The organism is Chromobacterium sp. LK1 (assembly GCF_001043555.1).
Taxonomy (GTDB): domain Bacteria; phylum Pseudomonadota; class Gammaproteobacteria; order Burkholderiales; family Chromobacteriaceae; genus Chromobacterium; species Chromobacterium aquaticum.
Window position 1 is genome coordinate 56159 of record NZ_LDUI01000005.1, and the last position, 56351, is coordinate 112509.

The 56351-nt window shown below is 63.8% G+C and carries 55 protein-coding genes (2 of these 55 running past the window's edge); 26 read left to right on the top strand and 29 right to left on the bottom strand.

Translation table 11 applies throughout. The annotated features are described in order from the left end of the window. From VI26_RS03225 to VI26_RS03235, 3 genes are all read left to right on the top strand, one after another. A protein-coding gene (locus VI26_RS03225; RefSeq protein ID WP_048408312.1) for an AAA-associated domain-containing protein crosses the window boundary here: on the top strand, window positions 1-556 show its final stretch. Its footprint begins 758 nt before the window's first position; the window shows 556 of its 1314 coding nt (coding positions 759-1314); its start codon lies beyond the left edge, outside the window; its stop codon occupies window positions 554-556. A gap of 111 nt (window positions 557-667) precedes the next feature. Continuing rightward, window positions 668-1093 (top strand): DUF721 domain-containing protein, encoded by a 426-nt coding sequence (locus VI26_RS03230; protein WP_048408313.1) that lies wholly within the window; start codon window positions 668-670, stop codon window positions 1091-1093. Window positions 1094-1150: 57 nt separating this feature from the next. After that, entirely contained in the window at window positions 1151-1555 is a 405-nt protein-coding gene (locus VI26_RS03235; protein ID WP_048408314.1) for a hypothetical protein, read from the top strand. Window positions 1556-1557: 2 nt separating this feature from the next. Here VI26_RS03235 and VI26_RS03240 read toward each other — a convergent pair whose 3' ends face one another. Beyond that, window positions 1558-3168, bottom strand: coding sequence for an FMN-binding glutamate synthase family protein (locus tag VI26_RS03240; RefSeq protein WP_048408315.1), 1611 nt, complete (start codon window positions 3166-3168; stop codon window positions 1558-1560). Between the two features lie 236 nt (window positions 3169-3404). Between VI26_RS03240 and VI26_RS03245 the strand changes: the two genes are divergently transcribed. From VI26_RS03245 to VI26_RS03300, 11 genes are all read left to right on the top strand, one after another. Then, a complete protein-coding gene (locus VI26_RS03245; protein ID WP_053074201.1) occupies window positions 3405-4292 on the top strand; it encodes a phytanoyl-CoA dioxygenase family protein in 888 nt (295 codons plus the stop codon). A gap of 72 nt (window positions 4293-4364) precedes the next feature. Further along, a complete protein-coding gene (locus tag VI26_RS03250) occupies window positions 4365-6032 on the top strand; it encodes an acid phosphatase (RefSeq protein WP_048408316.1) in 1668 nt (555 codons plus the stop codon). 339 nt (window positions 6033-6371) lie between these two features. Further along, entirely contained in the window at window positions 6372-6638 is a 267-nt protein-coding gene (locus VI26_RS03255; RefSeq protein ID WP_048408317.1) for a phage tail assembly protein, read from the top strand. A gap of 544 nt (window positions 6639-7182) precedes the next feature. After that, on the top strand, window positions 7183-9405 hold the full coding sequence (locus tag VI26_RS03260; protein WP_197081365.1) for a phage tail tape measure protein: 2223 nt from the start codon (window positions 7183-7185) through the stop codon (window positions 9403-9405). 585 nt (window positions 9406-9990) lie between these two features. Beyond that, window positions 9991-10242, top strand: coding sequence for a hypothetical protein (locus tag VI26_RS03265; protein ID WP_048408318.1), 252 nt, complete (start codon window positions 9991-9993; stop codon window positions 10240-10242). Window positions 10243-11099: 857 nt separating this feature from the next. Beyond that, window positions 11100-11942: a DUF3102 domain-containing protein gene (locus VI26_RS23075; protein ID WP_053074203.1), complete on the top strand. Its 843-nt coding sequence runs from the start codon at window positions 11100-11102 to the stop codon at window positions 11940-11942. Beyond that, entirely contained in the window at window positions 11939-12535 is a 597-nt protein-coding gene (locus VI26_RS03275; RefSeq protein WP_156183727.1) for a hypothetical protein, read from the top strand. The genes VI26_RS23075 and VI26_RS03275 overlap by 4 nt, the downstream gene beginning before the upstream one ends. Before the next feature lie 579 nt (window positions 12536-13114). Then, window positions 13115-13531 (top strand): Mor transcription activator family protein, encoded by a 417-nt coding sequence (locus VI26_RS03285; protein WP_197081366.1) that lies wholly within the window; start codon window positions 13115-13117, stop codon window positions 13529-13531. Between the two features lie 78 nt (window positions 13532-13609). Further along, complete coding sequence (locus VI26_RS03290; RefSeq protein WP_156183728.1) at window positions 13610-14155, top strand: hypothetical protein; 546 nt, start codon at window positions 13610-13612, stop codon at window positions 14153-14155. 24 nt (window positions 14156-14179) lie between these two features. Then, entirely contained in the window at window positions 14180-14746 is a 567-nt protein-coding gene (locus VI26_RS03295) for a hypothetical protein (protein ID WP_048408323.1), read from the top strand. 1103 nt (window positions 14747-15849) lie between these two features. After that, a complete protein-coding gene (locus VI26_RS03300; RefSeq protein WP_048408324.1) occupies window positions 15850-16287 on the top strand; it encodes a hypothetical protein in 438 nt (145 codons plus the stop codon). A gap of 74 nt (window positions 16288-16361) precedes the next feature. Here VI26_RS03300 and VI26_RS03305 read toward each other — a convergent pair whose 3' ends face one another. From VI26_RS03305 to VI26_RS03320, 4 genes are read right to left on the bottom strand one after another with little or no spacing between them, the layout of a single operon-like run. After that, window positions 16362-17438, bottom strand: a complete 1077-nt coding sequence (locus tag VI26_RS03305; protein ID WP_048408325.1) for a sulfate/molybdate ABC transporter ATP-binding protein — start codon at window positions 17436-17438, stop codon at window positions 16362-16364. Beyond that, complete coding sequence (gene cysW / locus VI26_RS03310) at window positions 17435-18331, bottom strand: sulfate ABC transporter permease subunit CysW (protein WP_048408326.1); 897 nt, start codon at window positions 18329-18331, stop codon at window positions 17435-17437. Before cysW ends, VI26_RS03305 begins: the two co-directional genes overlap by 4 nt. Window position 18332: 1 nt before the next feature. Further along, complete coding sequence (cysT, locus tag VI26_RS03315; RefSeq protein WP_048408327.1) at window positions 18333-19187, bottom strand: sulfate ABC transporter permease subunit CysT; 855 nt, start codon at window positions 19185-19187, stop codon at window positions 18333-18335. A 7-nt stretch (window positions 19188-19194) separates the two neighbouring features. Continuing rightward, on the bottom strand, window positions 19195-20187 hold the full coding sequence (locus VI26_RS03320; protein WP_048408328.1) for a sulfate ABC transporter substrate-binding protein: 993 nt from the start codon (window positions 20185-20187) through the stop codon (window positions 19195-19197). Window positions 20188-20420: 233 nt separating this feature from the next. Between VI26_RS03320 and VI26_RS03325 the strand changes: the two genes are divergently transcribed. The 7 genes from VI26_RS03325 to VI26_RS03355 all read left to right on the top strand — a co-directional run bounded on the left by VI26_RS03325 (window position 20421) and on the right by VI26_RS03355 (window position 28706). Beyond that, window positions 20421-21680: a glutamate-5-semialdehyde dehydrogenase gene (locus VI26_RS03325; RefSeq protein ID WP_048408329.1), complete on the top strand. Its 1260-nt coding sequence runs from the start codon at window positions 20421-20423 to the stop codon at window positions 21678-21680. Window positions 21681-21795: 115 nt separating this feature from the next. Continuing rightward, window positions 21796-22272 carry a WbuC family cupin fold metalloprotein gene (locus tag VI26_RS03330; RefSeq protein ID WP_048408428.1) on the top strand — a complete coding sequence of 159 codons (477 nt, stop codon included), beginning with the start codon at window positions 21796-21798 and terminating at the stop codon, window positions 22270-22272. Between the two features lie 95 nt (window positions 22273-22367). Beyond that, a complete protein-coding gene (locus VI26_RS03335) occupies window positions 22368-22790 on the top strand; it encodes a DUF2214 family protein (RefSeq protein ID WP_048408330.1) in 423 nt (140 codons plus the stop codon). Window positions 22791-22894: 104 nt separating this feature from the next. Then, a complete protein-coding gene (locus tag VI26_RS03340) occupies window positions 22895-23278 on the top strand; it encodes a hypothetical protein (RefSeq protein WP_048408331.1) in 384 nt (127 codons plus the stop codon). Between the two features lie 423 nt (window positions 23279-23701). Beyond that, a complete protein-coding gene (locus VI26_RS03345; protein WP_048408332.1) occupies window positions 23702-25093 on the top strand; it encodes a DUF2252 domain-containing protein in 1392 nt (463 codons plus the stop codon). Between the two features lie 373 nt (window positions 25094-25466). Beyond that, window positions 25467-27074, top strand: a complete 1608-nt coding sequence (locus VI26_RS03350; protein WP_048408333.1) for a methyl-accepting chemotaxis protein — start codon at window positions 25467-25469, stop codon at window positions 27072-27074. A 282-nt stretch (window positions 27075-27356) separates the two neighbouring features. Further along, window positions 27357-28706 carry a glutamine synthetase family protein gene (locus VI26_RS03355; protein ID WP_048408334.1) on the top strand — a complete coding sequence of 450 codons (1350 nt, stop codon included), beginning with the start codon at window positions 27357-27359 and terminating at the stop codon, window positions 28704-28706. A gap of 67 nt (window positions 28707-28773) precedes the next feature. Here VI26_RS03355 and VI26_RS03360 read toward each other — a convergent pair whose 3' ends face one another. Next, window positions 28774-29094 carry a hypothetical protein gene (locus VI26_RS03360; RefSeq protein ID WP_048408429.1) on the bottom strand — a complete coding sequence of 107 codons (321 nt, stop codon included), beginning with the start codon at window positions 29092-29094 and terminating at the stop codon, window positions 28774-28776. A 306-nt stretch (window positions 29095-29400) separates the two neighbouring features. Between VI26_RS03360 and VI26_RS03365 the strand changes: the two genes are divergently transcribed. Further along, window positions 29401-29877, top strand: coding sequence for a universal stress protein (locus tag VI26_RS03365; protein ID WP_048408335.1), 477 nt, complete (start codon window positions 29401-29403; stop codon window positions 29875-29877). A 63-nt stretch (window positions 29878-29940) separates the two neighbouring features. Here VI26_RS03365 and VI26_RS03370 read toward each other — a convergent pair whose 3' ends face one another. Then, window positions 29941-30687, bottom strand: a complete 747-nt coding sequence (locus VI26_RS03370) for a TlyA family RNA methyltransferase (RefSeq protein WP_048408336.1) — start codon at window positions 30685-30687, stop codon at window positions 29941-29943. Between the two features lie 172 nt (window positions 30688-30859). Between VI26_RS03370 and VI26_RS03375 the strand changes: the two genes are divergently transcribed. Together VI26_RS03375 and VI26_RS03380 are read left to right on the top strand one after the other, a co-directional pair. Then, complete coding sequence (locus tag VI26_RS03375; RefSeq protein ID WP_048408337.1) at window positions 30860-31501, top strand: YceH family protein; 642 nt, start codon at window positions 30860-30862, stop codon at window positions 31499-31501. A 92-nt stretch (window positions 31502-31593) separates the two neighbouring features. Further along, window positions 31594-32127 carry a YfaZ family outer membrane protein gene (locus VI26_RS03380; protein ID WP_048408338.1) on the top strand — a complete coding sequence of 178 codons (534 nt, stop codon included), beginning with the start codon at window positions 31594-31596 and terminating at the stop codon, window positions 32125-32127. A 57-nt stretch (window positions 32128-32184) separates the two neighbouring features. Here VI26_RS03380 and VI26_RS03385 read toward each other — a convergent pair whose 3' ends face one another. Both VI26_RS03385 and VI26_RS03390 read right to left on the bottom strand, forming a co-directional pair. After that, entirely contained in the window at window positions 32185-32556 is a 372-nt protein-coding gene (locus tag VI26_RS03385; RefSeq protein WP_048408339.1) for a cupin domain-containing protein, read from the bottom strand. A gap of 69 nt (window positions 32557-32625) precedes the next feature. Then, a complete protein-coding gene (locus VI26_RS03390) occupies window positions 32626-33798 on the bottom strand; it encodes an MFS transporter (RefSeq protein ID WP_048408340.1) in 1173 nt (390 codons plus the stop codon). Between the two features lie 94 nt (window positions 33799-33892). Here VI26_RS03390 and VI26_RS03395 point away from each other — a divergent pair, with 94 nt between their 5' ends. Continuing rightward, entirely contained in the window at window positions 33893-34669 is a 777-nt protein-coding gene (locus VI26_RS03395) for a helix-turn-helix domain-containing protein (RefSeq protein ID WP_048408341.1), read from the top strand. 26 nt (window positions 34670-34695) lie between these two features. Here the strand turns inward: VI26_RS03395 and VI26_RS03400 are convergent, their stop codons facing one another. The 4 genes from VI26_RS03400 to dsdA all read right to left on the bottom strand — a co-directional run bounded on the left by VI26_RS03400 (window position 34696) and on the right by dsdA (window position 39874). Beyond that, window positions 34696-36720, bottom strand: coding sequence for a M13 family metallopeptidase (locus VI26_RS03400; protein WP_053074205.1), 2025 nt, complete (start codon window positions 36718-36720; stop codon window positions 34696-34698). A 50-nt stretch (window positions 36721-36770) separates the two neighbouring features. After that, on the bottom strand, window positions 36771-37472 hold the full coding sequence (locus VI26_RS03405) for a glutathione S-transferase family protein (RefSeq protein ID WP_048408342.1): 702 nt from the start codon (window positions 37470-37472) through the stop codon (window positions 36771-36773). Between the two features lie 102 nt (window positions 37473-37574). After that, entirely contained in the window at window positions 37575-38501 is a 927-nt protein-coding gene (gene dsdC / locus VI26_RS03410; protein WP_048408343.1) for a DNA-binding transcriptional regulator DsdC, read from the bottom strand. 14 nt (window positions 38502-38515) lie between these two features. Then, window positions 38516-39874 (bottom strand): D-serine ammonia-lyase, encoded by a 1359-nt coding sequence (gene dsdA / locus VI26_RS03415; protein WP_048408431.1) that lies wholly within the window; start codon window positions 39872-39874, stop codon window positions 38516-38518. Between the two features lie 169 nt (window positions 39875-40043). On the opposite strand from dsdA, the gene VI26_RS03420 reads away from it, so the two are divergent. Beyond that, window positions 40044-40997: a bile acid:sodium symporter family protein gene (locus tag VI26_RS03420; RefSeq protein ID WP_048408344.1), complete on the top strand. Its 954-nt coding sequence runs from the start codon at window positions 40044-40046 to the stop codon at window positions 40995-40997. A gap of 21 nt (window positions 40998-41018) precedes the next feature. Here the strand turns inward: VI26_RS03420 and VI26_RS03425 are convergent, their stop codons facing one another. From VI26_RS03425 to VI26_RS03500, 16 genes are all read right to left on the bottom strand, one after another. Next, the gene (locus VI26_RS03425) at window positions 41019-41303 is read right to left on the bottom strand and encodes a type II toxin-antitoxin system RelE/ParE family toxin (RefSeq protein ID WP_048408345.1); all 285 of its coding nucleotides are present in this window, start codon (window positions 41301-41303) and stop codon (window positions 41019-41021) included. Further along, on the bottom strand, window positions 41304-41534 hold the full coding sequence (locus VI26_RS03430; RefSeq protein ID WP_048408346.1) for a CopG family ribbon-helix-helix protein: 231 nt from the start codon (window positions 41532-41534) through the stop codon (window positions 41304-41306). A gap of 75 nt (window positions 41535-41609) precedes the next feature. Continuing rightward, on the bottom strand, window positions 41610-42089 hold the full coding sequence (gene moaC, locus VI26_RS03435; protein ID WP_048408347.1) for a cyclic pyranopterin monophosphate synthase MoaC: 480 nt from the start codon (window positions 42087-42089) through the stop codon (window positions 41610-41612). A gap of 23 nt (window positions 42090-42112) precedes the next feature. After that, window positions 42113-42295: a hypothetical protein gene (locus VI26_RS03440; RefSeq protein WP_048408348.1), complete on the bottom strand. Its 183-nt coding sequence runs from the start codon at window positions 42293-42295 to the stop codon at window positions 42113-42115. Between the two features lie 2 nt (window positions 42296-42297). Beyond that, a complete protein-coding gene (gene lpxC / locus VI26_RS03445) occupies window positions 42298-43209 on the bottom strand; it encodes a UDP-3-O-acyl-N-acetylglucosamine deacetylase (RefSeq protein ID WP_048408432.1) in 912 nt (303 codons plus the stop codon). 111 nt (window positions 43210-43320) lie between these two features. Further along, window positions 43321-44511: a cell division protein FtsZ gene (ftsZ, locus tag VI26_RS03450; RefSeq protein ID WP_048408349.1), complete on the bottom strand. Its 1191-nt coding sequence runs from the start codon at window positions 44509-44511 to the stop codon at window positions 43321-43323. Window positions 44512-44641: 130 nt separating this feature from the next. Continuing rightward, the gene (gene ftsA, locus VI26_RS03455) at window positions 44642-45853 is read right to left on the bottom strand and encodes a cell division protein FtsA (RefSeq protein ID WP_197081372.1); all 1212 of its coding nucleotides are present in this window, start codon (window positions 45851-45853) and stop codon (window positions 44642-44644) included. A gap of 46 nt (window positions 45854-45899) precedes the next feature. Beyond that, window positions 45900-46625, bottom strand: a complete 726-nt coding sequence (locus VI26_RS03460) for a cell division protein FtsQ/DivIB (RefSeq protein ID WP_048408351.1) — start codon at window positions 46623-46625, stop codon at window positions 45900-45902. Continuing rightward, window positions 46615-47526, bottom strand: coding sequence for a D-alanine--D-alanine ligase (locus tag VI26_RS03465; protein WP_048408433.1), 912 nt, complete (start codon window positions 47524-47526; stop codon window positions 46615-46617). The genes VI26_RS03460 and VI26_RS03465 overlap by 11 nt, the downstream gene beginning before the upstream one ends. 23 nt (window positions 47527-47549) lie before the next feature. After that, window positions 47550-48941 carry a UDP-N-acetylmuramate--L-alanine ligase gene (gene murC / locus VI26_RS03470; RefSeq protein WP_048408352.1) on the bottom strand — a complete coding sequence of 464 codons (1392 nt, stop codon included), beginning with the start codon at window positions 48939-48941 and terminating at the stop codon, window positions 47550-47552. Window positions 48942-48978: 37 nt separating this feature from the next. Next, window positions 48979-50061 carry an undecaprenyldiphospho-muramoylpentapeptide beta-N-acetylglucosaminyltransferase gene (gene murG / locus VI26_RS03475; RefSeq protein WP_048408434.1) on the bottom strand — a complete coding sequence of 361 codons (1083 nt, stop codon included), beginning with the start codon at window positions 50059-50061 and terminating at the stop codon, window positions 48979-48981. A gap of 5 nt (window positions 50062-50066) precedes the next feature. Then, the gene (gene ftsW / locus VI26_RS03480) at window positions 50067-51224 is read right to left on the bottom strand and encodes a putative lipid II flippase FtsW (protein ID WP_048408353.1); all 1158 of its coding nucleotides are present in this window, start codon (window positions 51222-51224) and stop codon (window positions 50067-50069) included. Continuing rightward, entirely contained in the window at window positions 51221-52600 is a 1380-nt protein-coding gene (murD, locus tag VI26_RS03485; RefSeq protein WP_048408354.1) for a UDP-N-acetylmuramoyl-L-alanine--D-glutamate ligase, read from the bottom strand. Before murD ends, ftsW begins: the two co-directional genes overlap by 4 nt. Window positions 52601-52608: 8 nt before the next feature. Next, complete coding sequence (gene mraY / locus VI26_RS03490) at window positions 52609-53694, bottom strand: phospho-N-acetylmuramoyl-pentapeptide-transferase (protein ID WP_048408355.1); 1086 nt, start codon at window positions 53692-53694, stop codon at window positions 52609-52611. 1 nt (window position 53695) lies between these two features. Next, window positions 53696-55057, bottom strand: coding sequence for a UDP-N-acetylmuramoyl-tripeptide--D-alanyl-D-alanine ligase (murF, locus tag VI26_RS03495; RefSeq protein ID WP_048408356.1), 1362 nt, complete (start codon window positions 55055-55057; stop codon window positions 53696-53698). Next, window positions 55054-56351: the 3' portion of a UDP-N-acetylmuramoyl-L-alanyl-D-glutamate--2,6-diaminopimelate ligase gene (locus VI26_RS03500; protein WP_048408357.1), read on the bottom strand. Its footprint extends 181 nt past the window's final position; only the last 1298 of its 1479 coding nucleotides appear in the window; the start codon falls outside the window, past its right edge — the gene reads right to left on this strand; its stop codon occupies window positions 55054-55056. The genes murF and VI26_RS03500 overlap by 4 nt, the downstream gene beginning before the upstream one ends.

A 56351-nucleotide genomic window follows, 5' to 3' on the forward strand; every position in this document is an offset into this window, starting at 1 on the left:
CTACGCGCTGATGACCGCGCGCCGCAGCGCCCACACCCTGCACAAGCTGCCGCTGGAAATCGGCAGTCAGTTGAGCGAGGTCTCCACCAACCTGATGGCCGGCCTGATCGAGGAAGTGGCGCAAGCGCCCTACCACGGCAAGGCCGACATGCCGGAAATCGCGGAAAAACTGCGGTTGGAAGTGGATGAATTATTCCCGGTGGCGGAAATTCTCGAGCATCTGGGCTTCGCCGAACTCAAGGACGGCGACATCCTGCTCACCGCCGCAGGCAAGCTGTTCGCCGACTACGGCACCCAGGAACGCAAGGTGCAGTTCGCCGAGCACTTGCAGCGCCATGTGCCCATGGCCGCCCACATCCGCAAAGTACTGCAGGAACGCCCCGGCCAGCGCGCGCCGCGGCTGCGCTTCGCCCAGGAACTGGAAGACTCATTGTCCGACGAGGCCGCCGAGGAAACGCTGGACACCGTGATCAGTTGGGGACGCTACGCGGAAATCTTCTCCTACAACGACCATACCGAAACCTTCAGTCTGGAAGACGTGGAAGGCGGCCAATAAGGCCTCCGGCCGGGCCCGCGCCCGGCCGGCCCTCCGAAACACACTGGCCTCAGCCTCCCCAAGCGCCCCCGTCAGCGGCTACAATGAACTGTTTTCACTAGACAGCCCGCCATGTCCGGACGCCAATTCAACGACATCGCCAGCAAAGACAGCACCCTGACCCGGCTCACCGCCGAGGCCAAAGAGCTGATGAAGCTGGACCGCGCCTTCCAGAAGCTGCTGCCGCCGCTGCTGGCCGGCACTTGCCGCGCCGTGCGCATCCGCGACGACGAACTGGTGATCTACACCGACACCGGCATCATCGCCGCCCGCCTGCGCATGCTCGCGCCCGGCCTATTGCCGCAGTTGGCCAAGCAAGGCTTCATCGCCGGCAAGACCCGGGTCAAGGTGGACGTGCGCCTGGCGCGCAAGCCACGCGAGAAGAAACTGAAAATCAGCCAAAACGCGCTGGACGGCATGGAAGAAGCCGCCTCCAGCGTCAGCAACCCGCTGGTCAGCGCCGCGCTGGCCAAGCTGATCGCCCACCACCGCGAATAAAAACCGCCTGTGCCAGCCGTCTTGCCGGCCCCGGTCAAACCGGCTTAAAGTCGCGGCATGAAACAAAACATCATCATATTGCTCGCCGGTCTGGCCGCCGGCTTCGCCCAAGCCGCCCCGGCCGAACAACCGACGCCGGCCGAGGCGGAAGCCGCCTTCAAGGCCCAGACGCTCGCCGATCTCGACGCCAAGCCGGAATCCACCCACACCCTGCTGATGCGCTCCATGGTGGAATCCATGCTCAAGGACCTGCGCGTCACCGCGGTGGACGACTGCCAGGCCGACGAAGAAAACGCGACCCTGGACTGCGAAGTCCGCTATCAAGGCCGCAAACTCACCGGCAAGCCGGTGGAGCGCGAGCAACGGATGCGCTTCAGCCGCCAAGACGGTCAATGGCGCATCCTGCCGCCGCCCAAGGACGCGGACGACGAAGAAAGCGGCACCGCGCCCTCCCCGCAATAGGCTCAGACCAGCTGGGCCTCGAAGCTGTCCGCCCGCGCCATCTGCCACATGCGGCCATAAAACGCCGCCTTGATCTCAGGCTCCAGCAACTCGCCCGGCTTGAGGAAAACGTGCAGCTGTGAAAACAGGCGGATCTCGGTATCGCTGACGCGGCGCACCAAGTGGTGCGGCCGCAGCTGAGACGGATGCTCCAGCCCGGCCGAGGCCAGCATCTCCGCCAGCGCCTTCATGGTGTTGCGATGGAAATGGAACACCCGGTCCGCCTTGTCCGGCACCACCAGCGCGCGCTGGCGCAGCTTGTCCTGCGTCGCCACCCCGGTGGGGCAGCGGTTGGTATGGCAGCTCTGGCTCTGGATGCAGCCGATGGCGAACATGAAACCGCGCGCGGAATTGGCCCAGTCCGCGCCTATCGCCAACACGCTGGCGATATCGAAAGCGCTGACCAGCTTGCCGCTGGCGCCGATCTTGATCTTGTCGCGCAGATTCAGGCCCACCAGCACATTGTGGACAAACAGCAAGCCCTCGCGCAGCGGCACGCCGATGTGGTCGGTGAATTCCAGCGGCGCCGCGCCGGTGCCGCCCTCCTTGCCGTCCACCACGATGAAATCCGGCAGAATCCCCGTTTCCAGCATCGCCTTGGCGATGCTCATGAACTCCCACGGATGGCCCAGGCAAAACTTGAAGCCCACCGGCTTGCCGCCGGACAGCTCGCGCAGCCGCGCGATGAAGGCCATCATCTCCAGCGGCGTGGAAAACGCGCTGTGGCGCGACGGCGACACGCAATCCTGCCCCAGCGGCACACCGCGGGTGGCGGCGATTTCCGGCGTCACCTTGTGCTTGGGCAGAATGCCGCCATGGCCAGGCTTGGCGCCCTGGCTCAGCTTAATCTCGATCATTTTCACCTGCGGATTACGCGCCTGCTCGGCGAAGCGCTCCGCGTCGAAACCGCCGGCCGCGTCGCGGCAGCCGAAATAACCGCTGCCCAGCTCCCACACCAGCGCGCCGCCATGCTCCAAGTGGTAAGGACTGATGCTGCCCTCGCCGGTGTCGTGATAGAAATCGCCGCGCTGCGCGCCCTGGTTCAAGGCGCGGATGGCATTGGCGCTGAGCGCGCCGAAACTCATTGCCGACACATTGAACAGGGACGCCGAATACGGCTGCGCGCATTGCGGGCCGCCGATCTCCACGCGGAAACCGGCCGGATCGCTCAGCGGCGCCGGCCGCATCGAATGGCTGATGAACTCGAAACCCGGCTGGTACACATCGATCAAGGTGCCGAACGGCTTGTCCGCGCCCTCGTTCTTGGCCCGCGCATACACCAGCGAACGCTGCGCGCGCGAAAACGGCAACTGCTCACGGTCGGACTCCAGCAGATATTGGCGGATTTCCGGACGGATGCTTTCCACCAGGTAACGGATATTGCCCAGGATCGGGTAGTTGCGCCGCACCGCGTGACGGGTTTGCAGCAGATCGAACACCCCCAGCAGCGTCAGCGCGGCGGCAGCCAGCGTGAACGGCCACAGCCACTCGTAATGAACGAAGGGCAGGCTGAACAGGGTAAACAACAGACAACAGGAGAAAAAAGCGTAACGGCTCAACAGGGACACACTCATGCGGACTCCTCAGCGGCGAATGGCGGCAAGGGCTCAGGGTAAGGTCGAAAACCCGCCGCGCACAAGCCGCGGCGAACGCCATTCACATTAATAAATACATTCACTATATAGATAGTCAATGACCTAACCTAAAGGCCGGCTCCGCAGACATGGCGAATGTCCGGAATATAACATCCCACCACAGCACAGCGCCGCGCACCGCGTCGGCGACTCGACAATGCGATGGAACCCAACACATGCCCAGCCTGCAACACTTCCGACCGGACACCGCGCCGGCAACCCTGATCGCCGCGCTAGAACAAGACGGCGGCATCGTGATCGAGCACTTGTTGACCCCGGAAGGCCTGGCCCAGTTCCGAGCCCAGCTGCACCCCCTGCTGGACCGCACCGCCCCCTGTCAGGGTGATTTCTACGGCCATGTCACCCGCCGGCTCAGCGGCCTGATCGAACGCGTGCCCGCCACCCGCGAGCTCGCCATTCATCCCTTGATCCTGCAAGTGATGGACGCCTTCCTGCTGCGCGGCTGCCGCGAATACCAGCTCAACCTGACCCAGGCCATCAGCATCGGACCCGGCGAGCCGCGCCAATTCCTGCACAGCGATGATCTGATGTTCCCCGGCACCGCGCCTGGATCGGAAAAAATGATCAACTGCATGTACGCGCTGGACGACTTCACCGAACAGAACGGCGCCACCTGCGTCGTGCCCGGCAGCCACCGCTGGCCGGAGCCGCGAGACCCCAGGCCGGAAGAAGTCATTAGCGCCGCCATGCCCGCCGGCTCGGTGCTGATCTATCTGGGTTCGCTGGTCCACGGCGGCGGCGCCAACCACAGCGCCCAAGCGCGTACCGGCGTGGTCATCAGCTACAACCTGGGCTGGCTGCGCCAGGCGGAAAACCAATACCTCGCCGTTTCCCGCGAACTGGCCCGCACGCTGCCGCCGCGGTTGCAACGGCTGCTGGGCTACTTCGTCCACGCGCCCAACCTTGGCAGCCTGGACGGCCGCGACCCGATAGAACTGCTGCGCGAGGCGCCGCCGGCGGACACCCTGTTCCGCGAATTCCTTCCGGAAGAAGTGCTGCAGCCGCTGGCGGAAGCCCGCGCCGCCGCGCTGCGCGCCAACTAAACACCGACATCCCGCCGCAACACGGCGGCGGGATGATGAACCACACCGCACGCCCCCAGACAAGGACGCATCATGACCGCCGCCGATGAACAGGACAGCTCGTTGCCAGCCGAAACGGACGCCCCGCAAGACCCCTCCCGCCGCCGCCTGTTCGAAGGCCTGGCCGCCATCGGCGCCAGTTGCGCCTTGCCCGCCGCCGCCGCGCCAACAGCCAGCAAGCACCCGCGCCACGGCCAGCTGGACGCGCTGCTCAAGGCCAATATCAAGAACGTGGTGGTGATCTACCTGGAAAACCGCAGCTTCAACAACCTCTACGGCAACTTTCCCGGCGTGGCCCAGCCGCTGAGCGCGGTCAAGCCGGAACAGGCGCTGCAACGCGACCGCGACGGTCAGCCGCTGTCCGGCCTGCCCAAGATCTGGGGCGGCCTGGTGCCCACCGGCCAGACCGTGGCCGGCAAGCGCTACTTCATCGAAGAAAAAGACATCCACGGCCTGCCCAACGCGCCCTTCCCGCTGAAGGACGCCGAAGGCCAGCCGCTGCCGGAAGCGGTGATCACCCGTGATCTCTGCCATCTGTTCTATCACAACCAGATGCAGATCAACGATGGCCGCAACGACCAGTTCGTCGCCTGGGCCGATTCCGGCGCGCTGGTGATGGGCCACTACCCGGACACCGCGCGCACACTCAACCAATGGCAGATCGCCCGCCGTTTCACCCTGTGCGACAACTTTTTCATGGCGGCCTTCGGCGGCTCCTATCTCAACCACCAGTTCCTGATCTCCGCGCGCACTCCGGAATACTTCAACGCCGCCCAGACCCCGGCCAAGAAGAAAATCGCCGTGCTGGCCGACGGACCCACCGGCCACCAATTGGCGCTGGCCCCCCAATCCCCGGCCTCGGCGCTGGACGGCCCGCCCAAATTCGTCAACAGCGGCGCCATCACCCCGGACGGCTACGCGGTCAACACCATGGCCCCGCCCTACCAGCCCAGCTTTGTACGGCCGGCGGAAGGCGGCGACAAGCGCTACGCCGACCCGCAAGACCCCAGCACCCTGCCGCCGCAAAACTACCGCACCATAGGCGACCTCCTGTCCGAGAAGCACATAGACTGGGCCTGGTACGGCGGCAGCTGGCAGGCGGCGCTGGACGGCAAGGGCGGCGGCGACGCGCCCAACTTCCAATATCATCACCAGCCCTTCAACTACTTCCGCCAGTTCGCGCCCGGCAGCGCCGCCCGCGAGCGCCATCTGCTGGACGGCGGCCTGGGCGACAGCCCGATCTCCAACCGCTTCATCGCCGACGCCGTGGCCGGCAAGCTGCCCGCAGTGGCCTTCTACAAGCCGCAGGGCAATCTGAACATGCACGCCGGTTATTCCGACGTGGAATCCGGCGATCGTCATGTGGCCAATGTGTTGCAGCATTTGATGAGCGGCCCGCAGTGGAAGCATATGCTGGTGGTGATCACTCACGATGAGAACGGCGGCTGGTGGGACCATGTGGCGCCGCCGCCGGGGGACCGCTGGGGGCCGGGTTCGCGGATTCCGGCCATCATCGCCTCGCCGTTCGCCAAGCGCGGACATGTGGATCACACCTTTTACGACACCACGTCCATCATCCGCTTCATCAGCCGGCTGCATGATTTGCCGGAGCTGGAGGGGGTGAGCGCGCGCAATGCGGCCTTCCGCGCGCGCGGCGCGCAGCCGCCGGGGGATTTGACCGGGGCTTTGGCATTTGCGTGAGGGGGGTCGTTGCATCCGCTTTGCGGATGATAATTTGGGTGCCGCTTTCCGCGCTGACCGAGCGAGGCAAGTGCAGCGTCGCGAGGGCTGAGGGGAAGTGAGATAAATACAGGGGCGTGTGCGTGATAAATGCGGGATGAAGCGGGAAGGACGTGGATCGCGCGGGATGGCTCCTGCAAATGTGTTGCAGCATTTGGAATTGTGGCCGCGACGCGCCGGCCTCCGCCCGTTGGTCCCATTTTCGGCGACGAATGCCCCGTCACTTTTAGTAATGCTCTTTCACAGTAGCCGGCCCCTATGCGCCAGATACTGGCTCCGTCATCAACCAAGGAGCCAATCATGTCCAAGTATACCCTCAAGTACCCGTTCACCAGCGCCACCGGGCTGCGCGTCGAATCCATCGAGATGCGCCGCCTCCTGCGCAAAGACCTCAAGGCCGCCTACCAATTCAGCAAGAACGACGTGGAGCAGGAAGACTTCCTGCTGGCCCAGTTGTCCGGCCTGACCGTGGAAGACATCGACCAACTCGATATCGCCGACTCGAAGGCGCTGACCGACTTTTTTCGTCGCATGGCTGAAGGAAGCCCCGAACCTGCGGAAGGTTGACGAGGCCCTGCTGTACTGGCTCCGGATGCAGCCGTCCGAAATCGACGCGCTGGAGATGGAAGAGTACATGCAATGGGCCGATATGGCGGTTCAGATTTGGCGAGCGCGCACCTCCGAGCACACCTAAGTCTACCCCGACCACACTTCCACCCATGCCGCCACCGGACTCCGCTGGCGGCATTTTTCGTTACAGGTGATCACCATGGATAAAAACCTCGCCGTTTCCGTCACCATTGGCGCGCGGGCCGGGACCGCACTGGCGGCCTTTGGCAACATCAAGCAAAGCTTGGCCGGCTTGGGCCAGGCCACCAGTCTGCTCAAGAACAAGCAAACCGAGTTGGGCAACGCCATTCAGCGCCACATGGGCACACTGGCCCCCAAGACCTTGGCCACGATGAACCGTGAGTATGTGAGGCTGGGCCAAACCATTGACCAATTGCAGAGCAAGCAAGCGCGGCTGAACCGGCTGCAAGCCCAGGGCGAGACACTGCGCAACACGCGTGCCGATCTGCGCAGTCAGGCCATGGAAACCATTGGCACATCGGTGGCGCTGGCGGTGCCGGTGGTGCAATCGGTCCGGCTGGCTGCCGGCTACCAGGACGCGATTAAAGACGTGGCCATTACCGGCGACATGACGCCCAAGGAGGAGGCCAAGCTTGGCCAGACCGTGCGCGATGCGGCGATGCGCTTCAATCAAATGCAATCTGAAGTCGCCAAAGGCGTCGGCATTTTGATTGCGGAAGGCATGAGTCCGGATAAAGCGAAAGACCAGGTGGGCTTGCTGGCCAAATTCACCACGGCCACCCGCGCCTCCATGGAAGACGCCGCCAGGATGAATGTGGCGTTCGACCAATTGGGCGTCAAAGACAAAGAGTTGGCATTCAATCAAGCCACCAAAGGAGGGAAACAAGGCTCGTTCGAAGTCAAAGACATGGCGCGCTGGTTTCCGGAACTGGGCGGCCAATTAAAATCCCTGGGCGTGGTGGGCAATGAAGCCGTGGTCAATATGGCCAGCCGCTTACAGATTGCGCGGCGAACCGCCGGCAGTAATGACGAGGCCGCGAATAACTTTAAAAACTTTCTCGCCAAATTGACCTCGCCCGATACACAGCAGGATTTCGCAAAGATTGGCGTCAACCTTCAAGGCAGCTTAATCAACATTGCTAAACAAGGGTTCGACCCGGTGGAAGGCGCGGTCGGCATTATCATGGAAAAAATGCGCACCGCCTCGCCGCAAGCGGCGGCGGAGTTGGAAAAACTATCGGCTGAACTGTCCTCTATAAAAGACCCAGCGGAGCGCGCCGCAGAAATGGAACGGCGACGCACCATGATTGAGGCGCTGGGCAATCGGGCCGGGCTTAGCAGCATGTTCCAGGACATGCAGGCTATGAGCTATTTGCTGGCGGAGGTACAGAACCGGGGCGACCTCAAAAAAATCCGCGAGGAAGTCCAAACCGGCAAAGGCAAAAGCGGTAAATCGCAGATTGACGAAGATTTTGAAAAGCGCATGACCGGAGCCACCGAGCAATTCAAAAAATTCAAGATCGGCATGGTGGATATTGGCATTACCTTGGGGGACGCATTGCTGCCCTCAATCAACGCGCTGACCCAGGAAATGATACCCGTGGTGAAATCCTTTGGTGACTGGGTCAAAGCTAATCCAGATTTGGTCAAGGGCGCAATTGGCCTGGCGGGCGGTTTGCTGGCCAGCAAGTTGGGCTTCATCGGCCTGAAATATGCGCTCAACCTGGCGCTGACGCCGTTCCATGCCGTGGCCACCGCCTGCACCGTGCTAAGCAGCCGCTTTACCATCGTTCGCGCCTTGCTGGCCGGCGGCGTGCCACGCTTGCCGCTGCTGCTGCAATTCTTTGGCATGAGCGCACAACGGGCGGGCCAACTGGCTTCCATGCTGGGCAAGCTGGGCAGCGGCATGGGCTGGTTGAGCGCCAAGGCCATGGCATTGGGGCGAGCGCTGGGCAGCGGTTTGATGCGTGGCGGGCTGATGGTGGGCCGTACCTTGCTATGGCTGGGCCGCGCCTTGCTGATGAATCCGATCGGCCTGCTGATTACCGGCATCGCCATCGGCGCCTACCTGATCTACCGCCATTGGGACAAGATCAAGCCGTGGTTTCAAGGGCTGTGGGCCGGCGTCAAAGCCGCCTTCGCTGGCGGTATCGGCGGCGTGGCCAAGCTAATCCTGAACTGGTCGCCGCTGGGGCTGTTTTACAAGGCGTTTGCCGGGGTAATGAAGTGGTTCGGCGTCAGCCTGCCCAAGAACTTCACCGACTTTGGCGGCATGTTGATCGGCGGCCTGGTCAACGGCATCAAGGCCAAGATCGGAGCGGCCAAGGAGGCCATCGTCGGCTTTGGCCAGGGTGTGAAGGGCTGGTTCGCCAATACCTTGGGCATCAAGTCGCCGTCGCGCGTGTTCATGGGCTTTGGCGACAACATCGCCCAGGGTGCGGCGCTGGGCATCAGCCGCAGCACGGCCCAGGCCAGCAAGGCGGCTGGTCACATGGCGCAAGCCACCTTGAAGGCGGCCAGCCAAGCCAGCGCACCGGCCAGTATGGTCAACCGCGCCCAGTCCGGAGCCGGCCCCATGAGCGGTGGCGGCGTGGTGGTACATCTGACCCAGACCTTCAACCTGGAGGGCGGCGGCAAGGAACTCAAAAGCCAGATTCAACAGGCCACACAACTCACCGTCCATGAGTTGGAAAAGCTGATGGAACGGGTTGTAGCAAACCAAAGGCGACGCGGCTACGCTTGACCTGTCTAGCCAGAAAGGAACGGCCGCCATTGGGCGGCCTTTTTGTTTTGGCGTGTGGTGTAAAGAGGCTGGATAAACGTGCGAACAGTTCGCGGTTTTAGAACCTGCCAAAACTGGTAACGGTTACCAGTTTAACTGCAAGAAAAGTGCTGACGGTCAGGAGTTTTAGCGACGGCCAAAACTGGTAACGGTTACCAGTTTTCCTGCACGGTGCGGAGTTTTGCCAAAACGGTTTGAGGCTTGCCTCCTGAGGAAAAGTCCTGACGGTCAGGCGTTTTGGCGGCGGTCAAACTGGTAACGGTTACCAGTTTTCCTGCACGGTGCGGAGTTTTGCCAAAACGGTTTGAGGCTTGCCTCCTGAGGAAAAGTCCTGACGGTCAGGAGTTTTAGCGACGGTCACCAGCTTAACCGCAAGCCCTGACAAAATGTCGCGACGTCACAACATTTCAAGCTTCCAAACCCCGCCCACACTTGGAATAGCCTCTCGCTGGCAGCCTCCAAACAAATACCCGATTTGCATCTAGGCGGCGTCGTGGCTAAGGCCTAGGCTGGAAAGCGTCGAAACCCGCCAAGGAGGCACGAAAAATGACCCCGATGCATGCACGTATCCAAACCCTGGAAGCCCAAATTAACGCAATGTCCCGCGCCTGGTTGTATCTGGCCGCCGCCGTGGAGAAGGATGTGGGCATTTCGCTGGAGCGGATGGAGCAGCGTTTGCAGGCGACACGCTGGCCACGGCATCCGGAGATTGACCAAGAGGCCCGCGCTACCCTGCGCTGGCTGTGCGGCGAACTGTCTCACGCTCGGCAGGCAAGATCAGCGCACAGTGATGTCTAGGCCGAGAAACCCACTTGGCCCCTATAAATGCGCGCCATCGTGCTAAGACGGCTCTGGGCGGGCGATGTCCCGTCCAAGTAGCCAAGACCACTTTATAAAGCGCTGTAAAGGGATGCAAAGGGCAGTGGGGATGAAGGTTGTCACCAGACAAGTCGGCCGAAGTGCGGGAGACGCGGCAAATGTTTCGTTGACGAAACATTTGACTGACGTGCAGGACGTGCGCCAAATGTTGCGACGTCGCACCATTCGAAACCGTTTCCACTTTTTCTGCCTTTCAAAGCCCGGCAAAGCTTGTTTTCCTTGACATAGGCGAGCTTAGAAGTGGAAACCGTTTCTGAAAATTTAGCGAAGACATCCGCCATCAGAGCCTGACCCCGCAGCTGAGTGCGTGTCTCTTCAAAACGTGCGTCAACGCACGTTTTGCACACGAATGGCCGGCACGGTCGAAGTGCGGGAGGCGCAGCAAATGTCTCGTTGACGAGACATTTGGCGAAACGGCTGGCTGGCAAATGCGTCGACGTCGTCGCTTTTGACCCAAAGCGGCCAGCGCTGGCCGTTTTGCCAATAACGCAAGCGCTTGCGCATCTGTCCCCATGATTTTTGCAGGTTGCAAAGGTTTTGCAGATTGGGTTATGCTTTCCCAAGGTGCTCAAAACACCTAAATCAGCTAGCGGCCTAACCCGCGCCCGAAAGTCGTGGTTTTTTTACGTCCATTGAATTCATAGTCAATGGCCGGGTGTGAGGCTAATACAAGACTCCCGCAAGGGGGAAATACGCCCGCCGTCTAGCTGCGGTTTTGAGCCCCCGGCTGCCATCTCAAAAGTGGCGCAACTCAAAGAATCAGCTAGGAGTCCATCATGGATGCTCATTCCCTTGCCGTCCACGGCAAACTTTCCCCTTCGCTTACCGATACTGTGTTGTCTGCTGCGCTGAATACAGCACTGGCACACGAGTTCCAATCCCGTTCTGTTGCAGACCTGGAGCAGGAATGCCGCCAGCTCGTTCAGCACACGGCGCTGACCTGCATCGAACTAGGCAAGCGGCTGTGCTTCCTTAAAAGCACAGTACGGCATGGCGAATGGTTGCGGATGATCGAACGCATTGGCATTAATAAATATGCCGCTTCTCGTCTGATACAGGTCGCCGTGTGTTTTTTGAGTCAGCCTGATGGCTTGCGGATTGTCGAAGCGGCCAAGAGCAAATCCAAGCTGCTGGAATTGCTGGCTCTGGACGAGGAGGAGGTCTGCGAGTTGGCGCGCGGTGGTAGGGTGCGCGGCATCACGATGGAGACCTTGCCCGGCTTAACTGTAGCTAAGCTGCGGGTCCAGCTAAGGAGATCAGCCCTCCCCAAATGTGCCGTCGACGGCACATTTAAACCAGAAGAGCCCAAATGCGGCGTTGACGCCGCATTTGATGGCAGCACGCCCCACCCAGACACCCAGCCCAACAACGTCGTTTCCTTCGCCCCGCCTCAGGCTGGCAAATCGGTCGACGTCGACCGATTTGAACGCCGCAAGCAATACTGCCGCGAGTTGTGCCGGGTGCTGTTGCGTTACGCCAGCGAAGCCGAAACTCGTGACCTGGCCCACCAGTTGGAAGACATGGTGGCCGATCAATTGGCCAGCCGCTATAGCCCCGGACTGAATGCCGCTGCCTACGATGTGTTTGCCCGCTATGGCCTGAAAGGGGGTGCGCAATGACTACCGCTCAAACCGTTGACAGTTTTGGCTTCCCTGAGTCCGCCTTGCGCCTTAGCTCGATTGATTTGGTCCATACCGGCAATGATTTAGCCATCGCCTGCCACCGTGGCAAAGCCTTGTTGCGCAGCCTGCACTATCAATTGGCCAACCACCATCACGACATCAGCCTTAGCGATGTGGAGGCGCTGGTTGAACTGGCTTTGTCCGCGCTCCCGGATCATGATGTGGAGGCGTTCGATGACATCGAACAGTTCGCCATGGATGCCCGGCAGTCCATGCGTAAGCTGATGCACCAGCAGCAGGCGCTGGCCGCCATACTGGAAGCCATGGAGCAAGCCGCCCGCCCCGCCGCGAGCCTGGAGGTGCTGCGCCAGGCGGCGGTCACCATCTACGACAACTCCGCCTTGCTGGTCAATGGCGATCACCACTGGCAGGCGTTCTGCACGCTGGTGAAAGAGCGCGGTTTGCTGTTGGTCTGGGTGGATTGGGTCAATGGCTTGCCGCCACGTCCAGACGTGCATACCGCAGACTCGTTGAAGGCTCAACGCAAAGCGTGGCGCAAGATGAATGCGCTTGCCAGGATTGTTCAATAGCCAAAGCCCTGCTCATGCATGAAGGCCCGGCAATGGCGCAACCACAATATGTCAAAGGCATTTGCCGGGTTTTCCAAGACGGTCTTGGTTTCTAAATTGGCCTTCGTCAAGGAAAACAAGCTGTATCAGCAACTTAGTGGCAAACGCACCCAAGACGGTCTTGAGTATTCGGGGACCTGGGCAGAGTTTTGCAATCTACTGGGCTGGATGCCTGTGCCCAGTTTGGTTGCGTGGTAGAGATGAAACCATGGTGGCCAGAGAAGCCAAAATAGATAAATGGCAGGCCAATAATATAAGCATTTACAAGTAAAGAATCCCCCGCACTGCGGGGGATTTTTCATTCCTAATGCACATTAAGTAGAGCAAGCCAGCCATTCCCGCCGATCATTCCCTCAATAAAAAAAGAAACGCGCCAGCTAGACGCGTTTAAAGAGGGCCAATCCATCGCAGCGAAAACGGGCAGCGGCTTTTGTAGCTCCGTCATCAGATAAGGGGTAGCCACCACCGCGCCCGTTGAACCAAGCATAGGTGAGCGATAAGCCATCTACTCGTAATGGCGTTTATTAGTTGGAGGGTATGATGATGACGACAGAAAACAGGAAGAAGCAAGGCCCTATCCGTAAAAGCGGCCCAGAATTGTTGTCCCACTTTTGCGCGGTGGTGGCTGACCGCCTGGAAAAAAATGGCCAGACAGCAAAACAAGCAAGCGAGATTGCGCTGGGCATTATGGAGTATCTGCGCAAAGAGTTTGGCGGGCAAAATGTTTATTTCCCCATGGGGATAACTCAATCGAATGAAGCGAAAGCGATAGAGATTCTTGACAAATTCTATGCAGGTACAACGGTACAAGATTTGGCCTATGAGTATCAGTACAGCATCCAGTGGGTTTATCGCATCATCGCTGATGAACGAGCACGGCGGCGGCAAGAACGCGAGGAAGATAAAGAAGCCAAGCGCGCCAAAGAACATGAGCGCTGGTCGCGTGAAAATTATTGAGGTGTAGCGATGTCAGCGCAATTGAAGATGTTTCAGATTTTCAGGGCCGGTACCCATACGTGCATGGGAGGGGCAAGCATGCATTTCAGCGAGCAAGATTTGCAAGCCATTGCTGCGGCATATAACCCCATTACTAAAGCGGCACCGCTGGTCCTTGGCCACCCAGAAAATGACTTGCCCGCTTATGGCAAGGTGCAGGCATTGTTTGTCAAAAAAGATGGCCTTTTCGCTCAGGCCCAGGTCATCGATGAGTTGGTGGCTTTAGTTAAAGCCGGTCGTTACCGACCTGTTTCGGCCTCTTTTATTCCTCCCTTTTCTAATAACAACCCGACCCCGGGAGCGTACTACCTGAAACATGTAGGCTTTCTGGGAGCGATGCCACCAGCGGTCAAAGGCATGAATCCTCCTGAGTTTTCTGAGAGGCAAGATAGCCTCTATTTCAACGAATGCTACTCAGTCGTTGATACCCAATCGGTAGCGTTTGGCGAGCGTGGGGGCTATAGCCTGGAGCCGGATCGGGTGGCGATGCATCGGTTGGCAACCGAGTATCAACATGTCTGCCCGGCCTTGTCTTATTCGGAAGCCGTAACACTGGCTGACCGAGCACTAAGCTTTGAATTCTAATCATTGACCAAAGGAGTTCTTACCATGGATATCGCCAAGAATCTGAAAGCGGCCCTTTCAACCATCAACGGTACACTTGCCCAACTCAAAGACGAACTGGCTGAAACAAACGCCCAAGTCAGGGGGATCGAGTCCAAGATTAGCGAATTGCGAAAAATGCCAATCAGCCTCGACGACTGGGGCAAGTACTTCAAGGCAGCCATTGAGAAGAAGGCCGAGTCACACCTGCCCTATGTGCATGAGGAGCTGATGCAATCTAACCCGCATCGCGACCACATCGCCCGTAATCAACAACCGTGGGCTCATTTCGAGGAAAACAGGGCTGACCAGCTCTTTAACATGGGCCTGTTCCCTGAGCAGGGTAGTCCCTTGAGCGCCATGTGCTTCTTCTTCCCTGACATGATCTATGAACGTGTGATGGCCCGCCTGACAGAGCGTATCGGCACCAAATGGGGCAATGACGATCTGCCCCCTGTAGAGGAGCGCCGGAAGTTGGTGGCAGAAATGCAGCAGCAGCTTGACGCGCTGAAACAGAAGCGGGCCGATCTGGAAGCGCAGATTAACGATATTTCGGGAGCGCTTTCTTCTTGACGAACGCTCATCATGAGCAAGCAAAAGGGCTGGAATAACCAGCCCTTTTGCAATTCCTTTGCGGATAGTGAAACAATCCGGAGCATCATTTTATCGCGCAAAATAGCACTCAGTTTTCGCGCCGTGCGTCAGAGGGCATAAGACGGGGAGGGGCGGGCCACCGCCCCCCTTCTCAGCCCCCCTCATCCCCCAGGACGCGAAACCCGGAGCGCGTCCCGAGGGGACACCTAGGCGCTACACGAGGTGATCTTTTTCTTGAAAAGAAAGAGTAATTTAGCCTCGTGAGTTATTTTGTGGATAACCATCCAGTTTGACCCTGCCTGTGGATATCTCGAAAGAGCCAAGAAGAAACCACGTATCCGACGCGCCCTGGGTCCCTTCAAGCCTGCCGACGGGTGGCAGGCCCGAGGTCTTAAGCGGCTGCCCTGTCTGAGCGATTTGACGTTAGCAAATCGCGAGTTCAGCCGCGCCTCGGGCCTGACGGGACCCGGCGGGAAGCCGTAGGCCAGGCTTGCAGGGTGGCCTTTAGGAGTGGAGAGGATATTTGGCCAAGCAAATATCCTCTCCCTGCTCGCCGGGCAGCCCCGGCAATCAAAATCATCATCCGCGCAGCGGATTCAAAACCCACCCACCTAGCCAAAGCAACCACGCCGCCTTGATCCACCTCTTACCCTCGGCAACAATCCCAATCTTGCTACGTCATTTGGCGGGCGCATGGTGGGAGAGTGTAATGCACTCACCGGTTTGGGGCTCACTCGGTACGCCAATCCCGCCACGCGCGTGCCTCATCCTCTCCCGCGCACCTGGCTGAACCAACCACCCCGCCTTGACCCCAAGCGCCCCCTCGGCAACAATCCCCCCGTTGCCGCCCACAAGCGGCACACGGGATTGGCGTCCCGTTTCCGAAGTCGACAAGCCAACGCAGCATGCTGCGTTGGCTGCTTTATCCATGGCAAGGCCGTTTTGGCAGGCGCATGGTGGGAGAGCGCTATGCGCTCGCCGGCAAGACTTCGGACCGGTACGCCAATCCTGCCACGCGCCTGCCTAATACCTCAGCCTCACCCGGCAGGTGGTTTATCTTGTGTCACAGCAGGAGAAACACCATGCAACAAACTCACCCCTTCCCCCGCCGCCGCCGCTACAAACTGCCGGCCCACGAACAACAAGACACCCTGCTCCCCTTCGTCAGCTACCTGCCCGAACGCAGCTATCCGCATTATTGGCAAATGCCCGTGCCCGACGACGACTTCGCCGCCAATGTCGCCTATGGCCGCGAATGCGCCGGCCATTTGTTGCAATGGCTGAAGGACAACCAGCCCTATGCCGGAGGCGGCTTGCTCAGCCGTATCGCCCGAGATATCGACTTTGACGACATCGACGGCCGCGGCTACTGGATAGGCTTCTTCAATCTATTGGAGCACGCGCTGTTGCTGAGCGCGCTGCATCTCAAGGTCTTCCCTTATGTGGACCATTACCACCGCACGCATGAGGGCAGGATCTGGCGCAGGCAGTTGGAGGAACGCTTCGGCCGCAAGTCATAAGCACCACCATAAAAAAAACGCCCCGAGAACCGGGGCGTTTTAAATTTCATCAGCCGGTTTCGCGGCGACGGCCATCAAATCACGTAATCCTGACCTTCCTGCTTGGCGAACACCGACAGCTTCTTCGGCGTCACATACAGGCTATCGCCAGGCACTACCGCCAACTCGCGGTAACGCTCCTTGCTCACCGCCGCCTCAATGCTCCGGCCGTCGGCCTGCACCAGTTCCACCCGCACGATGGGCCCCACCGCGTGGATATGCTCCACCGTGCCCTGCGCCAGCGCGCCGTCGGCCTGACGCGACAGGTCCAAATCATGCGGGCGCACATAGGCCACCGCCTCGTCGCCGCTGGCCAGGCTCAGCCCTTCCAGCGCATGAGCGTAGCCGCCGATCTGCAACTGGCCGCGCTCGATGCGGCCATGGAACAAATTCACATCGCCCAGGAACTGGGTGACGAAGGGGGTGGCCGGGTTTTCGTAGATATCGTCCGGACGGCCCACTTGCTCGATGTGGCCGTGGTCCATCACCACCACCCGGTCCGACACTTCCAGCGCTTCTTCCTGATCGTGGGTGACGAACACGCTGGTGATGTGCATATCGTTGTGCAGATCGCGCAGCCAGCGGCGCAGGTCCTTGCGCACCTTGGCGTCCAGCGCGCCGAAGGGTTCGTCCAGCAACAGCACCTTGGGCTCCACCGCCAGCGAGCGCGCCAGCGCGATGCGCTGACGCTGGCCGCCGGACAGCTGGCCGGGATAGGCGTCCGCCAGCCAGTCCAGCTGCACCATTTTCAGCAGCTGCATCACTTTGTCGCGGATCTCGTCCTTGCCGGGCCGGCTCTTGCGCGGCTTGACGCTGAGGCCGAAGGCCACGTTGTCGAACACCGTCATGTGGCGGAACAGCGCGTAATGCTGGAACACGAAGCCCACTTCGCGCTCGGCCACATGGGTGTCGGTGGCGTCGGCGCCGGAAAACAGCACTTGCCCGGCATCCGGCCGTTCCAGGCCGGCGATGATGCGCAGCAAGGTGGTCTTGCCGCAGCCGGACGGCCCCAGCAGCGCCAGCAGTTCGCCGGCTTCCACGTTGAGGCTGACATTGTCCAGCGCGACGAAGTCGCCGAACTGTTTGCGGATATTGCGGATTTCTATGCTCATGCGGGCTGGTCCTTGGCTATGGCGCGGCCGGCGGCGGCCAGGCGAGCGGCCGCGCTGCGTTCCGCGGCGGCGTCGCTCTGTCGCGCCATCCGCCACTCCACCAGGCTCTTGACGCCCAGGGTGACCAGGGCGAGGAAGGCCAATAGCGAAGCGCAGGCGAAGGCGCCGACGAAGTTGTACTCGTTGTACAGGATTTCCACATGCAGCGGAATGGTATTGGTCTGGCCGCGGATATGGCCGGACACCACGCTGACCGCGCCGAATTCCCCCATCGCGCGGGCATTGGTCAGAATCACGCCGTAGAGCAGGCCCCATTTGACATTGGGCAGGGTCACGCGCCAGAAGGTCTGCCAGCCGGAGGCGCCCAGAACCAGCGCCGCCTGCTCCTCGTCCGCGCCCTGGGCCTGCATCAGCGGGATCAGTTCGCGGGCCACGAAGGGGAAGGTGACGAAGACGGTGGCCAGCACGATGCCGGGCACGGCGAAGATCACTTGCAGGCCGTGCTGCTGCAACCAGCCGCCCAGCGCGGTGTTGACGCCGAACAAGAGCACGTACATCAGGCCGGCCACCACCGGCGACACCGCGAACGGCAGGTCGATCAGCGTGGTCAGGAAGCTCTTGCCGCGGAATTCGAAACGGGCGATGGCCCAGGCCGCCGCCACGCCGAACACCAGGTTCAGCGGCACGGCGATGACGGCGGCGGTCAGCGTCAGCTTGATCGCCGCCCATGCGTCCGGCTCCACCAGCGCGGCCAGGTACAGATCCCAGCCCTTGCGGAAGGCTTCCCAGAACACCGCCAGCAGCGGCACCAGCAGGAACAGGAACAGAAAGGCCAGTGCCAGGCCGGTCAGCAGATAGCGCACCGTGCGCGATTCAGTGGTCAGGCTTTGCATGTCATTTACCCGCGCCGTGGCGGCGCGCGGCCCACCATTGGATGAGGTTGATGGCGAACAGGAACAGGAAGGAGATGGCCAGCATCACCAGCGCCACCGCCACCGCGCCGTTTTGATCGAACTGGTCCAGCTTGGCGGCGATGATCAGCGGGGCGATCTCCGACACCATCGGGATATTGCCGGCGATGAAGATCACCGAACCGTATTCGCCGGTGGCGCGGGCGAAAGCCATCGCGCCGCCGGTGATCAAGGCCGGCAGCGCCGCCGGGAAGATCACGCGCCGGAAAATGTCCCAGCGCCCGGCGCCCAGGCAGGTGGCGGCTTCTTCCAGCTCGCGCTCCAGGTCTTCCAGCACCGGCTGCACCGTGCGCACCACGAAGGGCAGGCCGATGAAGGTCAGCGCCACGATGATGCCCAGCGGGGTGAACGACACTTTCAGGCCCAGCGGCTCCAGGTATTGGCCTATCCAGCCGTTGGGCGCGTACAGCGTGGTCAGCGCGATGCCGGCCACCGCGGTGGGCAGCGCGAACGGCAGGTCCACCAGCGCGTCTATCAGCCGCTTGCCGGGAAAACGGTAGCGCACCAGCACCCAGGCCACCAGGAAACCGAACAGCAGATTGATCAGCGCGGCGATGCCGGCGGAAACGAAGGACAGGCGGATGGCGGCGGCCACGCGCTCATGGGCCACCGCGTCGACGAAGGCCGCCCAGCCCATGCCATGCGCCGACCACAGCAGCGCGGCGAAGGGCAGCAGCACGATCAGGCCCAGCCAGAACAAGGTGATGCCGAAGGACAGGCCGAAGCCGGGCAGCACCGAGTGGCGCTTATTGATCAGATTGAAGCCGCTGGCCGCCATCACGCGCTCATTTCTTGCTGAAGATCTGGTCGAAGCTGCCGCCGTCGGCGAAGTGCTTCTGATTGACCGCGGCCCAGGAGCCGAACACGCTGGCCACGGTGAAGGTTTTCACCGCCGGGAAGCGGGCGGCGAACTGCTTGGCCACCGCCGGATCTTGCGGACGCAGGTAGTTGTCGGCGGCCAGCTTCTGGCCCTCCGGGCTCCACAGGTATTGCAGATAGGCTTCCGCCTGCTTGCGGCTGCCCTTGCGGTCCACCACCTTGTCCACCACCGACACCGGGTTCTCGGCCAGCACCGACACGCTGGGGTAAACCACTTCGAAGCCGCCGCGGCCGAATTCGCGGGCGATCATTTCCGCCTCGTTCTCGAAGGTCACCAGCACGTCGCCGATCTGGCGCTGCATGAAGGTGGTGGTGGCGGCGCGGCCGCCGCCGTCCAGCACCGGCACGTTCTTGAAGATCTTGCCCACCAGCTCGCGGGCCTTGGCTTCGTTGCCGCCCGGCTGTTTCAACGCATAGCCCCAGGCCGCCAGATAGCTGTAGCGGCCGTTGCCGGAAGTCTTGGGATTGGGGATCACCACTTTCAGGCCCGGCTTGGCCAGGTCGCTCCAGTCGCGCACTTGCTGCGGATTGCCCTTGCGCACCAGGAACACGATGGTGGAGGTGAACGGCACCGCGTGGTTGGGCAGGCGGCTGGCCCAGTTGGCCGGCACCAGACCCTTGCTCGCCAGCAGGTCGATATCGGTGGCCTGGTTCATGGTGATTACGTCGGCGGCCAGGCCGTTGGCCACCGCCAGCGCCTGCTTGCTGGAGCCGCCATGCGACTGTTGCAGGGTGACGGTTTCGCCGGTCTTGGCCTTATAGGCTTTCTGGAAGGCCGGGTTGTAGTCCTTGTAGAAGTCGCGCATCACGTCGTAGGACACATTGAGCAGGGTGGCGTCGGCCAGCGCGGAGCCGGACGCGGCCAGCAGCAGGGCGGCCAGGGCGAGACGGAGCTTCATGGACAGACCTTTTCTTAATGGATGATCGGCGATGTTCCCGACTATACCCAAGGACTGTTATATCCATAAATAATATTGTGAAATACCCTTATCCCTCAATCATCTAATAAAACCGCCTTATTCCCCGCGCATCCGCGCGCTCCCCGGCGCCATGCGCTCCATGCTGGCTCCCCTTCCCGCTTTGGTTTACTCTCAGAGTCAACTCTCTATTCTGGCTCTTGGAAGTTTCCACGATGAACGTCAAAGACTATATGCAACAGGCGGGCAAGGCCGCCCGCAAGGCCAGCCGCGAGCTGGCCCGCGCCGATACCGCGCAGAAGAACCGCGCGCTGCTGGCGATGGCGGACGCCATCCTGCGCGAGCAGGCGCAGCTGCTGGCCGCCAACGCCCAGGACATGGAAGCGGCGCGCAAGGCCGGCCTGGAGCCGGCGCTGCTGGACCGGCTGGCGCTGAACGAAAAAACCATCGCCGGCATGGCCGAAGGCCTGCGCCAGATCGCCGCGCTGCCGGACCCGGTGGGCGAGGTCAGCGAAATGGCCTATCGCCCGTCCGGCATTCAGCTGGGCAAGATGCGGGTGCCGCTGGGCGTGGTGGGCATCATTTACGAGGCGCGTCCCAACGTCACCGCCGACGCCGCCGGCCTGTGCCTGAAATCCGGCAACGCCGCGCTGCTGCGCGGCGGCTCCGAGGCCTTCCACAGCAATCAGGCCATCGCCGCCTGCGTGCACGAGGGCCTGCGCGAAGCCGGCCTGCCGCCGGAGGCGGTGCAGGTGCTGGCCACCACCGACCGCGCCGCGGTGGGCGAGCTGATCACCATGCCGCAATACGTGGACGTGATCGTGCCGCGCGGCGGCAAGGGCCTGATCGCCCGCATCAGCGCCGAGGCGCGGGTGCCGGTGATCAAGCATCTGGACGGCAACTGCCATGTCTACATCGACGATACCGCCAGCCCGGACAAGGCTTTCGACATCGCCTTGAACGCCAAGACCCACCGCTACGGCACGTGCAACACCATGGAAACCCTGCTGGTGCACACCGCCTTCGCGGAATTCATCCTGCCGCGCCTGGCCGAGGCTTATTGGGAAAAAGGCGTGGAGCTGCGCGGCTGCGAGCGCACCCGCGCCATCCTGGGCGACAAGGTATGGCCGGCCAGCGATGAGGACTGGGCCAGCGAATACCTGGCGCCCATCCTGGCCGTCAAGGTGGTCAAGGACCTGGACGACGCCATCGAGCACATCAATCACTGGGGCAGCCATCACACCGACGCCATCGTGTCCGAGGACTACGGCCGCACCCGCCGCTTCCTGCGCGAGGTGGATTCCGCCAGCGTGATGGTCAACGCCTCCACCCGCTTCGCCGATGGTTTCGAATACGGCCTGGGCGCGGAAATCGGCATTTCCACCGACAAGATCCACGCGCGCGGCCCGGTGGGCCTGACCGGCCTGACCAGCCAGAAGTGGATCGTGCTGGGCGACGGCCAGATCCGCTCCTGATCCCGCTGCATCGAAGGCCGCTTGCTTGACCGGCTTTCGCTACGCCGCCGGCCTCGCTGCCGGCGGCGTTTTCATTGATAATCCGCGCTATCACATCTTTCTCATGGCAACCCCGATGCTGACCCTGAAGCAACAAGACCTGGCCGAATTGTCGGCCAAAGCCGCCTGTGCGCCGCGCTTGCGCGCCAACCATAACTTCCACCAGCAATTGGAAGACCCGATCCAGCGCCTGGCCATCGCCATGGAGCCGGACACCTATGTCCGCCCGCATCGCCACGACCACAGCTGGGAGATGCTGATCGCCCTCAGCGGCGCCTTCGAGGTGATCGTGTTCGACGAGGCCGGCGTGGTGCAAAGCCGCCACCGCCTGGGCGAAGACGGCGCCAAGGTGTTCGAAATGCCGGCCAATACCTGGCACTCGGTGGTGTCCTTGCTGCCGGGCAGCGTGGTATTCGAAGTCAAGCACGGCCCCTACCTGCCCTTGCAGCCGCAGAACCAGGCGGCCTGGTCGCCGGCGGAAGGCGCGGAGCAGGTGCCGGCGATGCTGGATTTCCTGCGCCGCGCCCAGCCTGGCCAGCGCTTCGACGGCTGAGCCCGCGCGCGGTCAAGCGGCCGACCGAATAAGCTTGCCAGCCGCTGCGCCCCTGTTTACCGTGTAGGGCATCTCTTGGGGGCGGGAGGCAAACCATGTTTTGGCATTGGCTGCTGGCAAGCTTGCATCTACTGGCGCTGGGCGCCGGCCTGGCCGCGCTCTGGAGCCGCGCCGGCCTGCTGCGCCAGCAGCAGTTCCCCAACCAGACCCCGCAATTGTTCCGCAGCCATCGCTGGTGGCTGCTGGCGCTGGCGCTGTGGACCGTCAGCGGCCTCGGCCTGCTGGCGCTGGATCCCGCCCGCCTGCAACAACCGCTGTTCCTGCTCAAATTGCTAACCTTGGCGCCGCTGCTGCTGCTGGAGATTCGCGCCTCGCGCGGCCTGCTGCGCTGGCAAAGCCAGCTGCGCATCCAGCGCAGCCTGGAACTGCGCGGCGCCGACTCGCTGGCGCGCAGCAGTTATTGGCAAATCTGGCTGCTGCTCGCCATCGTCGGCGAATCCGTGGCGCTGCACGGCTGAGCCTCTGTCTCAAACTCCTTAACACCTGCAACTGGCCTGACTAGAACTTGCGCGCGGCACCGCGTTTCCAAGCTTGGTACCGTAGTCCTTCCCGCAAGAAAGCCATGCCCAATCTGATCGAACACTGCAAATCCCTATTACTCCAAGCCACGCTGGGCGTCGCGCTGAGCTGCGCCGTGATGCCGGCCCTCGCCAGTCTGAACGACCCCGTCGCCACGCTGAAATCCAAGGCCGAGCCGCCAGCGGTGGCGCGCTGCCTGGAGGACAGCATGCGCAAACTGCGCATTCCCAGCGAATACATCGAGCGCGAGCGTGGCGCCAACGGTGGCGAAGTCGTGCGTCTGACCAACCCCGCCACCAATAAGGACGGCCTGGAAATCAAGATCAAACCGGATGGCGACGCCAGCAAACTGACGGTGAACACCCATGGCCTCAGCTATAGCAAGGCTTGGCGCAAATTGGTCAATAGCTGCGCCCAATCCGGCTAAGAACCTGTTTACGATCTCGCGAGCTAAGGCGAGACAAGGCGAAAATGGCTGAGAAAGCGGAATGTACAAGCGGTACATGAGCATTTCGAAGACGTTTTCAACGCCGTATCGCCGACGCGCAGCAGATCGTAAACAGGTTCTAAGCCCCCGCGCTGTGGATAGTGCTGGCGGCCAGGCCAGTGCTTGTGGATGTTGTGGACAGTCTGTGCACAAAGCTGTGGATAAATGGCGTAAATAGCGAAAAACCGCCTGTCGCGCCAAGGACTAGCCTCCGAAGCGCCCTGTGAATAACTTAAATGGCCCTGCCCTGCTTGTGTGCAATGTGGATGAACAGGGGACAACTCTGTGGATAAGCACGAGTTCCATGACAAATCCGCCGCAGCGGTTAAACTGGACAAAAAACCTCAGTCGCCAGGAGTCCGCATGGCCAATTACCACCCCAAGTATGAACTGCACTACGCCGCCGGCAAGGCGCTGCGCCAGGCCTGCTCCCGCACCCTGCAAGCGGAAAACCGTCTCAGCGCGCCGCGCGACGTGGTCGCGATGGTGGAGCAGACCTCGCAAGGCCGCGTGCCCGGCCTGATTCCGCTGCGCTATAGCCGGATGCAGGTGTCGCCGTTTACTTTCTTCCGCGGCTTCGCGATGATCCAAGCCGCCGATCTGGCCGCCAATCCCAGCAGCGGCCTGAACTTGCAGATCTGCGGCGACGCCCATCTGATGAACTACGGCTTCTTCGCGTCGCCGGAGCGGCAGCTGATCTTCGACATCAACGACTTCGACGAAACCCACCACGGCCCGTGGGAATGGGATTTGAAGCGGCTGGCCGTCAGCCTGGTGCTGGCCGCGCGCGGCCAGGGCTTCAGCGAAAGCCAGGCCCGGGACATGGTGTGCCGCGCCAGCGAGGTCTACCGCCGCCGTGTCAACGAGTATGCGCGCATGGGACAGCTGGAGCTGTGGTACACCAAGGTGGGCTTCGAGCAATTACTGGAACGCGCGCCCACCGACGCCATTCGCCAGCAAATGCTCAAGCTGTCGGACAAGGCCAGGCATCAGACCCAGGAAAAACTGCTGCCCAAGATGACGGAGCTGGAAGACGGCACGCTGCGGCTGCGCGACAACCCGCCGGTGATCTTCCATCTGCACGACAAGAACACGCTGCTGGACAACGACGACAGCTGGCTGTCCACCAGCGATGCCGAGGCGCTGGTCAAGCCGATGCTGGACAACTACATCACCACCTTGAAAGAAGACCGCCGCCAGTTGCTGGAGCGCTTCCGGTTGGTGGATTGCGCGTTCAAGGTGGTGGGCGTGGGCAGCGTGGGCACCCGCTGTCTGGTGATGCTGTTGCAAGACAATTTCGACCAGCCGCTGTTCCTGCAATTGAAAGAAGCACGGCCCTCGGTGCTGGAGCCCTACACCCAGGCCTGCGTGCACGGCCATCAGGGCAAGCGCGTGGTGTTCGGCCAGCGCCTGATGCAGGCGGCCAGCGATTTGTTCCTGGGTTGGTCCACCGGCCCCGCCGGCCGCCATTTCTATGTGCGCCAGTTGCGCGACATGAAAGCGGCACCGTCGCTGGAGGCCTTCACCGCGCCGGAGGCGCTGACCGCTTACGGCCAGGCCTGCGCCTGGGCGCTGGCGCGCGCGCACTCCAAATCCGGCGGCCAAGCCGCCAAACTGGCCGGCTATGTCGGCGACAGCGACAAGCTGGACCAAGCCATCGCCAGCTACGCGCTGGCCTACGCCGACCAGGTGGAAGCGGATTACCAGGTATTCAAGGCCGCCATCGCCAGCGGCCGCCTGCAGGCCCACGACTAAGAACGTGTTTACGATCTCGCGAGCCAAGCCGAGACAAGGCGAAAACAGCTGAAGAAGCGGAGTGTACAAATGGTACATGAGCATTCTGAAGGTGCTTTCAACGCCGTATCGCCGACACGCGGCTGATCATAAACAGGTTTAAGCCCAAACCCTCGCAAGCGCGCCGCCAGCCCCCCGCTGGCGGCGCGCTTTATTTCGTATTAATACCAATTAATACCAAACCCTTGATCTTGTTGCTTGTAATGTCATAAAACCATACTAGAACAGGCGATAATGCCGGTCCTCTATTTGCCGCCGGCAAAAGCAATTTGCCGCCGGCAAAAGCAGGGCCTATAGCCCAAAATTACACATCCACCTTCGAAAAGCGAACATCATGCGGGTCAATACCAGACTGTTCATCATCATGGCGGCCAGCCTGCTGGCCTTGCTCAGCATCGCGACCGTGGCGCTGCTGTCCACCCGCGCCACCCTGGGCCAGGAAAAGCGCGAGCAAATCACCCACCTGCTACGCATGGCCGAAGGCACCATGAGCCACTTCCAGAAACTGGAGGAAAAAGGGCTGCCGCGCGCGGAGGCCCAGAAACAGGCCATCGCCGCTCTCAATGCGCTCAAGGTGGACGATATCTATTTCTTCGGCCGCAATCCGCAGAACGTGGTTATGTTCCACCCAAGCAAGGACCGGGTGGGCAAGGTGGACATGGGCAGCACGCTGCCGGACGGCCGCACCACGGTGGCGGTGTATGAAGAAGCTCTGCAGAAGGACCATTACGGCCTGGTGACGATCCAGACCTCGCGCAAGGGCAGCAAGGAAGAGTTTCCCAAGCTCAACGGCGTGGTGCGCTTCGAGCCCTGGGGCTGGATGGTGGGCACCGGCATCTTCATCGATGACATCGACCAGCTATTCTGGAGCCAGGCGCGCACGCTGCTGATCATCGCCGTCATCGGCATGATCACGCTGGCGGCGCTGATCTTCCTGGTGTCGCGCAGCATCATGCAATCGCTGGGCGGCGATCCCAATTACGCGGCACAAGTGGTCAAGGCCATCGCCGACGGCGACCTGGGCACCGACATCGCGGTGCAGGGCCCGCCGCACAGCCTGCTGGCGGCGATGCGCGAGATGCAGTTGAAGCTGCGCCAGATGATAGAGGAAATCCGCCTGGCCGCCTCCAACATCAACCAGGCCAGCCGTCAGCTTTCCAGCGATATGGACAAGGTTCACGACGTGTCCGGCGTGGCCAGCTCTTCCACCAGTTCCGCCGCCGCCGCCATCGAGCAGCTGTCGGTGAGCATCGATCACGTCACTGCCAGCGCCCGCGACACCGAATCCGGCTCACGCGACACCGTGGAGCTGGCGCGCCAGGGCGAGGCGCTGGCCGCTCAGGCGGCCGACGGCATCCGCAATATCGCAGGCCAGGTGCATAACGCCAGCGATATGGTGGGCAAGCTGGCCGAACGCACGCGCAATATCAGCGGCATCGCCGAAACCATACGCGACATCGCCAATCAGACCAATCTGCTGGCGCTGAACGCGGCGATCGAGGCGGCGCGCGCCGGCGAGATGGGCCGCGGCTTCGCGGTGGTGGCCGACGAAGTGCGCAAGCTGGCGGAACGCACCGCCACCGCCACCGATGAGATTTCCACCATCGTGCAGGCGGTGGTCAGCGAAACCGGCAGCGTGTCCAGCCAGATGGACGACATCCGCCCGGCGGTGGAAGGCGGCGTCGAACAGGTGCAGCAGGCGGCCCAGACGCTGGACGCCATCAGCAAACAGGCCAGCCAGGCGCTGGAACATGTGCACAATGTGGTGGTGGCGATGGGCGAGCAGAGCCAGGCCGGCACCAATATCGCCGGCAACGTCGAGCAAGTGGCCGGCGTGGTGGAAGAAACCCAGAACTCGGTCAGCAACGCGGTGCAAGCGGTGCGCGCCATCGACCAGCAGGCCGATACCTTGCAGCAGACCGTGGGCCGTTTCCGCCTATAAACGTTCTCCCGCCTCGCAACCCAAAGCCCCGGTCCGCCGGGGCTTTTTGCTGCGCCAAGAGCGTGTTTACGATCTCGCGCGCTTGGGCGCGACTAGGCGTTGCGGCGGGGAAAACCGACTGCGCACACGACCGTGGAGCCTCTCGAACGCCGGGCTTGCTCTCCCGCCCCTCCCTGATGGCATAATGGCCGCAGAGCAAACGCTCCAAAAAATAAAACAAAGCCACGGACAGACAGACCCAAACATGCAAACAATAATGCGCAAGCGCATCGGGAGAGACTCATGTCCCAGGCCACCATCCCGGCGGAACTCGCCGAATGGCTGATCCAGCAGAATGTTCGTGACGTAGAACTGGCGTTCGCCGACGTGCACGGTTTTGCCCGCGGCAAGACCCTGCCGGCCAAGGCCTTCATCAAGGGGCAGCCGCTGCGCATCGCGCGCGCGGTGCCCATCCAAAGCTGCGTTGGAGAATTCCCGGACTACCGCTACTACGGCGAGCACGATCCGGACGTGACCCTGGTCCCCGACTTCGCCACCCTGCGCCAGGTGCCGTGGGCCACCACGCCGCGCGCCAGCGTGATCTGCGATTGCGTGGACCACGACGGCAGCCTGGCGCCGCTGGCGCCGCGCTCGGCCCTCAAAGCGGTGCTGGCGCGCTACGCCGCGCGCGGCTGGACGCCGGTGGTGGCGCCGGAGCTGGAGTTCTACATCTTCGCCGCCCACGGCGATCCACAACAGCCATTTCAGCCGCCGACGCTGCGCAGCGGCCGCCGCGAGGCCGGCTTCGACTCCTTCAGCTTTTCCTCGCTCAACGATCTGGAAGCCTATTTCGACGACCTGTACCGCGCCTGCGAAATGCTGGGCATCGCCACCGATACCTTTGTCCACGAGATGGGCCCCAGCCAGTTCGAGATCAACCTCAAGCACGGCGATGCGCTGGCGCTGGCCGACCAGACCTTTCTGTTCAAGACCGCGCTCAAGGAAATAGGCAACCGCCACGGCCTCAGCGTGGTGTGCATGGCCAAGCCGCTGCCGGGTCAGCCAGGCAGCTCGATGCATTTGCACCAGAGCGTGGTGGACTCGCACGGCGACAATGTGTTCAGCCGCGCCGACGGCGAGGCATCCGAAGAGTTTCACGGCTTCATCGCCGGCCTGCAGCGCTATCTGCCGGAACTGATGCCGCTATTCTGCCCCAGCCCCAATTCCTACCGCCGCTTCGTCAAGGGCATGGCCGCGCCGGTCAATCTGAGCTGGGGTCTGGATAACCGTTCGGTGGGCCTGCGGGTGCCGGTGTCCGGTCCGGAAGGGCGCCGCGTGGAAAACCGGCTGCCCGGCTGCGACGCCAATCCCTATCTGTCGCTGGCCGCCAGCCTGGGCGCCGGCCTGCTGGGCATGGAAGGCCGGCTGCGGCCCAGCGAGCCGGCCATCGGCAATGTGTTCAAGAGCGAGCGCGCCAGCCTGCCCAGCACGCTGGATGCCGCCTGCGAGGCGATGGCCGCGGGCGATGCCGCCAAGCAGTTGTTCGGCGCCGAATTCAGCGCCGCCTATCTGGCGGTGAAGGAGGTGGAGCTGACTCACTACCACAGCCAGATTACGCCGTGGGAGCGTCAATACCTGGGCCTGCTGGCCTGAAAACCCGTTGACCAATGCCAACAGGCCCGCTGACGCGGGCCTGTTTGATTGTCTCGCGCCAAGCGCCTCAGTTGCGGCTCAGCAGCAGCCGCCGCGCCAGCAACTCGATCGCCTCTTCGCGGCTGACCGGCACGCTACCGCGGTATTGTTCCGCCACGATCCACTTCTCCACCGCGGCGCGGTCGCCGCGCGCGGCTTTCAGCAAGACGCCGAACGCCACCCCGGTGGTGTGCTCGGGCGGCTCCACGCTGCGGATCTGGGTGTTCAGCGCATACACCTTGTCCTCGGCGCGCGCGCGTTTTTCCGGACGCGGTCCGCGGCGCGAATACAGCACCCAGGCCAGCAAAGCCAGCAGACAGCCGCCGATGATCAATAGAAATACCGCCATTCCCATCAAACCTTTAATCAGATAATCGAATTGTAAAACGCCGTCCCGCCCCATCGTCAACGGCGGCGCGCCAAGCGGCGGCGCGGCCGGGACCGCGGCTTGCTTCAAATCAAACCCCAACCAGGCAAACTTGGCCTATATCGCCGGCCGCGATATGCTGTCCCAATAAGAGCGGCTAACCAAGCCCTGATGCTGCGTTGCGCCGGCTTGCCGCACTCGAGTGCTGCCTGCGTCGGAGCGCCTTGCCTGAGGTTTTGTTAGCGGCGCCAAGCCCCATCGTCTCACTGCCACAAAGGACATAAGGACATGTACCAACACATCATCGCCGCGCTGGACGGCAGCAGCAATTCCGATAAGGCGCTACAAGAAGCCATCCGCGTCGCCAAGTTCTGCAAAGCCAGCCTGACCCTGTTCCATATCGCCAGCCTGCGCGACCTGGCGGTGGAAGGCGTCGGCCTGCTCGGCACCCATGAGCTGCACGACCAGGCCTTCCGCGACGGCAACCGCGTGCTGGAGCAGGCGCGCAAGCAGGCGGTCGAAGCCGGCGTCGCCCAAGTGCAGATTCACATGGCGGAAAGCTGGGACGGCGGCACCGATATGGCGGAACTGCTGGTGCGCTACGCTGACAGCCACCAGGCCGGCTTGATCGTGCTCGGCACCCATGGCCGCAGCGGCATCGCGCATCTGCTGCTGGGCAGCTTCGCCCAGAACCTGCTGCGCCGCGCCAACTGTCCGGTGATGGTGTTGCGCAGCGAGCAGAGCGAATTCGGCCAAGTCGAATGATAGACGCCGCGCGCGGGTTTGGCGATGCCCTTGTCATCCGGCATCGCCCCGCGCCGGCAGGTATCAGCGCTTGAGCGCGTAGACGAAAAATTCGCGGTTGCCGTCGCCGCCGGTGATCGGGCTGTCAAACCACTTCAGCACTTCGAAGCCCTGTTCCCCCACCGCTTGGCGAATCTTGTCCTGCACCCGCGGGTACAAGCTCTCGTCACGGACGATGCCGCCCTTGGCCAAGCCCTCGCGGCCCACTTCGAACTGCGGCTTCACCAGGCTGAGCAAATGCCCGCCCGGGCGGATCAGCGGCAAGGCCGATGGCAGTACCAGGGTCAGCGAGATGAAGGACACATCGCACACCATCAGATCGAAGGGCAGGCCGTCGTTGGCCGCCAGCAAGGCGGCATGGTCCAGCGCCCTGGCGTTCACCCCTTCGAAATAGCGTATCCGCTCATCGGCGCGCAGCCGCGCATGCAATTGATCGTGGCCGACATCCACGCCCACCACCCGCTGCGCGCCCTGCTGCAACAAGCAATCGCTGAAACCACCGGTGGACTGACCCACATCCAGCGCCAGCGCGCCGCGCGGGTTGAAACCGGAAACCTCCAGCGCGCCCAGCATCTTCAAGCCACCGCGCGACACGAAGCGGTCGGCCGGGTCGGCGGTGATGTCGAAACGGCTGTCCGGCGCGCACTTCTGGCTGGGCTTGCTCACCGGCGCGCCATCGCAACGGACCCGTCCGGCGGCGATCAGATTCTGCGCCGCCGTGCGCGACGCCGCCAGCCCCAGTTCCACCAGCAATACATCCACTCGCGTCATCGCTCCCTCCCACGCAAAGCCAAAAACCGCACAGACTGGCAAGCGCTCCGCCCGCTGTCAAGCCGTGGCCATGATCTCACCGTGCGGTCATGGCGCCAACCGCGCTAGAATCGCTACATGCCAATCCGGCCCGCCGTCGCTCCAGGCGCCGGCAGCCTCTAGCGGAGACATGATGGATACACATCAACTGGAAGCGCGCGAAGTGCGCGCGCTGGGCGCCCTGGTGGAAAAACAGGCGCTGACCCCGGACGCCTATCCGATGACCCTGAACGGTCTGGCCTCGGCCTGCAATCAACTGACCAGCCGCGAACCGGTGATGCAGTTGTCCGAAGCCGACCTCAGCGCGGCGCTGGACAGCCTGATCGCCAGGAAACTGGTGGCCGAGCGGCTGCCGGCCGGCAGCCGGGTGGCCAAGTACGAGCACAGGCTCAATTATGAATGGAATATAGAAGGCGCGCGGCTGGCGGCGCTGGCGCTATTGATGTTGCGCGGGCCGCAGACCGCGGCGGAAATCCGCACCCGCTCCGGCCGCATCTACGGCTTCAGCGGCGTGGAGGAAGTGGAAACCGCGCTCAATGCGCTGGCTGACAAATACCCGCCGCTGGTGCTGAAACTGGAACGCCAGCCCGGCGAGCGCGAAGCGCGCTGGGCCCATTTGCTCAGCGGCGAGCCGCAGCTGTTGCCCAGTGCCATCGACAATGGTTGCGGGGTGATCGAGGTGGGCATTGCCGGCCGCGTCGCCGCGCTGGAAGCGGAAGTGGCCGCCCTCAAGACCCGGCTGCTGGAGCTGGAAAATCTGCTGGCCAGTGAATAATTCACCTGCGAATATTTGCTTGCGCGCAGAACTTGTTATTTAAATAGCGGTCACTTCCCTTATTGTCGAACTCACCCAAGAGAAGTGACCCTATGAAAATCCTGTCCTTCAGCGCCGCAGCGCTGCTCGCGCTGACCGCCACCGCCCACGCCGCCGATTACAACTTCATCGCCGGCAAGGATTTCCAGCAGTTCAGCCGCACTCCGCAAGGCGCCGGCCTGGGCCTGTCCATCGATTACCTGAACAGCGACCACAACGGCAATGCCGGCGGCGCCGGCCTGGAGTTTGCGTTTCCGCTGGGCCCGGTTACCCTGGCCGCCGGCGGCAAGCTGATGGGGCTCAACCCCAGCAGCGGCTCCGGCACCGCCGCCCTGCTCGGCGGCCGCGCCAATATCCAGCTGGCGCCCAAGGTCAGCCTCTACGGCCAGGCCTATTACGGCGGCGACAGCATGGCCAGCGGCAGCGTCAAGAATGTCAGCGACCTCGCCGCCGGCGTGCGCTGGAACCCGATCGGCCCGTTCACCGTGGAAGCCGGCTACCGTTATTTCGATATCGAGCGCAAGAATAGCGACCGCAACCGCCGCCTGGCGGACGGCATGTATATCGGCGCCGGTTTTACCTTTTAAACCAGCACTGCGCCACGAAAAACAGCCCCGCATTGCGGGGCTGTTCTTTGTTGCGGCTCATTCGGCGCGGCTCGCTTCGAACACCGCGTAAGTCTTGCACGCGGGCTCCAGCACCTGCCAGGTGCCGACGAAGCCGGCAGGGATCACGAAGTGATCGCCCTGCTGCAACTCCACGCTGTTCCCGGCCTCGTCGCTGACGCGCACCCGGCCCTGCAGCAGCGTGCAGAACTCATGCTCGCTATAACGCACTTTCCAGCAGCCCTGCCCGCCGCTCCAGATGCCGGCGTGGAACTGACCGCTGGGATCGGAATAGTGGTTGGCCACAGTTTGCCGGCATTCGCCGGCGACGCGGCGATCCTCGGCCGCCACAAAAGATTCCACCGCCACATCGTGGCGCTGGAACACAATGATATCGCTGGCCTGCTTCATCGCTCTACCCTCCATTTCTGTTTGATATTTTTAACACAATGCCATGAAGCAGACAGGATATTCAACTCCCTACCGATTCAATCGCCGCGCCGCCGGCCACATCGCCGCGCACAGCAACACCATCGCCAAGGGCTGGTACCAGGCATGCGGCTGATACGCCGCGCCAAGCAAGCCCAGGCCGCCGGCGATCAGCAGGTAGTACATCAAGCCCAACACCGCGCCGGCCGTGCCCTGCACCTGGCGGTAATCCCGCAAAGCCCCGGCCAGCAGCGGCGGAATCGCGCAGCCGAAGGCCGCGGAAATCGCCAACTGGCTGGCCAGCAGCACGCCGGCCGCCAGCGCCGGCCACAAACCCGGCCAGGCGCTGAACATCTGGACCAGGGCCGCCGCGCCGGCGGCAATCAAGGCCAGCCGTGGCAAGCGCTCGGCGCCGCCGCGCGCCGCCAGCCGGCGGTTGACCGCGCCGCCGAACAAACCGCCGACGGCCACCAACAAGCCGCTGACGCCGAACAACCAGGCCGGCATGCCCAGCAATTGCAGCGTGAACGGCGCCAGCGTGTAAAAGCCGAACAACAGCAGATTGAAGCCAGCCACCAGCCATACCGTGGCCAGCACCCGCGGATCTCGCGCCATGCTGGCCGCCACCGCGCCCAAGGCGGCCGGCGGCGGCAGGTTCACTGGCCGGGTCTCGCCGACAAAACGCCACGACAGCGTCAGCAGCAGCAAGGCCAGCGCGCCCAATGCGGCGAACACGCCCAGATGGCCGAAACCGGCCACCAGCAAAGCGCCCAGCAGCGGGCCCAGCGCCGGCGACAAGGACAGCACCGCGCTGACCGTGGCGAACACCGCCAGCAGCGCCGGTCCCTGGTAACGGTCGCGCAGCATGGTTTGCACCACCACCGAGCCGGCGCTGGCGCCGAAGGCCAGCAATAGCCTGGCCAGCAGCAGCACGGTGAAATCGCGGCTCAGCCAGGCCAAGCCCGCCCCGGCGCCGTAACACAGCAAGGCCGCCAGCAAGGCCGGCCGCCGTCCGTATAGATCTGCACAACGTCCCCAGCACACCACCCCGAAGGCGAAGGCCAGGAAATACACGCTCATCGTCAACTGCGCCTGGCCGGCGCTGACGCGGTAAGCCAGGGCGATCTCGGTCAAGGCCGGCGCGTAAATGGTTTCACTCAATTGCGGAAAACCCAGCAATAAAATCAGCAGCGCCAGCGGCGCCGCCCGGATCGCGGTTTTCATTTTGTCCTCCTAAAAACAACGAACAGGGATTGTAGGAGGATGAAGGCACGCCTATTATCGATGGATAGCCACAAAACATTGAAAATCGGACAAGATGCCGCGCTACCTGCCCGCCACGGCGCCGGACCCGGACCAGCTCGCCGACCCCATCGTCGGCATGGCCATAGACGCGCCGGCACCGCATGACTCCGGCCTGCACCGTCACCGGCGCGCGCAACTGATGTACGCGGTCAGCGGCGTGCTGCAGATCCGCATCGGCCACACCCGCTGCGTGCTGCCGCCGACGATGGCGGCCTGGATTCCCTCCGGGCTGTGGCACCAGGCCGAAACCGGCAAGCCTTTCGCCTATCGCAGCTTGTATTTCGACCCCGTGGTCTACCCCGCGCTGCCGCAACGGCCGCAGGTCATCGCCGTCGGCCCGCTGCTGCGCGAGTTGATCGTGCGGGTGGCGGAATGGCCGCTGACGCCACTGGAGCCGGCGCGGCAGCGGCTGGTGGAGGTGCTGCTGGACGAGGCCGGCCGCGCGCCGGAGCAGGCGCTGAGCCTGCCCTTGCCGCAGGATAGGCGGCTACTGCGCATTGCCGAGCAGCTATTGCAACAGCCCGGCGACGAGGCCACGCTGGAGCAGTTGGCCGCCCAGGCCGGCGCCAGCGCGCGCACCGTCAATCGGCTGTTCCAGCAACAGACCGGACTCAGCTTCAGCGCCTGGCGGCGGCAATTGAAAATGATGGAGGCCAGCCGGCTGCTGGCCGAGGGGGAAAGTGTCAGCCGGGTGGCGGCGGAATTGGGCTATGCGCAGGACAGCGCCTTCATCGCCATGTTCCGCCGCCACGCCGGGCTCACGCCCGGCCGGCTCAAACGCTCAGTCTGAGCAACGCTTCACGCTCCGCGGGCGGCTCACCACCACAGATGAAAACGCTGCTTGGGCGATAGATACATCTTGTCGCCCGGCTTGACGCCGAAGGCCTGATAGAAGGGCTCCATATTGCTGGCGGTGCCGATGGGCCGCCACAGGTCCGGGGTGTGCGGGTCCGACACCAGCTGCTTGAGCGTGGCTTCATCGCGGCTCTTGCTGCGCCAGGATTGGGCGAAGGCGATGAAGAAGCGCTGATCGCCGCTCATGCCGTCCAGCGCCGGCGCGTCCTTGCCGCCCAGCGCCAGATGATAGGCCTTGTACGCCACTTCTAGGCCGGCGTTGTCGGCGATGTTCTCGCCCAGGGTCAGCTCGCCGTTGACATGATGGCCGGGCACCGGCTGGTAGCGGCCGTACTGCTTGACCAGCTTGCGCGTGGCCGCCTTGAAGCGCGCCTTGTCGCTGGCGGTCCACCAGTTGCGCATATTGCCGTCGCCGTCGAACTGGCTGCCCTGATCGTCGAAGCCATGGCTGATTTCGTGGCCTATGGTGGCGCCTATGCTGCCGTAGTTGACCGCCGGATCAAAGCCGGGGTCGAAATACGGCGCTTGCAGAATGGCGGCCGGGAACACGATTTCGTTATTCGCCGGGTTGTAATAGGCATTCACCGTCTGCGGCGTCATGCTCCATTCCTTGCGATCCACCGGCTGGCCCAGCTTGCCGCTCATATAGCGGTAATTGAAGCTCGCGATGCGCCGCACATTGCCGACCAGGTCGTCCGCCGACAGCTGCAGGCCGCCGTAATCGCGCCACTTGTCCGGATAGCCTATCTTCAGTGTGTACTTGGACAGCTTGATATGGGCCTGGCGCTTGGTGGCGGCGCTCATCCAGTCCAGAGTGTCGATGGACTGGTCGTAGGCCTGCAGCAGATTGCGCACCAGTTCGTCGGCCTGGCGCTTGGCCTCCGGCGTGAAGTAGCGCGCCACATAGAGCTTGCCCAGCGCCTCGCCCAGGCCGTTTTCCACCATGCCCACGCCGCGTTTCCAGCGTGGCCGGTTCTGTTTGCGGCCTTCCAGGGTCTTGCCGTAGAAATCGAAATGGGCGTCGACAAAGGCCGGCGTCAGACTGGGCGCATAGGCGTCCAACGTGCGCGCCAGCAGATAATTACGCAGCGTGGCCGCCGGCGTGGCCCGCAATAGCGGCGCCAGCTTGAGCAGATAGCTGGGCTGGTCCAGGTTCAGGTGCTCGGCCGCGCCCAGGCCGGCATCGCTCAGCAAGGCCGGCCAATCGTAGCCGGGCTGCCGGCGCGCCAGTTCGGCCCGGCTCAGCTTGTTATAGGTTTTCTGGATGTCGCGGTTCTCGACATTGGTCCACTGGATTTTCGCCAGCCGAGTCTCGAAGGCCAGCACGTCGCGGGCGCGGCTTTGCGGCTGGTCCAGTTCCGCCAGCGTGAACAGGCGCGTCAGATAGGCCTGATAAGCTTGGCGCGCGGCGGCGAAGTCGGCGGACTTGCCCAGGTAGTAATCCTGGTCCATCGCCAGGCCGGACTGGCCGACACCGGCCAGGTAGGCGGCGGAATTCTTGGAATCCTGGCTCACGTAGAAGCGGAACGGCGTGTCCACCGGCTGATCCTGCAAGCGGCCCATATAGCGCACCGCCTCCGCCGCCGAGCCCAGGCCGGCCACCGCCCGCAGCGATTCGCGCAGCGGCTCCAGCCCGCGCCGGGCAATGGCGTCCTCGTCCATGAAGCTGCGGTATAGCGCGGAGATCTGCCCCGCTTCCGCGCCGCCGTCCGTACGCTGGCCGGCCTGTTCGATCAACTGGCGCAGCCGTTCCAGATTGCGGTCCACCAAGGTTTCCGCCACGCCCGCCGAGGAGCGCTCGGCCGGAATCACCGTGTTCTGGATCCAGCGGCCATTGGCGTGCAGCGACAGATTGTCCTGCACCCGCACCGCCGGATCGATGCCGTTCAAATCAATGCCGTAGCGGCCATAATCCGGCGCGGCGTCGGCCCAGGCGCCGGCCGCGCACAATGAAGCCGCCAAGGGCAGCAGTCTGCTCATCTTCATGTTTTCCCCCTTTGTTTTTGTCGTACCGCGGCGCGGCGGACCCAGCCGGCCTATCCACTGTAAAACTCGGCCCTCAGTCTTTCCGCGTAGGCCGCCAGATTCGGCCGCGCCGCCACCAGCGCCCGCGACGGGGTTTCCCCCATCGCATCGGTCAAGGCGCCGCTGACGAAGGCGTAGACGCTGGCGTCTATCCAGGTGGCGGTCTCGCCCATGAAATAGGGTTTGTCGCCCAGCAGAGCCGACAGCGCCGCCACGTCCGCCTCCAGCAGCCGCAGGCGCTCCGCCGCGCTGAAACGGCCCATGCCCTGCCCCCATAGATTGGCGCGCACCTTGCGCCGCACCAGCGTCGTCACCAAGCCGCGCAGCAAGGCCGGCACGCCTTTGAAAAACACGCTGGGCCCGCGCGCGAAGTGTTCGTCCACCATCCAGCGTTCATGCACGATGCCCCAGTAGAAATGATCGCCCAGCATGCAATCCACGCTCCAGGCCAGCGCCTTCTGCGCCTCGCTGAGACCGGCGTCCAGCGTGAGGCCGTGCTTGTCCGCCAGATGCAGGCGGATCAGCGTGGAGTCCGCCACGATCTGGCCATCGTCGTCGATGCAGGGCAGCTTGCCCTTGGGCGCCTTGCGCATATCGCCGCGCTCGCGGCGGTAAGGCAGGCCGGACAGCTTCAACAGCAAATCCGCCTTCACCACGAAGGGGCTGGGGTCCATCAGGCCCAGGGCCGGGCCGAACTGGTACAGGGTGATCATCAAGCGCCTCCGGCAATCTTAATGACATTGAACTTGAGCAGACTAGCATGCCGCCGGGAACCCGCGCGAGAGGCCGGGAATGAAAAGAGGAAGTCGGGCCGCCTAATCCGCCGCGCAAGCCCGTAGCCAGTCCATCACCGCCCGCACCCGCGGCGATGGCGCCTGCGGCGGGCGCACCAGGTAATAAGCTTGCGGCCCCAACGGTTGAAACGGCCCCAGCGGCAGCATCAGTTCGCCGCGATCCAACAACGCTTGCACCAGCCGCCGCCGCCCCAAGGCCACGCCGGCGTGATGCGCGGCCGCCTGCGCGCACAGCTCGGAGCGGTCGAAGCTGATACCGCGCGCCGGCAGCGCCACGCCATGACGCCGCGTCCACTCCCGCCATTCGGCATCGTGAGCCGCCCGTTCCCAAGCTTGGGCGTCGTGCAAGAGCAGGCATGCGGCCAAGGCCGCCGGATTGTCGCGCAGGCCGTGCCTGTCCGCGTACTCCGGGCTGCACACCGGCGCCACTTGCTCATCCATCAGGCGCTGCGCGTCCAGGCCGGGAAACTCGCCGGCCGAGTAATACAGCGCCAAGTCGATATTCCAGCTGCGAAAATCCACCATCTCGTTGCCGCTGCGGATGTCCAGCGCGATGCGCGGATGGCGCGCGGCGAATTCCGCCAGCCGCGGCGCCAGCCAGCATTGCGCCAGCGAGGGCCGCGCGTACAAGGCCACCGCGCCGGCCGGCTCGGCTTCCTCCTGCGGATTCAGCGCGGCCTCCAGCTGAGCTTGACCGGCCAGCCAGGCCTGATAGATGCGTGCGCCGTCCTCGCTCAGCCTCAGGCTGCGGGTCAACCGCAAGAACAGGCGGGTGCCCAGCGCCCGTTCCAGCCGGGCGATGCGATGGCTGACCGCGCTGGCGCTCAGACACAGCTCTGCCGCGGCGCGGGCGAAGCTCAGATGCCGCGCCGCCGCCGCGAAGGTGTGCAGATTGGACCATTGCGCGCCGTCCAGGCGGATACCGGCGCGCGGGGGAAGATTCAGCATATCGCCAGCATCGTTCACTCCGTCAGCCGCCGCCGGCCTTCCGCCAGATAGGCGTCCATTTCCGCCGGCGGCACCATGCCGCCGCCGGTGCCCCACACCAGATGGCTGGCGCGCGCCAGCCGCTCCGGGCTCAAGCCCAGCCGCTGACGGTAACCCTGGGTCTCGCTCAACACCCGCAGCGGCCCCGGCATGCCGGCCAGCGCCGACGGCTCCAGCCGCAAGCCCTGCTCGCGCTCCAGCATGGCCAGCAAGCGGTAGAGTTCGGCATCGTCCACCGTGTAATAGCCGTCTATCAGCCGCTGCATCGCGCGGCCGACGAAGCCGGATGGACGGCCCACCGCCAGGCCGTCGGCGGCGGTCAGATTGTCGATGCCGAAATCCTGCACCGCCACCTCATCATGCAGTCCGGTGTAAACGCCCAACAACATGCAGGGCGCGTGGGTGGGTTCGGCGAACAGACAGTGCACCGCGTCGCCGAAAGCCAGCTTGAGGCCGAAAGCAACCCCGCCCGGCCCGCCGCCGACGCCGCAGGGCAGATACACCAGCAGCGGGTGTTCCGCGTCCACCCGAACGCCCTGCTCCACCAACTGGCCGCGCAGACGCTCCGCCGCCACCGCGTAACCAAGGAATAGATTGACCGAATTCTCGTCGTCGACGAAATGACAGCGCGGATCGGACGCCGCCTGTTTGCGGCCTTCGGCCACCGCCACGCTGTAATCGGACGGATACTCGACCACCTCGACCCCATGGCTGCGCAGCAAATCCTTCTTCCACTGCCGCGCGTCCGCCGACATATGCACGCTGGCCTGGAAGCCCAGCTTGGCGCTGATGATGCCTATGGACAGCCCCAGATTGCCGGTAGAGCCCACCGCCACCCGGTAGCCGCCGAAGAAGGCCCGCGCCTCGGCGCTGTCCAGTCCGGCGTAGTCGTCCCCCTCCCGCAGCAGGCCATGACTCAGCGCCAAGCTTTCCGCGTGCTTCAATACCTCGTAAATGCCGCCGCGCGCCTTGATGGAGCCGGAAATCGGCAACAGATTATCCGCCTTCAGCCACAGGCCGCCCCCGTCCGCCAACCCGGCCTCGGCCCATAAGGCCGCGCGCATCGCCGGCAGCGGCAGCAGCGGCGATTCGATGATGCCGCCGCTGGCGGCCGCATCCGGAAATACCCGCGCCAGATAGGGCGCGAAACGGCGCAAACGCGCATCGGCGTCCGCGACATCGGCCCGGCTCAAGCCCACGTCGGCCAGCGCTTCCGCCGCCGGCGCCAGCGCGGGGTTGAACCAGCTCAAAGGCCGCAAGGCCATCAAGAGCGTCAATAAGGGGTGGCTGGCCTGCCAGTCGGCCACGGTCTTGCCGGCAATCGTCGCTTGCATCGCGCGCTCCATGGAATCGAAGACCCGATTAAACCGCGCCGCGCCGTCGCTGGCAAAAGACGATTGCGCAGCCGACGGCTGACGCTGGATCAGCCATGCGCGCGCGAACTTGCCAGACACCGGGGCGCATCGCCTATGATGGGCGCATCGTCCGCCGCCAGGAGTCGCCGTGCTCGCCACAATCACCCGCCTGTTCCCGCTATGGGCTCTGCTGCTGTCCGCCGTCGCTTACCAGCGGCCGGCGGCGTTCACCCCGCTGCTGCCGCATACCGGGCTGCTGCTGGCGGTAATCATGTTCGCGATGGGGCTGACGCTGACGCTGGACGATTTCAAGCGGGTGCTGAGCCGGCCGGCGCCGGTCTTGGCCGGACTAGGTCTGCACTATCTGGTGATGCCGCTGGCGGCCTGGGCGCTGGCGCGGCTGTTCCAGATGCCGCCGCAGCTGGCCATCGGCATGATTCTGGTGGGCAGCGTCGCCAGCGGCACCGCGTCGAATGTGATCATCTATCTATCGCGCGGCGACGTGGCGCTGTCGGTCACCATTTCCTCGCTGTCGACGCTGGTCGGCGTGGTGGCCACGCCGCTGCTGACCCGGCTGTACGTGGACGCGGCGATCAAGGTGGAAGTGGCGGCGATGCTGCTGAGCATTCTGCAGATCGTCATCCTGCCGATAGGCCTGGGCCTGCTGGCCCATCGCTTCTTCGCGCCCCAGGTCCGCCGGCTGGAGCCGCTGCTGCCGCTGTTGTCGATGCTGGCCATCGTCGCGCTGATCGCCGCCATCGTCGCCGGCAGCAAGAACCACATCGCCACGGTGGGCGGGCTGACCATTCTGGCGGTGATGCTGCACAACGCCATCGGCCTGTTGGGCGGGTATTGGGGAGGACGCTTGCTGGGCTTCGACGAATCGGTATGCCGCACGCTGGCGATCGAGGTGGGCATGCAGAACTCCGGCCTGGCCGCCCAGCTGGGCAAGGCCTACTTCAGCCCGCTGGCGGCCTTGCCCGGCGCGCTGTTCTCGGTCTGGCACAATATTTCCGGCTCGCTCTTGGCCGGCTATTGGCGGGATAAGCCAACCGAACGTAGGCGTCAAGCGTCGCGGGCCGGCGCGGAGCAAACGCCGTAAATTTCCAACCAGCGCCAATACTCACCAACGTTTGGGCGGCCGACGGCGGGTATGGAATATGCGGAGAATTTGAACCTGATCGTCCTTGACCCGATAGGGAATCAGGTAGGGGTAGCCTTCCAGCACCAGTTCGCGCGTGCCAGGGACGCGTCCAGGTCTGCCTGTCTCGGGAAAATCCGCCAGATGCTTGGTTGCGGCTCTGACCGCCCTCACCAGGGCGGCGGCCGCGGCAGGGTTTTCCTCGGCGATGAACTCTGCCTCTTGCTGGAGATTTTGCAGCGCGCTCCGCAGCCAGACGAGCCGCACTTATGCTCCATGCTTGGCGAAGAATGCGCTCACTTCGTCGGAGGAAGCGAAATCGCCGGCATCCGCTTCCTTCAAGCCCGCCTCAATAGCCTGCACCTGCCAAGCCTCACGCTCCAGATAATCGCCGATGGCTTGCGTCACCAGGAATGATTTGCTGCGACCGGTCGCATGCGCCAAAGCTTCGAGTTGCTGGGCGACATCATCGGCCACTCTCACGGACATGACACTCATGGCAACTCCTCCTGAAACCACAATGTATACACAGCATACAAGGTAAGGCTCTTGTTTGCCGCCCTGCGTGGACCGTCAGCCTTCCACCCGCCAATGCCCGCTCTTGCCGCCCTCTTTCTCCAGCAGCCGCACGCCGTCGATGACCATGCCGCGATCCACCGCCTTGCACATATCGTAAATGGTCAGCAGGCCGACATTGGCGGCGGTCAGCGCTTCCATTTCCACCCCGGTCTGGCCGCTACATTCCGCGGTGACTTCGATGCGCACGGCGCTATCGGCCTCCAGCAGTTCGAAGTCCACCGCCACGCGGGTCAGCGCGATCGGGTGGCAGAGCGGGATCAGGTCCGCGGCCTTCTTGGACGCCATGATCGCGGCGATGCGGGCGATGCCGAGCACATCGCCTTTTTTATGGCCGCCATCCTTCACCAGCGCGAAGGTGGCGGGCAACATGCGGATGCGGCCTTCGGCCACCGCGCGGCGGCGGCTGTGCGCCTTGGCGCCGACGTCGACCATATGGGCCTGGCCGCCGGCGTCGAAATGAGTCAATTCGGACATGGGTTCATCACTCCTCCGGCCTGCTAGGACAGCAGCCGGTAAATCAGCCAGAAGACGCTGACCAGCACCACCAGGCCGCCGCTCCAGCGGGCGATGCGGCCGAGGTAGCGCAGGTAGAGCGGATTGCGGGTCAATAGATAACAGACGCCTGCCCAGCCCAGCAGCAGGATGGTGACGAGCAGCCACAGGCGCCAGAAACCAAACACCGCTAGGCCACCTCCGGCAGCCGGTGGAAGCTGGACGGCGCGTCCAGCGGGTCGTCGTAGCTGACGTATTCCCACGCTTCCGGCGTCTCCAGCAGCTTGCGCAACAGCTTGTTGTTCATCGCGTGGCCGGATTTGTGGCCGGAGAAGGCAGCGATCAACGGGTGGCCGATGATGTAGAGGTCGCCGATGGCGTCCAGGATTTTGTGGCGAACGAATTCGTCCGGGAAACGCAGGCCTTCCGGATTCAGCACGTATTCATCGTCGATGACGATGGCGTTGTCCAGGCTGCCGCCGCGGCCCAGGCCGTGGTTGCGCATGTACTCCACCTCGTGCATGAAGCCGAAGGTGCGCGCGCGGCTGATCTCGTCGGTATAGGAATGACGCGCGAAATCCACCGCCACCGTCTGCGGCGCCAGATTGAAGGCCGGATGGTTGAAGTCGATGGACAGCGTGACCTTGAAGCCCTCGTGCGGCTCCAGCTTCACCCACACGCCGCGCTCTTCCACCTCCACCGTCTGGGTGACGCGGATGAAGCGCTTCTTGGCGCCCTGCTCGACCACGCCCGCGGTCTGCAGCAGGTAAATGAAAGGAGCGGCGGATCCGTCCATGATGGGGATCTCCGCCGCCGTGACCTCAATCACGAGGTTGTCGATGCCAAAGCCCGCCAGGGCCGACATCAAATGCTCGATCGTGCCGACACGCACGCCGGTGTCTGTCACCAGCGTGGAGGAGAGTCGCGTGTCGTTGACGAGCGATGGATCCACCTTCACCTCCACCGGCTCGGGCAAGTCGGTGCGGCGAAAGACGATCCCGGTGTCGGGCGCGGCCGGCAGCAGGGTGAGCTTCACCCGCTCGCCGGAGTGCAAACCCACACCCGTGGCGCTTATCGCTTGTTTCAGCGTGCGCTGCAATATCATGTCGGGCATCTCGAACAAATGGGAATGCCCGATTCTAGCACAGTCAAAAACCGCACTTTATTGATTGATTTGCAGTACGAAATAGCTTTCTTCTATAGCGGCTCCGCCTCAGTCCGCCTGCTTGCGCAGGAAGGCCGGGATGTCATAGCTTTCGCTCACTTCCGGGTTGGAGAAGTCCATGGACGGCGCGGCGCGGCGACGGCCCTGGCGCATGATGGCCGGGGTGTCGAAGTCGTCGTAGCTGACCACTTCCACCGCGCGGTCGTCGGTGCCGGTCTTGACGATCTTGATGTATTCCGGACGCTCCTCGGTATTGCGCGCGGTCTTCTTCTGGCCCAGGCCGGTGGCGATCAGGGTCACGCGGATGGTGTCTTCCGGCATGTCTTCCACTTCGGCGGTGCCGAACTTGATCTGCGCATCTTCATCCGCGTACTGGCGCACGATGCCCATGATTTCGCGATACTCGCTCATCTTCAGGCAGCCAGGCGCGGTGGAGATGTTGACCAGCACGCCGCGCGCGCCTTCCAGCGTGATGTTGTCCAGCAGCGGGCTGGCCACGGCCTGCTCGGCGGCCACGCGAGCGCGGTCGATGCCGGAGGCGTAGGCGGAACCCATCATCGCCAAGCCCATTTCGCTCATCACGGTGCGCACGTCGGCGAAGTCGACGTTGATCAGGCCCGGGCAAGTGATCACTTCGGCGATGCCGGCCACCGCGCCCTTGAGCACGTCGTCGGCGGCGCGGAAGGCTTCGCGCATGGTCACGTCGTCGCCCAGCACTTCCATCAGTTTTTCATTGGGGATCACGATCAGCGAATCAACGTGCTTTTTCAGATCCTCGATGCCGTTCTGCGCCACTTTCATGCGCTTGCCTTCGTGCTCGAACGGACGAGTGACCACGCCCACGGTCAGGATGCCCATTTCCTTGGCCACTTCGGCGACAACGGGCGCCGCGCCGGTGCCGGTGCCGCCGCCCATGCCGGCGGTGACGAACACCATATTGGAGCCGCGCAGCATCTCGGCGATGCGTTCGCGGTCTTCCAGCGCCGCGCTGCGGCCCACTTCCGGGTTGGCGCCCGCGCCCAGGCCGCGGGTCAGGTTGTTGCCCAGCTGCAGTTTCTGCGGCGACTTGTTGCGCAGCAGCGATTGGGCGTCGGTGTTGGCGCAGATGAATTCCACGCCGTGCACATTGCCTTCAATCATATTGTCGATGGCGTTGCAACCGCCGCCGCCGACGCCGATGACTTTGATGATCGCCACATTGGCGGTTTCTTGCATAACTTCGAAGACCATTCCGCTCATTTTTCTCTCCTCAATAAAGATGAGCTACCTACTTCAGATACATCTGCCCGATCGCTATCGTGGCCAGCGAGTGCGCCGGCCGCGTAGCGCTTAGTACAATGTTCACGATCCGCGGATCGTCAACAAACTCTTAAAAATTGCCAGCAAACCACGCCTTCATGCGCGTGAACATCTGGCCCACACCCGCCGTCTCCACCTTGGGGCCTGCATGCGTTTGAATCTGGTCCTTGCCGTACAACAGCAGGCCGACGCCGGTGGAGAAGCGCGGGGTCTTCACCACTTCCGCCAGGCCGCCCACATACTTGGGCACGCCGACGCGCACCGGCATGTGGAACACTTCTTCCGCCAGCTCCACCATGCCCGGCATCAGGCTGGCGCCGCCGGTGAGCACGATGCCGGAGGACAGCAAATCCTCAAAACCGCTGCGGCGCAGTTCCTGCTGCACCAGCTGGAACAACTCTTCCACCCGCGGCTCCACCACTTCGGCCAGCGTGGCGCGCGACATCTGCCGCGGCCCGCGCTCGCCCACGCCCGGCACTTCTATCATCTGGCTGGGATCGGCCATCGCCACCAGCGCCACCGCGTGCTGGATCTTGATGTCCTCGGCTTCCTTGGTCGGGGTGCGCAAGGCCATGGCGATGTCGTTGGTGATCTGGTCGCCGGCGATCGGAATCACCGCGGTGTGGCGGATCGCGCCGTTGGCGTAGACCGCGATGTCGGTGGTGCCGCCGCCGATGTCGATCAGGCAAACGCCCAAGTCTTTTTCGTCTTCCGACAGCACCGCGATGGCGGAAGCCATCGGCTGCAGCACCAGGTCGGACACTTCCAGGCCGCAGCGGCGCACGCACTTGGTCACGTTCTGCGCGGCGGACACCGCGCCGGTGACGATGTGCACCTTGGCTTCCAGCCGCACGCCGCTCATGCCCAGCGGTTCGCGCACGCCTTCCTGACCGTCGATGCTGTATTCCTGGGTCAGGATGTGCAGCACCTGGTGGTCAGGCGGAATGGTCACCGCGCGCGCGGTTTCAATCACGCGGTCGATGTCCATCTTGGTGACTTCGCGATCCTTGATCGCCACCATGCCGTGCGAGTTCACGCTCTTGATGTGACTGCCGGCGATGCCGGCGAACACCTCGTGAATTTTGCAGTCGGCCATCAGTTCCGCCTCTTCCAGCGCGCGCTGGATGGCCTGCACCGTGGATTCGATGTTCACCACCATGCCGCGCTTCAAACCGCGCGACGGGGTGTGGCCCATGCCGACGATATTGAGTTGGCCGTCCTCCAGGACTTCTGCGACGATCGCCACAATCTTGGATGTGCCGATGTCGAGGCCAACCAGCATGTTCTTGCTTTCCTTTGGTTTGCTCACCTGTCGCTCCAACTGCTAATTACTTGTTTCCCTTGGCCGGCGGCGCCTTGTAATCGGGCATCCGCACGGCGAATCCATTCGGGTAGCGCATATCAACGTACTCAATGGAGTACGGCAGCGCCGCCAATTTGCTCTTCCAGTACTGGGCGAAGCGGCGGGCGCGCGGACTCACGTCGTTGCGTCCCAGCTCCAGCTGCACCTGGTTGTCCAGCCCCACTTTCCAGGCGCGGCGGCTGGACAGCCACAGCGCCGCCGGCTTGACGCCCGCCGGCGCCAGATCCTGGCGCAGCCCTCCCAGCATTTCGCTCATGTCCTTCTCTGCCCCCGCCGGCCCGTAAAACACCGGCAGGTCCTGGTCGCTGGCGGCGTCGAACCGCTCTCCTCGGGTATTGACCAGGCCGTTCTCTCCCCAGCGCGCAAGCGCCACATGCTCTTCCACCGAGATGTCCAGCGCGTCCGGCCAGCGCCGCCGCACCTGGGCATCCCGCACCCACGGCAATTTGCCGAAGGCCGCCCGCGTCTTGTCGATGTCCAGCGTGAAGAAGGTGCCGGACAACTCGTGCTCGGCAATGAACTTCAGCTGTTCCGGCGTCACGCGTTTCATGTCGCCGCGAATCTGGATCTTCTTCACCGGAAACACCGGCGCGTGCGTCAACCAGAACCCTCCTGCGTACAGCAACATCAGCGCGGTGGCGGCCAGCATCAAGTTGGCCAGGCCTCTAAGCAGCTGATGGTTATCCCACATGCACCATATCCAGAACCTTGAGGCACAAGTCCTCGTAACTGATGCCCATCGCCCGCGCCGCCATCGGCACCAGGCTGTGGCTGGTCATGCCCGGATTGGTGTTGGCTTCCAGCAGGTAAATGCCGCCGGCCTCGTCCATCAGGAAATCCACTCGGCCCCAGCCGCGGCCGCCCAGCACGCGGAATGCGGCCAGCGACAGCTCGCGCGCGCGCCGCTCAATGTCTTCGCTCAGTCCGGACGGGCAGCGGTAAACGGTGTCGTCGCGGAAATACTTGGCGTCGTAGTCGTAGAACTCGGTCGCCGGCTCGATCTTGATGGTCGGATACGCCGTGTCGCCTATCACCGCACAGGTGTATTCGCCGCCGCCGATGAAACGCTCGGCGATCACGATGCTGTCGTATTTGCGCGCTTCCTCGAACGCCGCCTTCAGTGCGCCCGGCTGCTTGACCTTGGTCACCCCTATGCTGGAACCCTCGGTGGCCGGCTTGACGAAGATGGGCAGGCCCAGCTTGGCCTCCACCGCGGCGAAATCGCTGTGTTCGTCCAGCAGCTCGAATTCAGGGATAGGCAGGCCAGCGCCCTGCCACAACAGCTTGGTGCGCCATTTGTCCATGCAGATCGCCGACGCCATCACGCCGCAACCGGTATACGGCAGGCCCATGCTTTCCAGCACCCCCTGCAAGGTGCCGTCTTCGCCGAAGGGGCCGTGCAGGATGTTGAACACGCGGTCGAAGCCTTCTTCCTTCAACGCGCTCAGCGGCTGTTCCGACGGATCGAACTTATGGGCGTTCACGCCGCGGGACTGCAGGGCCGCGAGCACGCCGGCGCCGCTCATCAGCGACACTTCGCGCTCGGAGGAACTGCCGCCCATCATCACCGCCACCTTGCCGTACTGCTTCATTGCCTTGTCCTTGTCATTCATCATCACGCGCCCGCCGCCACTTTGGCCGGCACCGCGCCGATGGAGCCCGCGCCCATGGTCACCACCACGTCGCCGTCGCGAGCCTGATCGAAAATGGTCTGCTGCATCTCGGCGATGTCCTCGACGAACACCGGCTCCACCTTGCCCAAAACCCGCACCGCGCGCGCCAAGGCGCGGCCGTCGGCGGCGACGATGGGCGCTTCACCGGCGGCATAGACTTCGGACAGCAGCAGCGCGTCCACGCCGGACAGCACTTTGACGAAGTCCTCGAACAGGTCCCGGGTGCGGGTATAGCGGTGCGGCTGGAAGGCCAGCACCAGGCGCTTGTCCGGGAAGGCGCCGCGCACCGCGGCCAGCGTGGCGGCCATTTCCACCGGGTGATGGCCGTAATCGTCCACCAGGGTGAAGCTGCCGCCGGCCTTGGCCGGCACTTCGCCGTAGCGCTGGAAGCGGCGGCCGACGCCGGCGAACTCGGCCAGGCCTTGCTGGATCGCTTCCACGCTGGCGCCGCACTCCAGGCCGATGGCGATGGCGGACAGCGCGTTGAGCACGTTGTGACGGCCCGGCATGTTCAACACCACTGGGAAGCGCACTTCCTTGCCGTTCTTCACCACCACGTCGAAATGCATCTGGCCGGCGGCGGCGCGCACGTTCTCGGCGTAGATGTCGGCGGAGTCGTCCAGGCCGTAGGTGGTCACCGGCTTGGTGATGCGGCCGCGGATCTCGCGCACATTGGGGTCATCCACGCACAGCACCGCGCGGCCGTAGAACGGCAGCCGCTGCAGAAAGTCGACGAAGGCCTGCTTGAGCTTGTCGAAGCTGTGGTCATAGGTGTCCATGTGATCGGCGTCGATATTGGTCACCACCGCCATCACCGGAGTCAGATGCAGGAAGGAGGCGTCCGATTCATCGGCCTCGGCCACCAGGAACTCGCCGGAACCCAGGCGCGCATTGGTGCCGGCCGCGGTCAGCTTGCCGCCGATGACGAAGGTGGGGTCCAGGCCGGCCGCACCCAGCACCGAGGCGGTCAGGCTGGTGGTGGTGGTCTTGCCGTGGGTGCCGGCGATGGCGATGCCCTGCTTGAAGCGCATCAGTTCCGCCAGCATCATCGCGCGCGGAATCACCGGAATCTTGTTGGCGCGCGCTTCCAGCACTTCCGGGTTGTCGGCCTTGACCGCGGTGGAGGTCACCACCACGTCGGCGCCGTGCATATAGGTGGCGTCGTGGCCGTAGAACACACGGATGCCCTGATCGATCAGCCGCTTGCTGGTGGCGCTTTCCGCCATGTCGGAACCGGACACGGTAAAGCCCAGGCCGTGCAGCACCTCGGCGATGCCGCACATGCCGACGCCGCCGATGCCGACGAAATGTATGTGTTTGACCCTGTGTTTCATGTCTGTGTCTCTGCTTGGGCGCTCGTATGACGCCCTGTCATTCCCTGGCCAGCTGCTGGCACAGGTCGGCCACCCGGCCGGCCGCGCCGGAACGAGCCAGCGCGCGCGCGCGTTCGGCCTTGTCCAGCAACTGGTCTCTATCCAAACCCGCCAGCAGGCTCGCGAGCCCGTCGGCGTTCAATTCCTTCTGCGGCAGATGCCAGGCCGCGCCGGCCTGCGCCATCCACTCGGCGTTGTCGCGCTGATGGCCGGTGGTGGACACCACCAGCGGCACCAGCACGCTGGGCACGCCGGCCGCGCACAATTCGCTGACCGTGATCGCGCCGGCGCGGCAGATCACCAGGTCGCATTCGGCCAGGCGCTGCGGCATATCGTCGACGAAGGGCAGCAGTTCAACCTGTTCCCGCAGGCCCGCGGCCTGATACGCGGCCTCGACCGCGGCGAAATTCGCCTCGCCGGTCTGATGCGTCAGTCGCGGCCGCTTGTCGGCCAGCAACTTGGCCATCGCCAGCGGCAGCGTTTCGTTCAATGCCTTGGCGCCCAGGCTGCCGCCCACCACCAAGACCTTCAGCGGACCGCTGCGGCCGGCGAAGCGCTCCGCCGGCGCGGCGATGCTCTCGATCTCGCCGCGCACCGGATTGCCGGTGACCAGCGCCTTGCCGTTGCGCGCCGCGTCGCCGTCGAAACCGCAGGCCAGTTTCTTGGCGAAGGGCAGCAAGGCCTTATTGCTCAACAACAGACCTGCATCGGCGTTGACCAGGACCAGCGGCTTCCACAGCAGGCCCGCCATCACGCCGCCGGGCAGGCAAACATAACCGCCCATGCCCAGCACCACGTCCGGGCGATGGCGGAAAATCTGCGCCGCGCTGCTGAAGAAAGCGCCGACCAGCTGCAGCGCACCCTTGAGCGAGCCCAGCAAGCCCTTGCCGCGCACGCCGTGGAAGTTCAGCCGCTCCAGCGGAATGCCGGTTGGCGGCACCAGCTTGTTCTCCATGCCGCGGCGAGTGCCCAGCCACACCACCTTCCAGCCCCGGCTTTGCAATTCCTTGGCCACGGCGAGACCGGGGACGATGTGTCCACCCGTGCCAGCCGCCATCACCATGACCGTGCGATTCGCCATCTTCATCAAACCTTGTAGCCGCGCATGATGCGGCGATTTTCATAATCAACCCGCAGCAGCACCGCCACCGCGATCAAATTCATCAACATCGCCGAGCCGCCGAAAGACATCAGCGGCAAGGTCAAACCCTTGGTCGGCAGCAGGCCCATATTCACCCCGATGTTGAAAAACACCTGGATGCCGAGCCAGATGCCCAGGCCCTGCGCCACCAGCGATTGGTAGTAGCGCTCCAGCTTTTTCGATTCCACGCCGATGTGAAAGGCGCGGCGCACGATCCAGGCGTACAGGCCTATCACCACGCAGATGCCGATGAAGCCGAACTCCTCCGAAATCACCGCCATGATGAAGTCGGTGTGCGCCTCCGGCAGGTAAAACAATTTCTCTATGCTGCCGCCCAGGCCGACGCCGAACCACTCGCCGCGCCCGATGGCGATCAAGGAGTGAGACAGCTGGTAGCCCTTGCCGTACGGGTCGTCCCACGGGTCCATGAAACCCAGCACCCGCTTCAAGCGATACGGCGAGGAGATGATCAGCACCACGATGGCGCCCACCGCCATCACCGCCAGCCCGCTGAAGATGCGCATATTGATGCCGCCGAGGAAGAGCACGCCCATCGCGATGCTCATCACCACCATCAGCGCGCCGAAGTCCGGCTCACGCAGCAGCAGGAAGGCCACCACCACCATGGCGGCGAACATCGGCGCGAAGCCTTCCTTCAGGCTGTGCAGCAAATGGCTCTTGCGCACGGTGTAATCCGCCGCGTACAGCACGGTGGCGAACTTCATCACTTCCGACGGCTGCAGGTTCAGCACGAACAGATTGATCCAGCGCCGCGAGCCGTTGACCATCTTGCCGATGCCGGGCACCAACACCAGCACCAGCAGCACCAGGCCGATCAGAAAAATCTTGCCCGAATACTTCTGCCAGAACGCCGTCGGGATCTGGAAGGCGATATAGGCCGCGCTCAGCCCTATCGTCATGAAGATCAGGTGACGAATCAGGTAGAAGTAACGGTTGTGCGTGGCCGCGTCGGCCTCGGCATAGGCGATGGACGCCGAATACACCATCACCAGGCTGATCGACAGCAGCAGGGCCAGCGCCCAGGACAGCGCTTCGTCGAACGGCTTGATGGCGGCGTAGCGCCGGGCTCCGTGCACGATCATGGCCGCGTCGCCTCCGCTTGCCGCGCCTTCCACTCGGCCACGGTGTCGATGAACACCTGGGCGCGGTGCGCGTAGTTGCGGAACATGTCCAGGCTGGCGCAAGCCGGCGACAGCAACACCACATCGCCCGGCCGCGCCAGTTCCGCCGCGCGGCGGGTGGCTTCTTCCAGCGTCGCGCAGTCGTGCAGCGGCAAGCCGGTGGCGGCCAGCGCGGCGCGGATCTTGCCGGCGTCGCGGCCGATCAGCAGCACGGCGCGGGCGATGCGCCGGCAGGCCGGCGCCAGCGGCGCGAAGTCCTGGCCCTTGCCGTCGCCGCCGGCGATCAACACCACCGGACGCGTCATGCCGTTCAACGCCGCCTCGGTGGCGCCGACATTGGTGCCCTTGGAATCATCGATAAACGCAACCGAGCCGATTTCGTCTACCAGCTCGACGCGATGTTCCAGGCCACGGAAAGTTTTCAGCCCATTCAACAGCGCGGCGCGCGGCGCGCCGACGGCTTCGCACAAGGCCAGCGCGGCCAGCGCGTTGGCGGCGTTGTGCAGACCCTGCAAGCTCATCTCGGCGCAATCGAAAGCCCGCTCACCGTCCAGGCTCAGCCAGTAGCGGCCGTCATCCTGCCGCAACGCGTATGCGGCATCCTGTGTCAGCGAGAACCACCGGACCGCGCGGCCGGGCCGGACCATCGCGCGCACCAGCGCGTCGTCGCGGTTCAGCACCTGGGCGCCAGCGCCGTGGAACACCCGGGTCTTGGTGTGGGCGTAGTCCAGCAGATCGTCGTAGCGGTCCAGGTGGTCCTCGGAAATATTCAGCACCGTGGCGGCATCAGCCTCCAGCGTGAATGTGGATTCCAGTTGAAAACTGGACAACTCCAACACCCATACGTCCGGGCGCTTGCCGCTTTGCTCGCGCTCCAGCTGCGCTTCCAGCACCGCCAGGCCGATATTGCCGGCCACCACCGCGTCCAGGCCGGCGGCGGCGCACAAATGGCCGACCAGGCTGGTGACGGTGCTCTTGCCGTTGGAGCCGGTGATGGCGATCACCTTGCTGCCATCGCCGCGGATCGCGCGCGCCAGCACTTCGATATCGCCAATCACCTCGCCGCCGGCTTGGCGGAAAGCGGCGACGGCCGGATGCTTCAGCGGCACGCCCGGGCTCAGCACCAGCAGGTCGGCGTCGGCGAAGGTCTGGGCGCTGAAGTCGCCGCTGCGCACTTCCGCCTGCGGCAGGAAGGCGCGCAGCTCGGCCACGCGCTCGGCCGACGGCTTGGCGTCGGCCACGCTCACGCGCGCGCCGTGCGCGGCCAGGTAGCGCGCGGCCGCCAGGCCCGAGCCTCCCAAGCCCACCACCACGACGTGACGATTCGCGTAGTCCATAGTCTTCCTCAACGCAGCTTGATGGTGGACAGGCCGACCAGCACCAACATCATGGTGATGATCCAGAAACGCACCACCACTTGCGTTTCCTTCCAGCCTTTCAACTCATAGTGATGGTGCAACGGCGCCATGCGGAACACTCGCTTGCCGGTGAGCTTGAACGAAGCCACCTGAATCATCACCGACAGCGCTTCCATCACGAACAGGCCGCCCATGATCAAGAGCACGATTTCCTGACGCACGATCACCGCCACCGTGCCCAGCGCCGCGCCCAGCGCCAGCGCGCCGACATCGCCCATGAACACTTGGGCCGGATAGGCGTTGAACCACAAAAAGCCCAGGCAGGCGCCGCACATCGCCGCGCAAAACACCACCACCTCGTGGGCGCCGGGAATGAAGGGCAGGCCCAGATACTTGGAAAACACCGCATGGCCGGCGACATAGGCGAAGATGGACAGGCCGGCGGCCACCAGCACGGTGGGCAGCGCCGCCAGGCCGTCGAGGCCGTCGGTCAGGTTCACCGCGTTGGAGGTGCCGACGATGACGAAATAGGTGAGCACGCAGAAACCGATGGCGCCCAACGGGTAGGCGACGGTCTTGACGAAGGGCACGATCAGCTCGGTGGACGCCGGCAGCTTGGCGGTGGCGATCAGGAACACGCCGGCGCCGATGGCGATGGCGGACTGCCAGGCCATCTTGAACTTGGCGGACACGCCTTTCGGGTCCTTGTACACCACCTTGCGCCAGTCGTCGTAAAAGCCTAGCGCGCCGGTGCCGAACATCACCGCCAGCAGCAGCCACACGTATTTATTCGACAGGTCCGCCCACAGCAGCGTGGTCAGGCCGATGGCCAGCAGGATCAGCGAGCCGCCCATGGTCGGGGTGCCGGCCTTGACCAGATGGGTCTGCGGCCCGTCCTGACGCACCGCCTGGCCCACCTTGAGTTCGGTCAGCTTGCGAATCACCCACGGTCCCAGCAGCAGCGAGATCGCCAACGCGGTCAGCGCCGCCATCACCGCGCGCAGCGTGATGTAGTTGAAGACATTGAAGGCCCGGATGTGGGAGCCCAGCAGTTCAGCCAGCCAGAGCAGCACGTTATTGTTCCTCTCTAAATTGTTGCATCAGGTGTTCCACCACCCGTTCCATGCGCATGAAGCGCGACCCCTTGACCAGAACGGAGGCACCCGACGGCAACTGCCGGTCGAGAAACTCGTACAACTCGTCAATCGAATCAAAATGTTTGCCGCGCGCGCCGCAAGCGGCGGCGGCGTGGCGCGAAACCTCGCCCAGCGTCAGCAGCAGGTCGATGCCGCACGCGCGCGCGTACTCGCCCACTTCCGCGTGCAAGGCGTCGGCGCTATCGCCCAGTTCGCCGATATCGCCCATCACGAAGCAGCGCGGCGCCGGCAGGCGCGTCAGCACGTCGATCCCGGCCTTCATCGAATCCGGGTTGGCGTTGTAGCTGTCGTCGATCACGCTCAGACCGCGCGGGCTTTGCTTGAGCTGCAAACGGCCCTTGGCGCCGCCGAAGGCGGCCAGGCCGGCGGCGATGTCGGCCAGCGGCACGTCGGCGGCCAAGGCCAGGCTGGCGGCGGCCAGCGCGTTGCGCACATTGTGTTCGCCCGGCGCCGGCAATTCGATACGCTGTTCGCCGTTGGCGCAGCGCAGCGTGAAGCGGCTGCTCAAGGCGTCCAGCTCGATGTCGGCGGCGCGGACCTCGGCTGCGGCGCCCAGGCCGAAGGCGATCTGGCGATGGCCGTCCGCCGCGCGGCGGAACAGCGCCAGATTGGCGTCGTCGGCGTTGAGCACCGCCACGCCGTCGGCGTCCAGGCCTTCGAAGATTTCCGCCTTGGCGCGCGCCACTTCCTCGGTGGAGCCGAAGTAGCCGAAGTGGGCGCGCATCGCGTTATTGACCAAGGCGATGCGCGGCCGGGCCAGGCCGGTCAGATAGCTGAGCTCGCCGTGATGGTTCATGCCCATCTCCAGCACCGCGTAGCGATGCGCCGGCGTCAGCCGCAGCAGGGTCAGCGGCAGGCCGATGTCGTTGTTGAAGTTGCCGGCAGTGGCCAGCACCGCGTCCGCGCCTGCATATTGGCGCAGAATGGCGGCCAGCATTTCCTTGACCGTGGTCTTGCCGTTGGAGCCGGTGACGCCGATGCGCAGCGCCGGCAGACGCTGCGCCCAGCCCGACGCCAGCCGGCCCAGCGCCAGACGGGTGTCGTCCACACGGATCAGGCTGGCGCCCGGCAGCTCGAAATCCGCGCGCACCAGCGCGGCCGCGCCCTTGGCCGTCACCTCGGCGACGAAATCGTGGGCGTCGAAGCGCTCGCCCTTCAGCGCGACGAACAGATCGCCGGTACCGGCCTCGCGGCTGTCGGTCACCACGCGCAGGATGTCGCCGTCCGGGCCGCTCAAAGCGCCCCGGGCCAGTTCGGCGGCCTGCAGCAGCGTCATCATGCGCGTTCCCCCCAGGCGGTCAGCGCCTCTTCCGCCACGCGGAAGTCGGAGAACGGCCGCTTGACGCCGGCGATGTCCTGGTATTCCTCATGCCCCTTGCCGGCCACCAGCACCACGTCGCCGGCGCGCGCCTGGCTCACCGCCCAGTGGATGGCGGCTTCGCGGTCTACTTCTACATGACCGGGTTGTTGCATGCCGGCCAGCACGTCGCGCAGAATGGCTTGCGGGTCTTCGGTGCGCGGGTTGTCGCTGGTCAGCACCGCCACGTCGGCGATTTTCTCGGCGATGGCACCCATCATCGGGCGCTTGCCCGGATCGCGGTCGCCGCCGCAACCGAACACGCAGAACAGGCGGCCGCCTTCCGGACGGATCTCGGCCAGCGTGGACAAGGCTTTTTCCAGCGCGTCCGGCGTGTGGGCGTAATCGATCACCACCAGCGGCTCATGCGCGCCGCCCACGCTCTGCATGCGGCCGCGCGCCGGCTGGATGCGCGCCATCACCGCGGCGGCGTCGCGCAGGCTGACGCCGTTGACGCACAGCGTGGCCAGACAGGCCAGCAGATTGGCGGCGTTGAAGCGGCCCACCAGGCCGGTGCGCACATCGGTGACGCCCCAGGGCGTGGTCACCGTCAGTTGCAGGCCGTCCAGCGTGGCGGCCAGCGCCAGCGGGCGCACATCGCCCTGCTCAAGGCCGTAAGTCACCACTTGAGTCTGAGCCGGGTCGATTTCGGCGGCCAGTTGGCGGCCGAAGGCATCGTCGGCATTGATCACCGCGTGCTGCAGGCCTTCCCAGAAGAACAGCTTCTTCTTGGATTCGCCGTAGGCTTCCATCGAGCCGTGGTAGTCCAGGTGATCGCGAGTCAGATTGGTCAGCACCGCGGTGGCGAAGTCCACGCCATTGACGCGGCCCTGGTCCAGGCTGTGGCTGGACACTTCCATGGTCACCACGTGCGCGCCTTGGCGGCGGTATTCGGCCAGCTTCTGCTGCACCGTCACCGGGTCCGGTGTGGTGTGGGTGGTTTCGGTCAGTTCGCCGTAAAAGCCGTTGCCGACGGTGCCGATCAGCGCCGCCTTCTGGCCCAGCAGCGAGAAGGCCTGCGCCAGCCAGTGAGAAATCGAGGTCTTGCCATTGGTGCCGGTGATGCCGATCACGCGCAGCGCGCGGCTGGGATGGCCGTAGACCTCGGCCGCCAGCATGCCGATGCGCTCGCGCAGATTCGGCACCGCCAGATTGGGCGCCTGCCACAGCGGATTCCAGGCGAAGCCGTCGGCGTCGTCCCACAACACCGCGGCCG

Coding starts and splice junctions, on each gene's coding strand:
- VI26_RS03230 (WP_048408313.1), top strand. CDS start 668: ATGTCCGGACGCCAATTCAACGACATCGCCAGCAAAGACAGCACCCTG.
- VI26_RS03235 (WP_048408314.1), top strand. CDS start 1,151: ATGAAACAAAACATCATCATATTGCTCGCCGGTCTGGCCGCCGGCTTC.
- VI26_RS03240 (WP_048408315.1), bottom strand. CDS start 3,168: ATGAGTGTGTCCCTGTTGAGCCGTTACGCTTTTTTCTCCTGTTGTCTG.
- VI26_RS03245 (WP_053074201.1), top strand. CDS start 3,405: ATGCCCAGCCTGCAACACTTCCGACCGGACACCGCGCCGGCAACCCTG.
- VI26_RS03250 (WP_048408316.1), top strand. CDS start 4,365: ATGACCGCCGCCGATGAACAGGACAGCTCGTTGCCAGCCGAAACGGAC.
- VI26_RS03255 (WP_048408317.1), top strand. CDS start 6,372: ATGTCCAAGTATACCCTCAAGTACCCGTTCACCAGCGCCACCGGGCTG.
- VI26_RS03265 (WP_048408318.1), top strand. CDS start 9,991: ATGACCCCGATGCATGCACGTATCCAAACCCTGGAAGCCCAAATTAAC.
- VI26_RS23075 (WP_053074203.1), top strand. CDS start 11,100: ATGGATGCTCATTCCCTTGCCGTCCACGGCAAACTTTCCCCTTCGCTT.
- VI26_RS03275 (WP_156183727.1), top strand. CDS start 11,939: ATGACTACCGCTCAAACCGTTGACAGTTTTGGCTTCCCTGAGTCCGCC.
- VI26_RS03285 (WP_197081366.1), top strand. CDS start 13,115: ATGATGACGACAGAAAACAGGAAGAAGCAAGGCCCTATCCGTAAAAGC.
- VI26_RS03290 (WP_156183728.1), top strand. CDS start 13,610: ATGCATTTCAGCGAGCAAGATTTGCAAGCCATTGCTGCGGCATATAAC.
- VI26_RS03295 (WP_048408323.1), top strand. CDS start 14,180: ATGGATATCGCCAAGAATCTGAAAGCGGCCCTTTCAACCATCAACGGT.
- VI26_RS03300 (WP_048408324.1), top strand. CDS start 15,850: ATGCAACAAACTCACCCCTTCCCCCGCCGCCGCCGCTACAAACTGCCG.
- VI26_RS03305 (WP_048408325.1), bottom strand. CDS start 17,438: ATGAGCATAGAAATCCGCAATATCCGCAAACAGTTCGGCGACTTCGTC.
- cysW (WP_048408326.1), bottom strand. CDS start 18,331: ATGCAAAGCCTGACCACTGAATCGCGCACGGTGCGCTATCTGCTGACC.
- cysT (WP_048408327.1), bottom strand. CDS start 19,187: ATGGCGGCCAGCGGCTTCAATCTGATCAATAAGCGCCACTCGGTGCTG.
- VI26_RS03320 (WP_048408328.1), bottom strand. CDS start 20,187: ATGAAGCTCCGTCTCGCCCTGGCCGCCCTGCTGCTGGCCGCGTCCGGC.
- VI26_RS03325 (WP_048408329.1), top strand. CDS start 20,421: ATGAACGTCAAAGACTATATGCAACAGGCGGGCAAGGCCGCCCGCAAG.
- VI26_RS03330 (WP_048408428.1), top strand. CDS start 21,796: ATGCTGACCCTGAAGCAACAAGACCTGGCCGAATTGTCGGCCAAAGCC.
- VI26_RS03335 (WP_048408330.1), top strand. CDS start 22,368: ATGTTTTGGCATTGGCTGCTGGCAAGCTTGCATCTACTGGCGCTGGGC.
- VI26_RS03340 (WP_048408331.1), top strand. CDS start 22,895: ATGCCCAATCTGATCGAACACTGCAAATCCCTATTACTCCAAGCCACG.
- VI26_RS03345 (WP_048408332.1), top strand. CDS start 23,702: ATGGCCAATTACCACCCCAAGTATGAACTGCACTACGCCGCCGGCAAG.
- VI26_RS03350 (WP_048408333.1), top strand. CDS start 25,467: ATGCGGGTCAATACCAGACTGTTCATCATCATGGCGGCCAGCCTGCTG.
- VI26_RS03355 (WP_048408334.1), top strand. CDS start 27,357: ATGTCCCAGGCCACCATCCCGGCGGAACTCGCCGAATGGCTGATCCAG.
- VI26_RS03360 (WP_048408429.1), bottom strand. CDS start 29,094: ATGGCGGTATTTCTATTGATCATCGGCGGCTGTCTGCTGGCTTTGCTG.
- VI26_RS03365 (WP_048408335.1), top strand. CDS start 29,401: ATGTACCAACACATCATCGCCGCGCTGGACGGCAGCAGCAATTCCGAT.
- VI26_RS03370 (WP_048408336.1), bottom strand. CDS start 30,687: ATGACGCGAGTGGATGTATTGCTGGTGGAACTGGGGCTGGCGGCGTCG.
- VI26_RS03375 (WP_048408337.1), top strand. CDS start 30,860: ATGGATACACATCAACTGGAAGCGCGCGAAGTGCGCGCGCTGGGCGCC.
- VI26_RS03380 (WP_048408338.1), top strand. CDS start 31,594: ATGAAAATCCTGTCCTTCAGCGCCGCAGCGCTGCTCGCGCTGACCGCC.
- VI26_RS03385 (WP_048408339.1), bottom strand. CDS start 32,556: ATGAAGCAGGCCAGCGATATCATTGTGTTCCAGCGCCACGATGTGGCG.
- VI26_RS03390 (WP_048408340.1), bottom strand. CDS start 33,798: ATGAAAACCGCGATCCGGGCGGCGCCGCTGGCGCTGCTGATTTTATTG.
- VI26_RS03395 (WP_048408341.1), top strand. CDS start 33,893: ATGCCGCGCTACCTGCCCGCCACGGCGCCGGACCCGGACCAGCTCGCC.
- VI26_RS03400 (WP_053074205.1), bottom strand. CDS start 36,720: ATGAAGATGAGCAGACTGCTGCCCTTGGCGGCTTCATTGTGCGCGGCC.
- VI26_RS03405 (WP_048408342.1), bottom strand. CDS start 37,472: ATGATCACCCTGTACCAGTTCGGCCCGGCCCTGGGCCTGATGGACCCC.
- dsdC (WP_048408343.1), bottom strand. CDS start 38,501: ATGCTGAATCTTCCCCCGCGCGCCGGTATCCGCCTGGACGGCGCGCAA.
- dsdA (WP_048408431.1), bottom strand. CDS start 39,874: ATGCAAGCGACGATTGCCGGCAAGACCGTGGCCGACTGGCAGGCCAGC.
- VI26_RS03430 (WP_048408346.1), bottom strand. CDS start 41,534: ATGAGTGTCATGTCCGTGAGAGTGGCCGATGATGTCGCCCAGCAACTC.
- moaC (WP_048408347.1), bottom strand. CDS start 42,089: ATGTCCGAATTGACTCATTTCGACGCCGGCGGCCAGGCCCATATGGTC.
- ftsZ (WP_048408349.1), bottom strand. CDS start 44,511: ATGAGCGGAATGGTCTTCGAAGTTATGCAAGAAACCGCCAATGTGGCG.
- ftsA (WP_197081372.1), bottom strand. CDS start 45,853: ATGCTGGTTGGCCTCGACATCGGCACATCCAAGATTGTGGCGATCGTC.
- VI26_RS03460 (WP_048408351.1), bottom strand. CDS start 46,625: ATGTGGGATAACCATCAGCTGCTTAGAGGCCTGGCCAACTTGATGCTG.
- VI26_RS03465 (WP_048408433.1), bottom strand. CDS start 47,526: ATGAAGCAGTACGGCAAGGTGGCGGTGATGATGGGCGGCAGTTCCTCC.
- murC (WP_048408352.1), bottom strand. CDS start 48,941: ATGAAACACAGGGTCAAACACATACATTTCGTCGGCATCGGCGGCGTC.
- murG (WP_048408434.1), bottom strand. CDS start 50,061: ATGGCGAATCGCACGGTCATGGTGATGGCGGCTGGCACGGGTGGACAC.
- ftsW (WP_048408353.1), bottom strand. CDS start 51,224: ATGATCGTGCACGGAGCCCGGCGCTACGCCGCCATCAAGCCGTTCGAC.
- murD (WP_048408354.1), bottom strand. CDS start 52,600: ATGGACTACGCGAATCGTCACGTCGTGGTGGTGGGCTTGGGAGGCTCG.
- murF (WP_048408356.1), bottom strand. CDS start 55,057: ATGATGACGCTGCTGCAGGCCGCCGAACTGGCCCGGGGCGCTTTGAGC.